This is a genomic window from Methylobacterium sp. yr668, from assembly GCF_900116245.1.
Taxonomy (GTDB): Bacteria; Pseudomonadota; Alphaproteobacteria; order Rhizobiales; family Beijerinckiaceae; genus Methylobacterium.
Genome location: NZ_FOZY01000008.1, coordinates 114,074 through 170,542, shown reverse-complemented (window position 1 = coordinate 170,542; position 56,469 = coordinate 114,074). Strand labels below are relative to the sequence as shown.

The window sequence follows — 56,469 nt, the reverse complement described above, 5'->3', positions numbered from 1 at the left end:
CACCGATCCGGCACTGCAGCGCGGCGTCTTCGCGATGATCGTCGCCGCGGAGGCTGTCACGGCGCTCCTGCTCTGGATCGGCGTCGCGCTGATGCTGGCGCGGCTGCGGGCCCCGCGCGGCGACTTCGACCGGGCCAAGACCTGGGCGATCGCCGGCCTGAGCGTCGGCTTCCTGGTCTGGCAGGCGGGCTTCCTGGGCATCGGCGCCGAGTGGTTCGGCATGTGGATGTCGAAGGTCTGGAACGGCCAGCAATCCGCCTTCCGCTTCGCCATGACGGTCCTCGGCGTGATGATCTACGTCGCCCTGCCCGAGGCCGAGGATCCGGAGGCGGGCCGCAGAGGCTGAGATCGCTCGGCCAGCGCTGCCCCGACGCGGGGGCTGTCGTGCCGACCGCGTTCTCGGAGTTCGCCGCACCGCCACCCGGAATGATCGGGAATCGCGATCAGTTCGTTCCGTAAGTTCTGTTGGATTGAACACTCGGCGAGAGGGATGGTGGCTCCCTGTCCCGGAGCCGAGTCGTGTCGCGCAGGACCAACCCTCTTTCGATCGCGTGCCGCATCCGCGGTTCCGTAGCCAGGCTTGGCTCCCGCCTCGCGGTCAGCCCCAGAGCCGTCGGCCTGAGGCGGTCGAGGTCGCGATCGTCGGCCGGGTCCTGGACCTGCACCCTCGCTCGCCGCGCCCACCGCCGTCAGCCTCCACCTGATCCGCCTTCCGGCATCGCGCGATGCCCGGGCCCGGTTCGAGGAGCGTCAGGAGAGAAATCGGACCGCGCAACCGCGATCTGCAAACCGCAGAGCAACGGTCATCGAGTTACCCCACGCTGTTGAGGAGACACCGCCGTGAGCCAATCCGCCCTTCCCCGCCGTGCCATGCTGGCCGGCCTCGGCCTCGGAGGCCTCGCTGCGGCCGCCCCGGCCTGGGCCGCCGGCACGGTCAGACTCCCCCTGCCCGGCGGTCCCGAGCAGCGCGCGGTCACGACCGCCTTCCCCGGGAAGGGCGCGATGATCCTGCAGCGCACCCGGCCGCCGCTGCTGGAGACACCCTTCGCGGTGTTCGACGAGGGCGTGTTCACCCCCAACGACCGCTTCTATGTGCGCTGGCACTGGGCCGAGATCCCGACCGCGATCGACGTGCCGTCCTTCCGTCTGACAGTGCGCGGCCACGTCGAGACGGCCCTGTCGCTGTCCCTCGACGCACTCGCCAACATGCCGCGATTCGAGATCGCGGCGGTCAACCAGTGCTCGGGCAATTCGCGGGGCCTGTTCGTGCCGCGGGTCCCCGGCGCGCAGTGGGCCAACGGCGCGATGGGGAATGCCCTCTGGACCGGCGTGCGCCTGAAGGACGTGCTCGACCGCGCGGGCGTGAGGGGTGGGGCCGTACAGGTGCGCTTCGCCGGCCTCGACGAGCCGGTCGTGAGCGACGCGCCGCACTTCCGGAAATCCCTCGCCCTTGACCATGCCCGCGACGGCGAGGTGATGATCGCCTACGCGATGAACGGCGCGCAATTGCCGCTGCTGAACGGCTTCCCGCTGCGCCTCGTCGTTCCGGGCCGGTACTCGACCTACTGGGTCAAGATGCTGTCGGACATCGAGGTTCTGGACAGGCCCGACGATCAGTACTGGATGGAGACCGCCTACCGCATCCCGGACGTGCCGGGAGCCAACGTCCGGCCCGGCCAGACCGGCTTCAAGACGGTGCCGATCGACCGCATGGTGCCGCGCGCCTTCGTGACGAACCTGCAGGACGGGGCCCGGGTCGCGGCCGGCGCGCCGGTGGCCGTGCGCGGCATCGCCTTCGGGGGCGATTGCGGGGTCAGGTCCGTGGAGATCTCGACCGACGGCGGCGCGTCTTGGGCGCCGACGCGGCTCGGGGCCGACGCGGGCGCCTACAGTTTCCGCCGCTTCGACGTCGGCTTGCCGGCCCTCGCGACCGGCACCCGCGCCGTCAAGGTCCGCTGCACCAACACGAACGGACTCGCGCAGCCGATGGACCCCGTCTGGAACGGCGCGGGCTTCATGCAGAACGGCGTCGAGACCGTGACGCTCCAGGTCGCCTGAGGAGGAGTTTCATGTCTTTGACGCCAACAGCGCGCTGCCTGGCCGCGCTCGCCCTGATCCCCGTCTCCGCGGCCGCCGCGCCGGAGCCGATGCGCTTCACGTCGCAGCAGGTCGAATGGCCCACGTCCGATCAGGTCTTCCCGGCGGGACCGGGCGCCGAGGCGATCAGCAACACCTGCCTCGCCTGTCACTCGGCCGGGATGATTCTCACGCAGCCCCCCCTGTCGAAGGCGCAGTGGAGCGGGATCGTCGACAAGATGATTCACAGCTACAAGGCCAGCGTGGATCCCGCCGACCGGCAGGCCATCATCGACTATCTCGCCGCGCTGAAGCCGCGGCCCTGACTGCGCCGCTCACGGCGCCCCGTCTCGGATCAGGCCGAGCAGGGCGTCCGCGGCGCGGCTCCTGTACCGCTCCCTGTGGCGCAGCATCCGGAAGGTCCGTGCCGGCAACGGGAACGGCGGCGCGACGAGCGCGCCGGCGGCCAGCTTGCTCGCCACGACCGCCTCCGACAGGACGCTCGCACCGGCCCCGGCCTCGATCGCGGCGAGCACGGCCTCGTTGGAGGGCAGCTCGAGCGACACCGCCACATCCGCGAGCGCCAGCCCCGCCGCCGCGAGCGCCGCCTCGAAGGCGGAGCGCGTTCCGGAACCCGCCTCGCGCAGCACCCACGGGTGGCCCGCGAGATCGGCGGCCGTCAGGGTCTCCCGGGCCGAGAAGGGGTGGCCGGCCGGCACGACGAGCACGAGCCGATCCTGCGCGACCGCCGCGCTCGCCAGGACCGGATCCTCGACCTCGCCCTCGACGAAGCCGAGTTCGGCCGAACCATCGGCGACCGCCCGCGCCACCTCCGCGGTGTTGCCCACGGCGAGCCGGATCGTGATGTCCGGATGGGCGGCCCGGAACGCGACGAGGTGGCGGGGCAGCCAGTGGCTGGCGATGGTCTGGCTCGCGTGAACGCGCAGGCTTCCCCGCCGCAGGCCGCTCAGGTCGGCCAAGACCCGCTCGGCCGCCTCGGCGCGGGCGAGGACCGCACGGGCCTCTTCGAGGAAGACGCGACCGGCATCGGTCAGCTCGATCCCGCGGCCGACCCGGTGGAACAGCTTCACCGCGTGGCGCTCTTCCAGCCCGGACACCGCGGCGCTGACCGCGGACTGCACGATGTTCAAGGCCTCGGCCGCGCGGGTGACGTGCTGACGCTCTGCGACCGCCACGAAGATGCGCAACTGATCGAGGGTTCATCGACGGGCTCTGCGACCGCGAGGGACGATCCAGGCTACCACGCCTTCGCGCCGCGCCCTGTCGTGAGCGCGAGCGCCGTCGCGGCCAGCGCCAAGGGCGCGAAGGACACCCAGAGAACCGTGTCCCAGCCGTAGCTCGTCAGCAGGCCCCCGGACGAGAACGAACCGACCGCCACCATTCCGAACACGATGAAGTCGTTGATCGACTGCACCCGCGTCCGCTCCTCCGGGCGATGACAGTCCAGCACCATCGCGGAGGCGCCGACGAAGCCGAAGTTCCATCCGACGCCGAGGAGGATGAGGGACAGCCAGAAATGCCCGACGTCCGCGCCCGCGAGTCCGACGAGCGCGGCCGCCCCCGTCAAGGTGAGGCCGGTCGCCACCACGCGGGACGCGCCGAAGCGCGTGATCAGCCGCCCGGTGAAGAAGCTCGGGCCGTACATGGCGATGACGTGCCACTGCAGGCCCAGATTGGCATCCTCCTGCGCGTGGCCGCACAGGCGCATGGCCAGCGGGGCGGCCGTCATGACGAAGTTCATCAGGAGGTAGGACACGGCCCCGCAGATCACCGCGATCACGAAGCGCGGCTGCGCGAGGATGACGGCCAGCGGTCGTCCGCCCGAGACGGACCCGGCGGCCGGCCGCGGCAGGCGAACGCCCGCCAGGATCAGGGCGGCCGCGGCGGCGACGGCGGCCTGGGCCAGGAAGGTGGCGGCGAACAGGTAGGGAGGCCACAGGTCCATGGTGTGGGTGACGAGCTGCGGCCCGATCACCCCGCCGAAGACGCCGCCGGCCATGACGGCCGACAGCGCCCGCGGGCGGCGGTCGGCCGGAACGCAATCCGCGGCGGCGAAGCGGAACGAGAAGACCACGGCCGCGTAGGCGCCCCCGAGGAACATCGCCGCGCAGAACAGCCAGAAACTGGCCGCGACGATCGCCCAGGCCGAGAGCAGGCCGACGAGCACGCCGCACCCGGTGCCGACCATGAAGACGGTGCGGCGCCCGTGGCGCTTGGCGATGCTGCCGGTCGGAAGGGCGCAGGCGGCCATCCCGACCACGAAGATCGAGATCGGCAATGTGGCCAGGACCTTGCTGGGCGCGAGCATGTTGCCGACGACCGCGCCCGTCGCGAACACGACGGTCGAGTTCGCGCCGGCGAGGGCCTGCGCGACGGCCAGCCTGACCACGTTGCCGGTGCCCGACCGGTCGGCGACGGGCGCGCGGTCGATGGCCGAGGGGGATGTGCGGGACATCGGGACGCTCTGGATTCGACAAGGCTCCGCGGCCGGCCGGTCCGGCGTTCATCGCGGCGCGGGGCCGACCTCGGGTGGGCCGGTTCGACGAGAGCACCGGTATAGCGGCGGCGTTCTCGTCCGTATCGCGACGCGATGACAAACCGTGCCGCCCGGTCCTTCGCCGCAACTCGCGTATCCGGGTCGATCGGTGCATGCTCGCCGCAGGATCTCCCGCCGTGCGGCAGCGATCCCGAGCGGTCGCGCCTGCCGCGGCTCTTCAGCCCTGTAGGCTTTTGCCCCGCTGCCCGACACGGCCTCCGCCGCGTCGCTGAAGGTGCCGCGTTGCAGCACCTCCCGCGCCGCGTGCGCGAGACCGCCGAGGACCGCCCGCGCGAACGACCCGCCGATACTGATCCGCACCTCCCTCGGGCGCCCCTACGCCAATCGGGTCCCGCGGGGGGATGGCCTGCCTGGCCGGGGATCGTCCGAGTTTGAGATGGAGGGAGGTTCAACGATCCGTTCGGGAGGTGCGCTGAACGCAGTGGCCGATCTGGACCGATTGCATCGGCCGAACGGCCGGCGCGACACGCGTCACTGCGCGATGATCTCCGGATGCTGCGCGGCGAGGTTCGCCCGCGTCGCCTCGGCCCAGGCGCGGTCGCGTTCCCGGCGCGGCCGGTCGAGGCGGACGTCGGCGATGAGACTGGCCGGGCGCCGCGACACGAGGAGCAGCCGGTCTGCGATCCCGATCGCCTCGGCGACGTTGTGCGTCACCATCAGCACGCTCATGCCGGCCCGGTCCACCGTGTCCACCACGAGGCCGCGCAGCTCCGCGGCGGCGGCGTCGTCGAGGGACACGAACGGTTCGTCGAGGACGAGGACGCGCGGGCCGTCGGCCAGGGCGCGCGCCAGCGCCACGCGCCGCTGCATGCCCAGCGACAGGGCCTTCGGGTAGCGCGTCCGCCACGCCGTCAGGCCGAGCCGCGCGAACAGATCGTCGAGATCGCGCCCGCGCCGTGCCCGGGGCAGGCCGAGGCGGACGTTGTGCTCGACGCTGCGCCAGGGCAGCAGCCGCGGCTCCTGGAACACGATGCCCGCCAGGTCCGCGCCGGAGACGCGGCCCTCGAAGGCGGTGTCGAGGCCGAGCAGGATCCGCAGGGTGGTGGTCTTGCCGGCGCCCGACGGCCCGATCAGGCAGACGATCTCCCCGGCGCCGACGCTGAAGGTCAGGTTCCGGACGGCCTCGACCGCCTCGGCCCGGGCGGGCCGGTACCATTTCGACGCGATCGCGACCTGGAGGACGGGCTCAGCGCCAGCGACGGACATAGGCTTCGAGCCGCTGGAGGAGGAGGACGTCGATGCCGATCATCACGGCCATGAAGACGAGGCTGTAGCCGATGATGGCCGCCACGTCGGTGCTCTGGACGAAGTAGTAGTTGATCGCGAAGCCGACCCCGTCCGGGCGCCCGAGCAGCTCCACGACCAGCACGATCTTCCAGGCGAGCGAGAGACCCGACCGCGCCGCCGTGACCATGTAGGGCTGGAGCTGCGGGATCAGGATGTCGCGGGCCCAGCTGCGCCGGTCGAGCCGGTAGGCGCGGGCCATCTCGTCGAGCCCGGGATCGAGATTCCGCGCGCCCTCGCGCACGATCACCGCGACGTTCGGCAGCTTGTTGAGCACCACCGCCAGGATCGCGGCGGTCTCGGTGAGGCCGACCCAGACATAGGCCAGGACCGTGATCACCAGGGCGGGCGTGTTCAGGAGGACGAGCAGCGGCGTGTCGAGGGTGAGGTCGGCGGCCTTGGACCGTCCGAGCGCGACGCCGAGGAGGACGCCGAGGACCATCGCCACGGTGAAGGAGATCGCCACGCGGAGCAGCGTCATGCCCACGTTGTGCGCGAGGTCGCCGCGCTCCGCCTCCTGAACGATGAAGCGCAGCACCGCGAGGGGCGCCGGCAGCAGGCGCGAGCCCGCCTCCATCGCGGCGAACTGCCAGGCGGCGAGGAGCACGGCCAGGGACGCGATACGGGTCAGCGCGCCCATGCGGTCCCGATGATCCTGATAGTCTTGACGGTCGACACGCGCGCCCGCCGGGCGGCCGCCTCAACCATTGCGGCCGATGTAGTAGAGGTCCGGCGGGAGCGCGTTGCCCTTTCCGACGAGGCGGGCGCCGCCGAGCCGCGCCATCACCGCGTAGAGCTTCTCGGCGTCGGCGCGCTCCTCCGCGATGGAGCGGCGCGGAATGCCGGCCAGGAAATCGTGCTTCAGGGCCTCGAAGGTCGCCTCGTCCTCCGCCGCCATCAGCGGGCGCACGATCTCCCACGTGCTCGGGTCGGAGGCGAGCATGTCCTTGGCGGCGCGCGAGGCCCGGGCGAAGGCCGCCACGGCCGCGGGCTTCTCCTTCACGGTGGCGTCCTGGAACAGGTAGCCGATCAGCGCCACGTCGCCCGGGACCCCGAGGGCGTGCATGATGTCCTCGGCCCCGACCAGCTGCCGATAGCCCTTGGCCTTGAGGCGGGCGCAGTAGGTCCAGTAGGTCAGCGCCGCGTCGAGGGCGCCCTGCTCCAGCTTCAGCGTGATCAGCGGCGGGGCGCCGTAGGCGATCTCGGCGGCCTGCTCGAGGTCGATGCCGGCCGCGTCCTTGGCCTGTGCCCGGAGGAGGAGCCAGTTCTTGTCCAGGGGGCCGCCCGCCACCCCGAGGCGCTTGCCCGCGAGATCCTTGAGGCTCTTCACCGGGCTGCCGCCCGGCACCATCACGCCGCCCTCGGAGGTCGAGTACGGGATGAAGCGGACCGCCTGGCCGTCGTTGCCGAGGCGGGCAGCCCAGAGCAGGTCGCCGATGATCGTGTCGACCTGCCCGCCGATGAAGCTGATCCGGGCCGCGTCGTTGCCGGCGAGCTTGACCGCGTCGAGCTCGAAGCCGTTGGCCGTGTCGAGGCCGCGGGCCTTGATCACCGCCGCCTCCCAGGTGGACGTGCCGAAGGGCAGGCTGCCGAGGCGGATCGTCGGCACGTCGGCGCGCGCCGCCCGCAGGCCGAGGCCGCCGAGCAGGCTCCCGGCGAGCATCGCGCGCCGTGACAGCATCACGCCTTCTCCCATCGTATTGCGCAGTCTTCAGCGGCGGCAGACTGGAGTGCCGATCGAGCCGGACGCCATTGCCAAAAGGTCATAGGGCTCACACCGGTTTCAGTCCACCGTGGCAAACACGCTTGCGCGCAACCGGCCGCGGCGGCACCCTCGGCCGCGACGGTTTCATCGGAGATGGATCATGAGCGAGCGACGCGAGGGCGCACTGGACGACGCGACCGTGGAGGCGCGGCTGAAGGCCGAGCTGCCCGCCTGGCGGCTGGAGGACGGGTGGATCCGGCGCACCTACAAGACGTCCGGCTGGAAGAGCACCCTGATGGTGATCAACACGGTCGGCCACCTCGCCGAGGCGGCGTGGCACCATCCGGACATCACGGCCTCCTACGCCTGGGTCGAGGTCCGGCTGATGAACCACGCGGCCAAGGGCATCACCGACAAGGATTTCGCCCTCGCCCGGAAGATCGAGGAGGTCGTCTCCTGGCAGCCGGGCCTGGAGGGACAGGGGCTCGAGGGCACCCCGACCGATCCGCGCTTCGCCTACATCAAGTACGAGAAGTAGCGGCCGCCGCGTGCGTCACCGCGGCTCCTTCACCCGGCGGCACTCGGTCTTCAGGTAAGCGGTCTTGCCGATCTCCTCGCGCAGCTCGGTGCGGGCGATGATCTCCTGCCAGCCGGTGGCGCAGCCGAGTTCGTTGGCGACCCGGACCTTGCGGACCTCGAGCGCCTGGGCGTCCGTGCAGGAATCCTGGGCGATCCCGTTGGCGCAGACCAGGACGACGGCGATGAAGGCGTTCATGGGCAAGACGGTCCTCGTTTCCGTCGCACCCTACGCGCGGGAGTACCGCCGGGTTTCCGGCGGTGCGGTCCAGCCCGCGTGAAACTTGGTCACGGTCGGCCCGCCCTGAGGGGGCGGAGGGGCGGGCCGACCGTTCCTCGCGGCGCCCGCGGGCGCCGCGATCGCGTGAGCCGGCCGATCAGCCGGCGTGGGCCGCCGGCGCGCCGCCCGTCTCCGGGCGGATACGGTAGCAGCCGACGTAGAGCGCGGGCAGGAACAGGAGCGTCAGGAAGGTCGCCGCCAGGATCCCGCCGATCATCGCGAAGGCCATCGGCCCCCAGAACACCTCGCGGGCGATGGGGATCAGGCCCAGGCTCGCCGCGGCGGCGGTCAGGAGGATCGGCCGCATGCGGTGGTGGGTCGCCTCGAAGACCGCCTGCCAGGGCGCCATCCCCTCGGCCCGGAACTCCTCGATCTGGCTCACCAGGATCACCGCGTTGCGGATGATGATCCCGATGAGCGCCAGGATGCCCAGGATGGCGACGAAGCCCATCGGCTTGTCGAACAGGAGCAGCGCCGGCACCACGCCGATCAGGCCGAGCGGCGCCACGGTGAAGACGAGGAGCATCCGGCCGAAGCTCTGGAGCTGCATCATCAGCAGGAACGCCATGGCCAGCAGCATGACCGGGACTACGGCCGCGATCGGGCCCTGGCCCTTGGCGGATTCCTCGACCGCGCCGCCGGTCTGGACCGTGTAGCCCTCCGGGAGGGCCTTGATGAAGGCGTCGAGGCCGGGCTGCAGGGCGGCCACGATGGTGGCCGGCTGGGTCGCGTCGTGGATCGTGGCGCGCACCGTCACGGTCGGGAGGCGGTCGCGGCGCCAGACGATCGGCTGCTCGAGATCGTAGCCGATCCGCGCGAAGGCGAGCACCGGCACCACCGTGCCGTTGGCGAGACCGACCTGCAGCGACTGCAGCGTGTCCAGCGAGGACCGCTCGGCGGCGCGGGCGCGGCCGACGACGTTGACGAGGTAGATCGAGTCTCGGACCTGCGTGATCGCCTGCCCGCCCTCGATCCCGTTCAGGATGCCGGCGACGTCCTGGCTGGTCACGCCGAGCTGGCGCGCCTTGTCCTGGAGGATCTCGACGCGCAGCACCTTGCCGGGCTCGTTCCAGTCGAAGGTCGGCACGTCGAGGCGCTTGTCGGCCGCCACCACGTTGGCGAGGTCGAGCGACAGGCGGCGCACCGTCTCCATGTTCGGGCCGCTGAGGCGGTACTGCACCGGCCGGCCCACGGGCGGCCCGAGGCTCAGGGGCTGCACCAGCACGTCGGTGCCGACGAAGTCGCGCAGGCCGATCGTCTGCAGGCGCGCCATCACGCGGTCGCGCACCTCCAGCGACTTCGTGACGATGACGATCTGGCCGAAGAACGCGTTGGCGAGCTGCTGATCGAGCGGGAGGTAGAAGCGCACCGCGCCCTCGCCGACGTAGGACGACCAGCTCGTCACGTCCGGATCGTCCTTCAGGTTCGCCTCGAACCGGTCCATCTGCGCCCGGGTCTCGGCGATGGTGGCGTTCTGCGGAAGGGTCAGGTCCACCAGCACCTCGGACCGGTCCGAGGACGGGAAGAACTGCTGCTGCACGTGATCCATCCCGACGATGGCCGCCGCCATCAGCCCGAGGCAGACCACCACTGTCGTCCAGTGCCAGCGCATGGCGAGCCGCAGCGCCCAGACGAACAGGCGCGTGAAGATCCCCTCCTTCTCCGTGTGGTGCTTCATGGTCTTCGGCAGCAGCGTGACGCCGACGAGCGGCGCGAACAGGACCGCCACGACCCAGGAGACCAGCAGCGAGGCCGCGATCACCACGAACAGTGAGTAGGTGTACTCGCCGGCGCCGGAGCCGTTGAAGCCGATCGGCAGGAAGCCCGCCACCGTCACGAGCGTCCCGGTCAGCATCGGGAACGCCGTCGACGTGTAGGCGAAGGTGGCGGCCTTCCGCAGCGTGTCACCCCGCTCCAGGCGGGCCACCATCATCTCGACGGTGATCATGGCGTCGTCGACGAGGAGGCCGAGCGCGATGATCAGCGCGCCGAGGGAGATGCGCTGGAGCGTGACGTCCATGATCTGCATGACGACGAAGACGATCGCCAGCACGAGCGGGATCGACACGGAGACGACGAGGCCGGCCCGGACGCCGAGGCTCACGAAGCTCACGCCCAACACGATGATGACGGCCTCGACCAGCGCCTGGGTGAAGCCGCCGACCGCGTGCTCGACCTGCTTGGGCTGGTCCGACACGAGATGGACGCCGACACCGAGCGGCAGGGTGGCCTCGATGGCGCGCATGCGCTCCTTCAGCGCCTCTCCGAAATGCAGCAGGTTGGCGCCCGGACGCATCGCGATGGCGAGGCCGATCGCGGGCTTGCCGTCCACCCGGAACAGCGGTGCGGGCGGATCCTCGTAGCCGCGGCTGATCTCGGCGATGTCGGCGAGGCGGAAGAAACGGTCATTGACCCGCAGGTTGAAGTCCTGGAGCGAGGCCTCGGAGGCGAAGGAGCCGCTGACCCGCAGCGAGATGCGCTCCGGCCCGGCCTGCACCACGCCGGAGGCCGAGACCGCGTTCTGCGCCTGCAGGGCCTTGATCAGGGCTTGGAAATCGATGCCGTAGCCGGCGAGCTTCCGGGTGGAGAAGTCGAGGTAGATCGTCTCGTCCTGCGTGCCTATCAGCTGGGTCTTGCCGATATTGGGCACCCGCAGGACCTCGGTGCGGATGCCCTCGACGTAGTCGCGCAGCTGCCGGTGCGTCAGGCCGTCGGCCGTGAACGCGTAGATATTGCCGTAGACGTCGCCGAACTCGTCGTTGAAGAACGGACCCTGCACGCCCTCCGGGAACTGACCCTTGATGTCCCCGAGCCGCTTGCGGACCTGGTAGAAGGCCGGCTGGATCTCGTTCTTCTTCAGCGTGTCGCGGAACTGGACGAAGACTGTCGACGATCCGGGCGTCGTGTAGCTGCGGACGAAGTCGAGGCCGTTGAGCTGCTGGAGCTCCTTCTCGACCCGGTCGGTGACCTGATCGAGGGTGTCCTTGATGGTCGCGCCCGGCCACGTGGTCTGCACCACCATGGTCTTGATGGTGAAGGGCGGATCCTCCTCACGGCCGAGGCGGGTGTAGGCCATCAGGCCCGCGATCAGCGAGACCAGCATGAGGAACCAGACGAACGAGCGGTGCCCGAGCGCCCAGTCGGAAAGGTTGAAGTCCTTCACGCGAAAACCCCGTGCGGCCGGATCAGACGGCGCCGTCGGTCAGGCGCACGGCCTGGCCTTCCTTGATGACGTGGACGCCCGCGACCACGACGCGCTCGCCGGCCTTCAGGCCGGCGACGACCGCGACGCGGCCGTCCTCGGCGTTGTCCCGCGCCGCCACGGTGACGTCGCGGCGCGCTACCGACTTCCCGTCGGGCGAGACGACCCAGACCGAGCGGCGGTCACCGTCCTCAAGCAGCGCCGAGGCGGGCAGAAGGACGGTGGGCGCGACCTTGCGCATGAGCGACACGTTGATGGTCGCGCCGAGCCGGAAGGCCGGGCCGGGATCGTCCAGGGTGATCCGGATGCGCTTGGACCGCGTCCCCGACTCGGCGAGGGGCGCGATCTCGCGGACGCGCCCGCGCGCCGTCAGCTCCGGCGCGCTCTGGAGCGCGACGGTGAACACGCCGTCCGACGGCAGAGCCCCGACATGGGCCTCGGGAATGTCGACCACCGCCTCGCGGACGTCGGGCCGCGCCACGGTCACGACGCCCTGGCCGGCGCTGAGCACTTGGCCGACCTCGGCGAGGCGCTGGGTCACGACACCGTCGAACTCGGCCTTCAGCTCAGTGTAGCCCATCTGGTCGCGGGCCTTCTGGAGGCTCGCCATCGCCTGATCCACCCGGGCCCGGGCGGTCTCGCGCTTGGCGACAGCCTGATCGAGCGTCGCCTGGGAGACGGCGTTGCCGGTCATCAGGCGCCGGGTCCGCGACTCCGCGGCCTCTGCGTTCTCGGCCTGCGCCTTCGCGTCGGCCAAGTCGGCCTCGGCGCGGGTCAGGTCGAAACGGGTCACGATGGTGTCGAGGGCCGCGAGGCGCTGGCCGCGGGTGACGAGGTCGCCGATCGTCACGTCCCGCGCGACCATGCGCCCGGGGATCTGAAAGCCGAGCTGCGCTTGGTAGCGCGGCTCGATCGTGCCGGCGAACGGCCCGAACGTGACGGTGTCACTCGGTACGACAACCTGCGTCAGCACCGGACGGACCGGGGCCGCCGCGGCCTCGCCTTCCTCCTCGCCGTGACCGTTGCACCCGGCCAGTGCCGTCGCGAGGAGGCCCAGGACGAGATACGCGCGCGCCGTCATGGGCGGTCTCCGATCTCGGCGGCCGCGACCGTCTGGCCGGGACGCAGGAACTGGATGCCGGCGACGACCACGCGCTCGCCCGGCTCGACGCCGCGCTTCAGCGCGATGATATCGGGGCCGAAGCGATCGATCTCCACCGCGCGGACCGAGACGGTCTTCCGGTCCGGATCGTAGACCCACACCGAGGGCTTCCCGTCGTAGCGGTAGAGCGCCGACCAGGGCAGGATCACCGATTCGTGCGGTGCGAAGCGCCCGCGGCCGATCACGACGGCGCCGAGCCCCATGGCGGCGGGCGTCGACTTAAGGCCGATCTTGACGCGGACCGTGCCGCTGGCGGCATCCACGGTGGGAGAGATCTCCCGCACGGTCCCGACCGCGGTGACGGACGGGTCCGACTGCAGCGCCACCGCGACGGTGTCGCCGGCCGGCGGCTGGGCCAGCAGCGATTCGTAGACGTTGAAGACCGCGTCGCGGGGCCCGTCCTGCGCGACGACCAGCACGGTCTGGCCCGACTGGACCACTTGGCCGACCTCGAAGCTGCGGCTCGTCACCACGCCGGACACGCCCGCGCGCAGCTCGGTATAGGAGAACTGCTCCTGCGCGGTTCCCAGCGCCGCCTTGGCCGAGTCGACCGCCGCCTGCGTGGTGCGCAGCTCCTGCTCGGCGTTGTCGTAGGTCGAGCGGGTCGTGAAGCCGCCGGCCAGGAGCTGCTTCTGGCGCTCGTACGACATCTTCGCCTGCGTCAGCAGCGCCTCGGCCGAAGCCAGGGCGGCCTTGGCGTTGTCGAGATTCGCCTGCTGCGTCAGGGGTTCGAGGACGGCAAGGACCTGATTGGCCGAGACGTGGTCGCCGACCTCGACGCGCCGCTCGGCGACCTTCCCGTTCGTCCGGAACGAGACGTTGACCTGCGCCTGGGCCTGGACATCGCCGGTCACCACCACGTCGAGCGCCATCGGTGTGCGACGCGCCTGCACGACCCGCACGCGCGCCACGGCGGAGTCGAGCGCCGTCTCGGGCGCGGCCTGGGCGCACCCGATCGACGCGAGCGTGGTTAACATCAGCAGCGCGGATGCCGATGGAAGGAAGGCGATGCGGTTCATGCGATCGACCGTGTCGGCGCGACTCGTGCGAATTGCGTGGCGCGTTCCTACGCCATCCGTTACATACCGTCCAGACGGTTTTTAGTGCAGGTCCGTGATGCAGGCGAAGCGACAGCGACTGGCGGCGCGCCCCGAGATCATCCTGGAGGCGGCCGCGGCCGTTCTCCTGAAGGGAGGCGTCCGCGGGCTGACCATCGACGCGGTCGCGGCCGAGGCCGGGCTGAGCAAAGGCGGCGTCCTGCACCATTACGCGTCGAAGGACGCGCTGGTGGGGGCGCTGGTCGCCCGCAAGCTCGCGGACGTGCGCGCGGAGATCGACGCCTGCGCGCGGGAGATACCGGCCGGCCCGTCGCAGCTTCCCAGGGCGATGGTGGCGCATATCCGCGGGCACTACTGCGACGACAACGAAGCGGCGCGCGCACTCCTCCTGGCATCGATGGAGTCACCGGAGGCGCAGAAAGACTTCCAGGCGTTCGTCGCGGATCAGCTGGACCAGCTCGGACGGATCGAGGGCGCTCCCCCGGGCGAGGGCTCGGTCCTGTACTTCGCCATCCTCGGTCTGTTCATGAGCCGGGCGCTGGGCTTCCAGCAACTCGACGAGGACGCCCTGGCGCCGATGCTCGAGGCCCTCGACCGCATCGCCGGGCGAGCCGGCGGCTAGATCCGGACGCTCAGGCCTGGAACGCGAGGACGGCGCGCGTCCCGGCGCTTCGGGGGGCATACGACAGGGCCGAGCGCAGGTTCGACGCCATGGCGCGCACGATGCGCGACCCGAGACCGGTGCCGCGGACCTCGCCCTCCCCGGTCCAGCCGATACCGTCATCCTCGACGGCGAGCAGCACGGTGTCGGCGGCGTCCCGCTCGACCGCGACGCGGATCTCGCCCGACGTGCCGACCGGGTAGGCGTACTTGTAGGCGTTGGTCACGAGTTCGGTCACGACCACGCCGACCGACACGGCCTTGTCGGTCGAGAGCCGCACCGGCGCGGCACGAAGGCGGATCGCGTGGTCGCGCCCGCTCGCCCGCATGGCGGCCTGCAACTCCTCGACCAAGCTCTGCAGGTAGGCGTCGAGCTCGACGGATTCGACGTCGTCGGACGTGTAGAGGCGGCGGTGGATGCCGGCGATCGCCGAGATCCGGGCCTGCATCTCGTCGAGCGCCGCCTTGGCGGCCGGGTCCGTGACGGCGTTGCGCTGCATGTGCGCCAGGGCGGCGACGAGGGCCAGGGAGTTGGCCACGCGGTGGTTGACCTCGCGCAGCAGCAGCTCGGCGCGGTCGCGCGCCTCGCGCATCTCGGCCTCGGCCCGCTCCTTGTCGCGCCGCAGGCTCTCCTGCCGGAGGGCGGTGGCGACGGCCTCGCCGAGCAGCTCGCGGAACTGACCCTGGACGTCCTTCCAGACGTAGTCCACCGCTCCGGCCTTCAGGGCCGCCACGGCGACGCGGCTGTCCTCGGAGCCGGTCACGTAGATGACCGGCGGCGCCTCGGGCAGCGCGCGGATCTCGGGCAGCAGGTCGAGGCCCGTCTGTCCCGGCATGTGGTGGTCGAGGGCGACGGCGTCGATCCCGCCCTGGGCGAGCCGCGCCAGCCCCGCCGCGCCGTCGGGACAGAGCTCGACCGCGTAGCCGCGCGCCTCGAGGGCGCGCCGGACCAGGCGGCCGAGGCCGGGATCGTCGTCGATGTAGAGGATGCGTGCCGCCGCGGCGGTGCCGTCCCCGCTGGCACGCCGAGCGGTCATGGGTTCTGCGGAACCTGCATGACCGAGAAGAACAGCCCGAGCTGGCGGATCGCGTTCGCGAAGCCGTCGTAGCTCACCGGCTTGGTGATGTAGACGTTGGCCCCGAGGTCGTAGCAGCGCTGGATCTCGCGGCTGTCGTCCGTCGTGGTCAGGACAACCACCGGGGACCGACGCGTGTGCGGGTTCGCCTTCACCTTCTCGAGGATGTCGAGGCCGGTCATGTCCGGCAGGTTGAGGTCGAGCAGGATCAGCAGGTGCCGTCGGGCGCTCGCCTCGCCGGAGCCGTCCGGCCCGAGCAGATAGTCCAGCGCCGAAGTGCCGTTGCGGAACGGCACGATGTCGTTGTTGACGCCGGCGCGTCGGATGTTGCGCTCGATCAGGCGCGCATGGCCCTCGTCATCCTCGATCATCACGATGCTGACGGGGTGCACGGGCCGCTCCACGCTCATTAGGCGGCGATGGGCGCCGGTTCGGGGTCGATCCGGACCGCTGTAGCTGTCCCGTGCGGCAAGGTCACGTCGAACGTCGTGCCCACACCGAGTTCTGAACGGATCTCGATCCGGCCCCCGAACGAGCGCACCAGCGCCTTCACGTGGGCGAGACCGATCCCCTCGCCCGGGCGGTCCTGGGCGCCCGATCGGCGAAAGAGTTCGAAGACGCGGGCATGGTCCCGCGCGGCGATCCCCCGGCCGTTGTCGGCGACGGAGAAGCAGACGCCGCGTTCGCCCACGGCCTTGGCCGTGACGGCGATCCGTCCGGGCCGGCTCGGGTCGAGATATTTCACGGCGTTGTCCAGCAGGTTGCCGAAGACCTGCTCGATCGCGAGCCGGTCGGCGACGATCTCGGGCAGGTCGCGGGCGATCGTCACCGTGGCCCCGACCGCCTCCGCCTGATGCCGCTGGGCATCGGCCACGCCGCGGAGCACGCTCATCATGTCGAGGGCCTCGGGCGAGAATTGTCGCCGGCCCTCTCGCGAGAGCTTGAGGATGGCGGCGATCAGCCCCTCCATCCGGTTCACCGCCGCCTTGATGAAGCCGAGCGCCTCGCCGAAATCGGCGTCGAGCCGCTCTGCCGCGGGGTGATCCCGGAGGGCCGCGGCGACCTCGGTCCGGGTCGCCTCCAGCTCGCTCGTGAATCCCATCACGTTGACCAGCGGCGCGCGCAGGTCGTGGCTGACGATGTAGGCGTAGCGTTGGATCTCCTCGTTGGACTCGCGCAGGTCGGCTTCGGCCTGACGCTGCTCGGTGATGTCCGTGTGGACGCCGACCCACTCGCGGATCTCGCCGCGCGCGTCGAGGACCGGGATGGCGCGGATCGCGAAGTGTCGCCACGTCCCGTCGCGGACCCGGACCCGGTGCTCGTGGACGTAGGTGCGCCGCGCCCGGACGGTCGCGTTCCACGTCTCGACGGAGGCCTCCATGTCGTCGGGATGGACCGCGTCGGCCCAGCCGTAGCCCTGATACTCCGCCCGCGTCTGACCGGTGATCGCGCTCCAGCCCGGCTGCTCGCCGAGCATCCGGCCCGTCGCATCGTTGGTCCAGAGCACGCCGCGCACGGCCTGCACGGCGGCCCGGAACCGCGCCTCGCTCGCCTGGAGCTCGCGCTGCACGCGCTGCTGGTCCAGCGACGAGGCGAGCATCGCCAGGAACAGGATGAGGAACGTGGCACCGGCGACGTAGAGGGCGAGGTTCTGCTGAGCCGGGGCGCTGGTCACCGCGTGGGCGGCGTGGGCGCCGCCCGCCTCGGCGGTGATCGTCGCCGCCGCCATGCCGGTGTAGTGCATGCCCGCCACCGCGAGGCCCATCACGCAGGCCGCGACGAGCTTCTGCCAGACGCCGTGTTGCCGGAAGGAGAGCCACAGGGCGGCGGTCGCCGCGGTCACGGCGATCGCCACCGAGAGCGCGATGATCGCCGGGCTATAGGCGAGGTCGCCGGGGATCCGCAGCGCCGCCATGCCGGTGTAGTGCATGCCTGCGACGCCCAGGCCCATCAGCGGGCCGGCGACGAGAAGGCTGCCGGTCCCCTCGCCGACGCGCGCCACCCACAGGAAGGCGGCGCCGGTCGCCGCGACGGCGATCGCGAGGGACAGGAGCGTGAGCCCGGTATCGTAGGCGGCCGGCAGGCCCATCTCGAAGGCCAGCATGCCGATGAAGTGCATCGACCAGATGCCCCCGCCCATGGCGAGGGCGGCGCCGGCGATCCACGGCCAGCGCGGTCCCGCGACGGGCCCGCGGATCCGCGCGCCCAGGTCCAGCGCGGTGTAGGACGCGAAGACCGCGAGGCCGATCGACAGGGCGACCAGCGCCGGATTGTAGCCAGTATGGACCATCGACTGCGATCGACGCGTGAAGGAACCTCCTCGCGATGTATCCCGGCTCATCCGTCGGCGCTATCGCGATTCCGAGACGCATGAAGCTCCCGAACATCGAGCCGCGTCGGCGAGCACCGAGACCGGCGCCGGGACCCGAACGGATCGGCCACCGCGATCGGCATCCCGGTGCGCACCACACAGGCTCAGGCAAGCAGGGTCAGCGATGATCCTCCGCGACCCCGGTCAGACGAGACCGGCAGACAGGATGCGCGCCAGAGGCTGGATGACGGGGACGCTGTCATCCCGGCCGGAATGCCTCGGTGGACAGGCGCGTATCGCCGCCGCCGCGCGGCCGAGCCGCGTCGAAAAAAAACGCGTTCGTCACACAGCGACGGTCTCTCCCGGCGGTCGCGCGCGTTCTAGGTTCTGTCGATCGCTCAACGCGAATGCAGGTTCATGAACGGACACGCCGCGGCACGATTTCCGGACGACCTGCGCGAAGCCCTGGCGCAGGCTCTGTACGATTGCGAGCGGACGGACGGGGAGGATCGCGCCGCCTGGACCGACACGGACCTTGAGGCCCGCCACCCGGGCCTGCGCGAGCACTATCGCCGATCCGCCGACGCCCTGGCGGCCGGTCCGCTCGCGGACCTGATGGCCGCCCGCCATGCCGACGAGGAGGAACTGCGGGTGCTGCGCCGGCAGCGGATGTCGCCCGAGCGCGAGCGGGAGCTGCTTGAGGCGAACAACCGCCTCGTCGCCCGCGCCGAGGCCGCCGAGACGGCGCGGCACACCGCGGAGGAAGCGCTCGCGACGCTGCGCCGCGAGCGGGATGTCGCGCGGGAAGCCGAGGCCTTCTGGCAGCAATTCGCCTTCGACGCCGACGATCTCGCGACCCGGCGCCTCATCGAGCAGACCGACGCCCGCGCCGAGGCCGAGCGGCGGGCGATCGAGGAGCGGTGCCGACGGGAACGCGCGGAGGCGGCGCTGCGCCTGTTCGCCGACCGGGCCGACGTCATGCCCAAGGAGGGATGGGCGTCGGAACTGGCGAAGGCCAATCGCGACATCCCGCTCTGGTGGTTCCACGCGGCCCGCGTCGCCCTCGAGCCGCCGGACCTGTCCCGACCGACCGAGGGCGGCGAGGCCTGAACGCCTCAGGCCGCCGCGGGCTGCTTCGCGGGCGTGTCACGGAACAGAGCCGTACAGCCGGAGCCGCGATGCATGCTCAGGATCGACGCGCGGTCGATCTCCGGGTGCGTCTTGAGCACCTTCTGAACGCAGGCGAGCACCCGCTCGTACTGCGCGGCGTCGTAATTCGGTTCGAGCGGGCTGACGGCGATGTAGGTCTCGACCACCAGGACGCGCTCGGCGCGGTCGTGGGCGACGTCGACGGCGATCCAGGACGACTTGATCAGGCTGGTGCTGGCGAGCATGGGCGTTCCTCGTGCAGCGTTGCATCGTTTCACCCACGGCCGCGACGCGTTTTTCATCCCGCGGCTGGGGCAATTTTGGCGAAATCATGGACCGCCTGTCGGCGAATGCCAAGGGGTCGCCGCCCCGGACCCCATGCACGCTGTGCAGCGTGTTGAGCGCGAGCCCGCACCGGCTTACGGTCGGCCATCGGCCGCTGCCGGAGGTGTCCACAATAGGCACTCGCATCCAGCAAATGGCATGTGGTATACAAATTGGCGGACTCGTCACCCCGGGTCCGCGTGACGGTGTCGCGATACGACGGGACCGCGCTGTGGGAGGGAGAACAGACATGATCCGTTCGAGGATGGAAGGCCTCTGCTCCTCAGTCGCGGCACGCGCGACACGGGCCCGTGCAGGCATCGAACCGATATCCCGCGCGGCCTGAGCCGCCCTCCGACATCCCCAAATCGACTCCAGCTCCGAGACCGATCATGACCAAGGCCCTCGAAGGCGTCCGCATCCTGGACTTCACCCACGTTCAATCCGGCCCGACCTGTACGCAGCTCCTGGCTTGGTTCGGCGCCGACGTCATCAAGGTCGAGCGGCCGGGCGCGGGGGACGCCACGCGTCAGCAGCTTCAGGACATCCCGGACGTGGACAGCCTCTATTTCACGATGCTGAACCACAACAAGCGGTCGATCACGCTCGACTCGAAGAACCCGAAGGGCAAGGAGGTTCTCTGGCGGCTGATCAAGGAATGCGACGTCCTGGTCGAGAATTTCGCGCCCGGCGCCCTCGCCCGCATGGGCCTGACCTGGGAGAAGATCCACGAGGTCAACCCGCGGATGATCCTGGCCTCCGTGAAGGGCTTCGGTCCGGGCCGATACGAGGATTGCAAGGTCTACGAGAACGTCGCGCAGTGCGCCGGCGGCTCCGCGTCGACGACGGGCTTCCGCGACGGAATCCCGATGGTGACGGGCGCGCAGATCGGCGATTCCGGCACCGGCCTGCACCTAGCCCTCGGCATCGTCACGGCGCTCTACCACCGGACCCAGAGCGGCCTCGGCCAGAAGGTCGACTGTGCCATGCAGGACGGCGTGCTCAACCTCTGCCGGGTCAAGCTGCGCGACCAGCAGCGTCTCGCGCACGGGCCTCTCAGGGAGTACAGCCAGTTCGGCGAGGGCATCCCGTTCGGCGAGGCGACCCCGCGTGCGGGCAACGATTCCGGTGGCGGCCAGCCGGGCCGGATCCTGCGCTGCAAGGGCTGGGAGCAGGACCCGAACTCCTACATCTACGTCATCACCCAGGCCGCCGTCTGGGAGCCGATCTGCGACATCATCGGTGAGCCGGATTGGAAGACCGATCCGAACTACGCGACCCCGAAGGCCCGCCTGCCGCATCTCAACGAGATCTTCACGCGGATCGAAGCGTGGACGATGAAGGTCTCGAAGTTCGAGGTGATGGACACCCTGAACAAGTACGACATCCCCTGCGGCCCGATCCTGTCGATGAAGGAGATCGCCGAGGACGAGTCCCTGCGGAAGACCGGCACCATCGTGGAGGTCGATCACCCGACCCGCGGCAAGTACCTGACGGTCGGCAACCCCATCAAGCTTTCGGCGAGCCCGAGCGAGGTCACCCGCTCGCCGCTCCTCGGCGAGCACACCGACGAGATCCTGCGCTCCGTGCTCGGCTACTCCGAGGCCGAGGTCGGCGAGATCGCCGAGTCCGGCGCGATCGGCGCGGTCCAGAAGATCGCGGCGGAGTGATCGGTCTCCGGCGATCCGGGGGCGAGATCCCGGATCGCCGATGTTACAATCCGGGGGCGTGCGTGAAGCGCGGCCCCGGATTCCGGGTGACGCCGTTCGACAGCCGAGGCACGGTCGCGCCGCCGAGCCCGCGTTCGGTTCGTTTCTCCCCGGCCCCGCTCAGGGTCCGGATGACACCCAGGAGCCTGCATGCGCATCGCCTTCATCGGTCAACAGGATTTCGGAAAAGCGGTCCTGGAGGCGTTCCTCAAACGAGGCGATGAGGTTGCGGCGGTGTTCTGCGCGCCTGAGAAGCCCGGTGCCAAGCCGGATGTCCTCAAGACGGCGGCCGTCGAGAAGGGGCTGACGGTCTTCCAGTTCCCCAGCCTGAAGAGCCCCGAGGCCGAGGACGCGATGCGCGGCCTGAACGCCGATATCGGCATCATGGCCTACGTGCTCCAGTTCGCGCCGCAGAGCTTCGTCAACATCCCGAAGCACGGCACCATCCAGTATCATCCGAGCCTGCTGCCGCGTTACCGGGGCCCGTCCTCGATCAACTGGCCGATCGCCCGGGGCGAGTTGCAGACCGGCCTGACGATCTTCCGGCCGACCGACGGCCTCGACGAGGGGCCGGTGATCCTGCAGAAATCCTGCCCGATCGGCGCCGACGCGACCCTGGGCGACGTCTACTTCGACAACCTGTTCCCGATGGGCGTCGAGGCCATGCTCGAGGCGGCCGACCTCGTCGTGGCCGGCCAGCATGTCGAGATCGATCAGGACGAGGACGCCGCGAGCTACGAGGGCTGGTTCCGCGGCGCCGAGGCGGAGATCCACTGGTCGGCCCACGCCGAGCAGATCTACAACCTGATCCGCGCGGCGAACCCGGCGCCCGGTGCCTGGACCACGCACGACGGCAAGAAGCTCCAGATCTTCGACTGCGGCCTGCATCGGATCCGCAAGCTCGCCGACGTCGTCGGCAAGCCCGGCGAGGTGATCGCCGTCGACGACGAGGGCTTCAGCGTCTGCGCGCAGGGCGGGCGGCTCGAGATCCGCAAGGTCAAGGCGGAGGGCGGCAAGAAGGTCGCGGCCGCCGAGTACGCCCGGGAGGCCGGGCTGGCGGTCGGTCAGTTTCTCGGGCGCTAGGTCAGCCGCGCCTCAGGTCGTCTCCGGCGCGGTCCGCCGCGCCGCATTCAGACCGTAGCCGCGGAAGCGCTCGACCGTCGTGCCGATCTCGTCGTCGGACAGGATGATCGGCGTCCCGATCTGCCGCGCGACGGCGTATTGCTGGCAGAGCGTCTCCAGCTCGACGGCGAGCCACAGGGCCTTCTCCAGGCTCGCCCCGGCCGCGATCATGCCGTGATTGGCGAGGAGGCAGACGTTGCGGTCGACGAGCGCCGCGAGGGCGAGGTCCGAGAGTTCCGCGGTGCCGTAGGGCGCGTAGGGCGCGCAGCGTACCGTCGGGCCGCCGAAGGCCGCGATCATGTAGTGGATCGCCGGGATGGCCTCTCCGCAGATCGCGAAGGCGGTGCAGTAGACCGGATGCGCGTGGACCACGGCGTGGAATTCCGGACGGGACGCGAGGATGTCCCGGTGGAAGCGCCATTCCGATGACGGCTTCCGATCCGGCACGTGGGTGCCGTCGAGACCCATCCGGACCACGTCGTCCAGTTCGATCCGATCCGTGGGCACGCCCGACGGGGTGATCAGGAGCCCGTCGCGGAAGCGCACCGAGACATTGCCCGACGTGCCGCGGTTCAGCCCCTGTGCGTCGAGTGCCCGCGCCGTCGCCACGACGCCCTCGCGCGCGATCCGCTCGTCCCTGTCCATGCCCGATCTCCGGAAGGCCCGGTTCCCGGTATGCAGGAAGCCCGGCGCCGTAAAGACGGCGCCGGGCTCATTCGCTTCGGTTCGGCGCCGCGGCGCCGAGCGATCGGGGCCTGCTACTGCGCCAGCACCGGCGCGAGGCCCGCCTCGGGCTTCTTGGTGTAGGCGGCGCGCATCGGCTTGAGGACGAACAGCGCCAGCAGGGCCGCGAGGATGTTGAGGGCCGCGGCCGCGAGGAACACCGTGTGCCAGCTTCCGGTCATGGTCGTGAGCACGCTGGTGTAGGGAACGATCAGCGCCGCGGTGCCCTTGGCCGTGTAGAGCAGCCCGGCATTGGTCGCCGCGTACTTCGAGCCGAACGTGTCGCCGCAGGTCGCGGGGAACAGCGAGTAGATCTCGCCCCACGCGAAGAACACGAGACCGGTCAGCAGCACGAAGGCGATCGGATTCTGGCCGAATTGGCTCAGCGCGTAGATGCCCAGGCCCTCGATCGCGAAGGACAGGAACATCGTATTCTCGCGGCCGATATGGTCGGAGACCCAGCCGAAGAACGGGCGCGTCACGCCGTTGAGAACCCGGTCGAGCGTGGCCGCGAAGGTCAGCGCCGGCAGCGTGATCCCCAGGAGCGAGACCGGGACGTCGGCGATCTTGAAGTCCTTGGCGATCGGGCCGAGCTGCGCGGTGGCCATCAGGCCGCCGGCGGCCATCATGACGAACATCGCGTACATGACCCAGAAGATCGGGGTGCGGACCATCTCGGAGGGCTTGTAGTCCCGCTTCGACTGGCTGACCCGGGCGACTTCCGGAACCTGGCCCTTGGCCGGCGCGCGCAGGAACAGGGCGATCAGCATGACGATCACGCCCTGCCCGATCCCGAAGTAGAAGAAGGCCGCCTCGTAGCCCTGGGACTTGATCATCGCCTGGATCGGCACGACCGTGAGTGCCGAACCCGCGCCGAAGCCCATGGCGGTGATGCCGGCGGCCAGGCCGCGGCGGTCGGGGAACCACTTCAGCGAGTTGCCCACGCAGGTCCCGTAAACCGCGCCTGCACCGGTGCCGCCGATCGCGGCTGCGATGTAGAGCACGGTGAGCGAGTCCGCGTAGGAATTGATCACCCACGCGACGGCGCAGAGCAGGCCGCCGAACAGCGTGACGATGCGCGGGCCGTACTTGTCCACGAACCAGCCCTCGATCGGGACCAGCCACGTCTCGGTGACGACGAACAGCGTGAACGCCACCTGGATCGCCGCGCGATCCCAGCCGTGCCGCTCCTGCATCGGGCTCACGAAGAAGGTCCAGCCGTACTGCATATTGGCAATCATGCACATGCAGACGACGCCGAAGGCGAGTTGCAGCCAGCGGCCGCGCCCAACCGGTTTGACGATCTCGGACATACCGTTCCCTCTTGGCAGTATTCTTGTCGGCGTTCGCGCTCGAGCCGGGCTTATGCCCTGCCACGGCGCAGCTTGTCAGAACAACGTGATCGGAATTCTTCGAAAAATTCTTGGCCCGCAGGCAAATAATCTCTGCAGTACAGCAGCATCCGGCGCCGAGTCGGCCTTGATGTCCGATGGTCGACGGTATGCCAGCAAGATGGTGCTGATTTAATCCCGGGGTGTCAATCAAACCTGCAAAAAAACTCAGGTTCGCGACCGGGGATTAAATCGCCTTCCCGAACGTGCCCGGATAGGCGCCGGGCGATGGTCGCGCCGCGGCCAATTTTTCAGGTGCCGAGCGCCGGCAATGGTCACAGGTCTGTGGGACCGCTCCGCGATCGACTAGGATCTCGCAAAGGTTTGGGTTAGGTCGTTTGAGAGCGCACGACAGAGAATGCGTGCGAGACATCATGCGTGTGAGCTGACTGGACGAGGGATGTCGAATTCCGAACCGCTGAGCGTGAAGCCCATCGTCGCCAGCTCCAGTCTCCGGACATTGGCCTACGAGGCGCTCAAGACGGCCATCACCAACATGGACATCTACGGGCGTCCGGACGAGGTGCGGCTCGACGAGCGCAAGCTGTCGCAGGATCTCGGTGTCAGCCGCACCCCGGTGCGGGAGGCCCTGACGGTTCTCGAGCAGGAAGGCTTCGTCCGCTCCGAGGCCCGGCGCGGCGTCTTCGTGATCAAGAAGAACAAGCGCGAGATCGTCAGCATGATCCACGCCTGGACGGCGCTGGAGAGCATGGCGGCACGGCTCGCCTGCGCGCGCGCCACCGACGGCCAGCTCCGCTCACTGCGCGAATCCTTCCCCGAGTTCTTCGAGGGCCAGCCGTCCGAACACATGGACGAGTATTCGGACGCGAACATCCGATTTCATCAGCGGATCATCGCGCTCGGTCACTGCGAGGCGATCGCCGATCTGACCAGCAATTTGCTCATGCACGTGCGCGGCATCCGCAGCACCGCGCTCCGGCAAGGCGATCGGGCGGAGCGCTCCATCCGGGAGCACGTCGCCATCATCTCGGCGCTCGAAGCCCGTGATGCCGATCTGGCCGAGAGACTCGTGCGCGAGCACGGTCTGGGCCTCGCGCAGCACGTCGACACCTACGGCGATTATCTGGATTGAGCGACCGTTCTGTCCTCGCCTGACGGATCGTCCGGCGCGGACGACACCTCGTGCCTGTGCGGCATGATGATGGGCCAAGGGCGCGAGCGGCGCTCGGGGGGAACCCTCGATCGCCGCGCCGGCTATCACACGAGCTCAGCACGCGCCTGAACATAAATCGCGCGCAAGCGTTGATGCAGTGCAGAGCATGTTCGGCAGGCCACGACCTTTCAAAGCCGGTCAGTTGTGCATTTTTATGCATGACTGGGCCACAATCCGAACTTTGTGGGCTCGATCTGCGCGTCCCATGCATGTTCGACATAATCGGTATTCGTAATCTGGCATACCAAGTTGCGCAGCAGCATGGCACGCATTGCGTCGCAACATGAGGCGGTTCCAGACCGCGCCGGAGAATCCGATGATCGCCAGCTTCCTCGCCATCTTTGTCGCCTTCGCCGCCTGCCAGGCGCTGCTCACCGTCAAGTTCGCGGACTTCCTCTCAGCCGACCGTGCCCGGAACACTGTCGAGCCGACCGCCGACGTCGCGAACGCCAAGCTCGCCTGAAGTCAGTGCTGGATCCGCGATACCAGAGAGTGCGTAGGGGTAACGCTTTCCTCAAATTTTACGCGTAGGGTGAACCGATCGTTGACCGTGCGGGCGAGGAGCTACCGCGTTGGCCCTCGGCGCAGCCTCGGTTTTCTCGGACGGCCCCTTCGTCCTCCTCGTATCGGACCGCCCGTCCGAACGGTCGGCCCTTGAGCGTGCCATCGCGCTCGTGATGAACTGCTGGGCGATCCCGCCCGGCGCGCCGCTACCGTCAGGCCGCCCGCACCTCGTCATCCTCGACCTGCCGCCGGCCCAGACCGCCAAGGTGCAGTCGACCCTCCCCCACCTTGGACCGCCGGTTCCGCGCCTGGTCCTCGTGCGCGGCGAACCCATGCCGGCTACCCGCTATCTGCGTCAGCTGCCGGCCGCCTCGCCCCGGCAACTCGTTCTGGCGAACGTCTTCGCCATGATCGAGGAGGCGACGCGGTCCGCAGAGCTGCGGCAGCGCCGGCTCCTGGAGCGCGTCTCGGGCGCGACCGCCGTCGTCGCCGAGATCTTCGACAGCGCCGCCCTCGGGGCCCGGCTGCAGCGCGCCGACGCGGATCGCGGGACCGAGCTGGTTCTGGCGGCCATCTCCGAGGTCGGGATCTCCGAGTGGCTTGCCGAGGTCTGGCGCCACGAGATCGGCGTCTATCAGCACACCCTCGGCGTCGCGGGCCATGCCGCCACGTTCGGCTCGCAGATCGGGCTCGGTCAGACCGATCTCGCACTGCTGGTGCGGTCGGCGCTCCTGCACGACATCGGCAAGGCGCGCATCCCCGTGGAGATCCTCAACAAGCCGGGGCCGCTCAACGCCGAGGAATTGCGGCTGATGCAGCGCCATCCCGACATCGGCGCCGATCTGCTCCGGGCGCACGGCGATTTCGAGGACGCGGTGATCGACGTGGTTCGCCACCACCACGAGCGTCTGGACGGGAAAGGATATCCCGATCGGCTGTCCGGCCCCGCGATCTCCGACCTCGTGCGGATCGTGACGATCTGCGACGTGTTCTCCGCGTTGACCGAGCGGCGGACCTATCGGCAGCCCGCCTCGCCCGCCGAGGCGCTGTCGATCATGACGGACAGCGCCGGGCATCTGGATCCGGATCTCCTGCGGGCCTTCGCGCCCTCCATGCTCAAAGGCAGCGCCCTGGCGGCCTGAATCCGCAGCTTGAATTCGCGGCCTGATCCGCGGCCGGGCGTGGCTCTGGCGCCACGCCGGTCGGCGGGATCCTGCCGGCGCGCCGCGCGCCGCGCTTTCGCCGCAACCGCGCCGGAGGGAAGCGATCCCGTCTCACGCAACGCCGTTCGGACCGTGCCCAAACTCAGTCGCGCCATCGCCGCCGCCCTCCTGCTGGCCCTCGCCGGGTGCGGCGGTCTCTCCGTCCTGCCCGAGTCCTCTGGCGAGAACGCGACGCACACCGCCGTGCTCGACGAGGTCGCGGCCGCCGCGGCGATCTCGGCCTACCGGGTCCAGCACGGCCTGAGCCCGGTCGTGGTCGATCTGGCTCTCGTGAAGGCGGCGGCCTTCCAGGCCGGTAACAACGCCCGCCGCGGCCAGCTCAGCCACGATGTCGGCGGCAGCTTCACCTCGCGCATGGCGTCGGCCGGTCTCGCGAGATCCTGGGCAGCCGAGAATCTCAGCGCCGGATCCGAGACCCTGGAACAGGTGCTCGCCCGCTGGAAGGCGAGCCCCGAGCACAACAAGAACATGCTGCTCCCGCAGATCCGCAGGATCGGGATCGCTCGGGTCGATGCCCCCACGACGCGGTACAAGCGCTTCTGGGCGCTCGTGATGGCCGGGACCTGACGCTGGGGCGTCTCAGGGTTCGGACGGCGCGAGATCGACGATCCGGAGCTGGGCCCGCTCGGCGCCGCGCCAGCGGTCGCAGGACAGGGTCCCGGCCACGTGCATCTCTCGGCCGATCCCGTTCAGGAGGGCGAGGCCGAGCGGCCGTTCGGCCGCGCGGAAGCAGATCGCCCCGACCACCTGACCGTCGCGGCTGCGCAGTCGCGCCCTGACATGGTTCGAGCCGACCACGCCGGCATCGACGAGGCGATGCCGGCCCAGCGCGAAGAGCGGCTCGGGCGCGCCCTGGCCGAACGGGCCGGCCTGCTGCAGCAGCCGGACCGTCTCCGCGGTGGCGCCGCCGGCGCTGAGGCCGCCGTCGATCAGCAGGGCGTCGGCCGCGCGGGCCACCGCGACGCTCGCCCCGAGCAGCATCGCCAGGTGCGCCTCGAAGCGCGGGATGTCGTCGGCCCGCACGGTGACGCCGGCCGCCATGGCGTGGCCGCCGCCCTTGCTGGCGAGCCGGGCCTCGACGCAGGCGCGGACCGCGAGCCCGAGATCCGCGCCCGGGATCGAGCGCCCAGACCCCGTGGCGGTGCCGTCCGGGCGGATCGCGAACGCGAAGGCCGGGCGGTTGAAGCGCTCCTTCAACCGCGAGGCGATGAGGCCGACGATGCCGGGGTGCCACTCGGCGCTGGCGGTCACCAGCACGGTGCGGGCCGGATCCAGCGTCAGCGCCCGGTCCATCTCGGCCTCGGCCTCCTGGACGGCCTGCGCCTCGATCGCCTGGCGCTCGCGGTTCAGCCGATCGAGGTCGGCGGCGATCCGGGCCGCCTCGCTCGGGTCCGCCGTGGTCAGCAGGCGGGCGCCCAGTGCCGAATCGCCGATGCGGCCCCCGGCATTGATGCGCGGCCCGAGGACGAAGCCGAGGTGCCAGGCTTCCGGCGGCTCGCCGAGCGAGGCGGCGTCCAGCAGCGCCGCGAGCCCGGTGCGGCCGCGATGGCGCATCACCGTGAGGCCCTGGGTCACGAAGGCCCGGTTGAGGCCCGTGAGGGGCACGACGTCGGCAACGGTCGCCAGGGCGACGAGATCGAGGGCGTCGGTGAGCTGCGGTTCGGGACGATGGCCGCCGAAGAAGCCGTCCTGCCGCAGGGCGCGGTTCAGCGCGACCAGGGTCAGGAACACGATGCCGGCGGCGCAGAGATGGCCGAGGCCCGAGAGGTCGTCGAGGCGATTAGGGTTGACCACGGCGCGGGCCGGTGGGAGCACCTCGGAGGCCGCGTGGTGGTCGAGGACGATGACGTCCAGGCCGGATTTCTCGGCCTCCTCCAGGGGCGCGTGGCCGCTCGTCCCACAATCGACGCAGACGAGGAGCGTCGCGCCCTCGGCCGCGAGCGCGGTGATCGCCGCGATGTTGGGTCCGTAGCCCTCGGTGATCCGGTCGGGAATGTGGATCGGCGCGCGCAAACCCAGCTCGCGGAGGTATCCGGCGAGCAGGGCCGCGCTTGCGGCGCCGTCGACGTCGTAATCGCCGAAAACCGCCACGGTCTCCCCGCGCTTCACCGCCCGAACGAGTCGGCGGACGGCCGCCTCCATGTCGAGCAGCGTGTCCGGATCCGGCATCAGGTCCCGCAGGCGCGGCGCGAGGTGGCGGGGCGCCGCCTCCGGTACGATCCCGCGTCCCGCGAGCACCCGGGCCAGCAGTTCCGGCAGGCCGTGGGCCTGGACCATCTTGGCGATGTGATTCTGGACGGCCGCGCCGCCGCAGCGCTCCTGCCAGCGCCGGCTGGTCACGGAGGCGGCCACACCCAGGAAGGGCGGCAATTCGGCGAGGAGCGGAGCGGACGACACGGGCGCCACCCTACACCGGCCGGCGCGGGGAATCTTGCGCCCCGCCGCAACAGCGACGGTGAACCCGATCGCCACAACGAGAAAGGGCGGGCATCGCTGCCCGCCCCTCGACGCTGCCGGAGACCTGGGTCTCAGAGCGACTTCAGCACGCTGTCCACGACCTTCTTGGCGTCGCCGAACAGCATCATGGTGTTGTCGCGGAAGAACACCTCGTTCTCGACACCCGCGTAGCCGGAGCCCATGCCGCGCTTGATGAACAGCACGGTCTTGGCCTTCTCCACGTCGAGGATCGGCATGCCGTAGATCGGCGAGGCCTTGTCGGTCTTGGCGGCCGGGTTGGTGACGTCGTTGGCGCCGATCACGAAGGCGACGTCCGCCTGCGGGAACTCGCCGTTGATGTCCTCCAGTTCGAAGACCTCGTCGTAGGGCACGTTGGCCTCGGCGAGCAGCACGTTCATGTGGCCCGGCATGCGGCCCGCCACCGGGTGGATGGCGTACTTCACGTCGACGCCCTCCTTCTTCAGCATGTCGGCCATCTCGCGCAGGGAGTGCTGCGCCTGGGCGACCGCCATGCCGTAGCCCGGGACGATGATGACCCGCTCGGCGTTCTTCATGATGTAGGCCGCGTCGTCGGCCGAACCCTGCTTCACGGGCCGGGTCTCGACCTGGCCGGTGCCGGCCGCGGCGGTGTCGCCACCGAAGCCGCCGAGGATCACCGAGATGAACGACCGGTTCATCGCGTGGCACATGATGTAGGACAGGATCGCGCCCGAGGACCCGACCAGCGAGCCGGTGATGATCAGCGCGAGGTTGCCCAGGGTGAAGCCGATCCCGGCCGCCGCCCAGCCCGAGTACGAGTTGAGCATCGACACGACCACCGGCATGTCGGCGCCGCCGATCGGGATGATGATCAGACCACCCAGCACCAGTGAGGCGATGACGATCAGCCAGAAGATCGCCTTCGACTCGGTGCCGATGAACAGGGCGATCAGCAGCACGAGGCCGGCGGCCAGCAGCGCGTTGATGAGGTGGCGCTGAGGCAGCATGATCGGCTTGCCGGACATGCGCCCGTCGAGCTTGGCGAAGGCGATCACCGAGCCGGTGAAGGTGATGGCGCCGATGGCCACGCCGAGACCCATCTCGAACAGCGACTGCTTGTGGAAGTGCCCGTTCTCGATGATGCCGAATGCCTGCGGTGCGTAGAGGGCGCCCGCGGCCACGAAGACGGCCGCGAGGCCGACCAGCGAGTGGAAGGCCGCCACGAGCTGCGGCATCGCGGTCATCGGCACGCGCTTGGCGATCACCGCGCCGGCGCCGCCGCCGAGCCCTAAGCCCAGCAGGACGAGGATCCAGGCGCCGGCACCCGCCGGCGGGTGGCCGACCAGCGTGGTCAGGATGGCGAGCCCCATGCCGACCATGCCGTACAGGTTGCCCTGCCGGGAGGTCGTGGGGTGCGAGAGCCCCCGCAGCGCCATGATGAACAGGACGCCGGCGACGATATAGAGAAGGGAGGAGACGTTTTCTGACACCGGCTCAGCCCTTCTTCTTGTACATGCCGAGCATGCGCTGCGTGACGAGGAAGCCGCCGAAGATGTTCACGCTGGCGAGTACGATGCCGATGAAGCCGAAGAACCGGGCGAGGCCCGTGCCCTTCTCGATCAGCGGAACGCCGACCGCAAGGATCGCGCCGACGATGATCACCGACGAGATCGCGTTGGTCACCGACATGAGCGGGGTGTGCAGGGCCGGGGTCACCGACCAGACCACGTAGTAGCCGACGAAGATCGCCAGCACGAAGATCGCGAGCCGGAACACGGTCGGATCGACCGCGCCGCCGGTGGCGGCGCTGAGCCCGTGGCCCATGCCGTCGGCGATGACCTGCGCCTGGTCGGCGGCGTTGCGCGCCACCGCGGCCGCTGCGCGCGCGGCGTCGGCCAGCACGCGGGCCTGATCGGCCGCCTGATCGGGAGGGACGATGACGTTTGCCATTCTGCTACTCCTCTCGGCCAGGCTTCACTGCGCGCCTGCCGGGGTGGCCGCACCGGACGCCTTGCTGGCCTCCGACTTGGCCAGCCCCACGGAGGCCGCTTCCGAGGCTGCGCCATCGGTCTTGGGCTGGAAGGATGCGTGGACGACCGAGCCGTCTCGGGTGAGGTTCGTGGCCTTCACCAGCTCGTCGTCCCAGTTGATGGCCAGCGCCTTCGATTCCTTGTCGATCAGGGTCTCGACGAAGGCGTAGAGGTTGCGCGCGTAGAGGCTCGACGAGGTGGCGGCGAGCCGCCCCGGCACGTTGACGTGGCCGACGATCTTCACGCCGCGATCGTTCGTGACGACCTCGCCGGCCTTGGCGCCGGCGACGTTGCCGCCGCGCTCCACCGCGAGATCGACGAGGACCGAACCCGGCTTCATCGACGCCACCATCTCCTCGGAGACGAGCTTCGGCGCCGGCCGGCCCGGGATCAGCGCGGTGGTGATAACGATGTCCTGCTTGGCGATGTGGCCCTTGACCAGCTCCGCCTGCTTCTTCTGGTACTCGGCCGACATCTCTTTGGCGTAACCGCCGGCCGTCTCGGCCTGCTTGAATTCGTCGTCCTCGACGGCGACGAATTTGGCGCCGAGCGATTCGACCTGCTCCTTAGTGGCGGGCCGGACGTCGGTGGCGGTGACGACCGCGCCGAGCCGGCGGGCTGTCGCGATGGCCTGTAGGCCGGCCACGCCGACGCCCATGACGAAGACGCGGGCGGCCGGCACGGTGCCGGCGGCGGTCATCATCATCGGCATGGCCCGCCCGTACTCGGCGGCGCCGTCGACGACCGCGCGGTAGCCGGCGAGATTCGCCTGCGAGGACAAGACGTCCATCACCTGCGCGCGGGTGATGCGGGGCATCAGCTCCATGGCGAAGCCGTCGATCCCGGCCTCGGCCATCGCCTTGAGGGCGTCCTCGTTGCCGTAGGGGTCCATGATCGCGATCACGGTGGCGCCGCGCTTCAGCTGCGGCAGCTCCTCGGCGCTCGGGCGCCGGACCTTGAGCACGAGGTCGGCATCCCCGGAAGCATCGGCGGCGCTCCCAGCGATGCTGGCGCCGGCGGCCTCGTACTCGGAGTCCAGGATTCCGGCCTTTTGACCGGCCCCGGACTGCACCACGACGTCGGCACCGAGAGTCTTGAACTTCTTGACGGTCTCAGGAACCGCGGCGACGCGCGGCTCCGCGGAGTCCGTCTCGGACAGCACAGCAATGCGCATGCGAGGGTTCCCCTGGAAAAGCTCGGCCTTTCGAATGCGCGAACCGGCGCAGCTTTTCGAGAGGCGGATCTACGATACCGCGATGGATGCGGCCGGAATGTAACTTGCGCCCAATTTAATTGCCAACAATGTGTCAGCGTCCCGCTCGGCGAACGCGAGCGGGTTCGTCATCCGCGGCGACGCTCGATGCCGCCGCCCACGGCCCTCTCAGGCGAAGAACAGGTAGAGGACCAGGAGAATGCCGACGACCAGCGGGGCCTTCCACCCCACGGCCGGCGCGAGGGCGCCCACCGCGCCCGCGGCTCCGGAGGCGATCACGCCGACGATGGCCAGCAGCCACGCCTCGCGGATCCCGCCGATGGCGAGGGCCAGCACCCAGCAGATGACGACGCCAGTGGCGATTTCGACGAACCGGACAAATCCGCGATAGGTCTGCTCGTGCGTCGTCGCGTCCATCGCCGGGCTGTAGGTGTGCCCGGCCACCGTGTCACTCTCGGCCATCGTGCGCTCGTTTCCCTAAGACGCGACTTCTTGCGGTCGCGGTCGGATGTAGCTCAAGCGTTTACCTGCCGCAATCGGACGCACGCAAGTTGATCGCTCTCCCGGTGGATCTTCGCGTCGAATCAGGCCGGTTTCGGCAGACCGGCTTCGGTGAGTGCCCGGCCCTGGCGTTTCGTGAGTTCGTCCAGCGAGAAATGCTCGATCTCGGCCTCGAACAACCGGTGGTAGTTGAGCTCAGATCTGAGGTGGAGGAACACGGCGCCCAGCCCTACGGCCGCGCGATCCATGAAGACGAATTCCTGCGGGACAGTCACGGGCCCGCGCTCCTTCAGGGCCTGATGGACCTGGAAGGCCTGCCGGCGACCGTACTCTCCCGGCTTCACGCCGTCGGCGACGGTGCGGGTACGGTCTTCGAGCAGCGGGCCGTAAATGAAGCGGGCCCAGATGTTCAGGATCTCGATCTTCTCCTTGTCGAGATCCTTGAATCCCCAGACCTCGTAGGCGTGGACGATGCGGGCATCGTCGTTCTCCAACAGGCCGCGGTAGAGATCCACGACGCCGCCGACGAAGCGCGGATGGAAGATCCGGACGCAGCCGTAGTCCAGCAGGTTGATTCCCGCGGCCTCGCCGGCGTCCGAGAACACGGTGTAGTTGCCCAGATGCGGGTCGCCGTGGATCACCGCCGCGCGGCTGAACGGATGCCACCACGCCTTGAACATCGCCTGGGCGATCCGGTTGCGCACCTCGACCGGCTCCTCGGCGAAGCCCAGGATCTTGTCCCCGTCGAGCCAGCCGAGCGTGAGCAGACGCTTCGTCGAGAGCTCCGGAAAGACGCGCGGCACGCGCACCGCCGCGATGTCCTTCAGCACGGCCCCGTAGAGCGCCGCGTGCTTGGCCTCGCGCTCGTAGTCGAGCTCCTCGCGCACCCGGGCGCCGATCTCCTTCGCGATCTCGCGCGTGTCGAGCCACGTGTTCATCCGGCGGTGCAGCGCGAACGCGACCTCCAGCTGCTTCAGGTCGGCCTCCACGGCCGACTGCATGTCCGGGTACTGGAGCTTGCAGGCGAGACGTTCGCCGTCCTTGGTGGTCGCGCGATGGACTTGGCCCAGCGAGGCCGCCGCCGCGGGTTTGAGGTCGAAGCTGCCGAAGCGCTCCTGCCAGCCGGCGCCCAGCTCCGACTGCATCCGGCGCCGGACGAAGGCCGCGCCCATCGGCGGGGCGTCCGCCTGAAGCTTCTGCAGCTCGGTCGCATATTCGGGCGGGAGCAGGTCCGGAACGGTGGCCAGCAGCTGGGCCACCTTCATGATCGGGCCCTTCAGGCCGCCCAGCGCCTGCGCCAGGGCGGCGGCGTTGGTGGTGCCCTCCTTTCCGAACAGCCGTGCCACGGCCATCCGGGCGGCGACGCCGCCGACGTTGGCGCCGACGCTGGCGTAGCGCCCGGCGCGGGCGGAGAAGCGGTTGGCTTCGCGGTCGGTCTCGGCCATCACTCGATCTGCTTGTCTGACGATGATGCGCAGATAAGCCGCCCCCGGCCGCGAACCAGGGGCGTGGGTCCCTGCGCCGCGGGGGCCGACGGGGTCCGCGGCGCTCGGCTCAGGCCTGTCCTTCCATGCTCTCGAGCTCGACGATCATGCTCTCGATCATGCCGAGCCCGATCTGCCAGAAGCCCGGGTCCTTGGCGTCGAGACCGAAGGGCGCGAGCAGCTCACCGTATGGCTTCGAGCCACCGGCCGCGAGCAACGCGAAGTAGCGGTCCACGAAGCCGTCCTCCGCCCGGGCGTAGACGCCGTAGAGCGAGTTCACCAGGCAGTCGCCGAACGCGTAGGCGTAGACGTAGAACGGCGAGTGGATGAAGTGCGGGATGTAGGCCCAGAACGGCTCGTAGCCGGAATCCAGCGTGATGGCCGGACCGAGCGATTCTGCCTGGACGGACAGCCACAGCGCGTTGATCTGATCTGTGGTCAGCTCGCCCTTGGCGCGGGCGAGATGGACCTTCCGCTCGAACGAGTAGAAGGCGATCTGGCGCACCACCGTGTTGATCATGTCCTCGACCTTGGCGGCGAGCATGGCCCGACGCTGGGTCGTGTCCGTGGTCGCGGCGAGGAGCCGACGGAAGGTCAGCATCTCGCCGAAGACGCTCGCCGTCTCGGCCAGCGTCAGGGGCGTCGGCGCCATGAGGGCGCCGTTCGGCCCGGCGAGCACCTGGTGGACGCCGTGGCCCAACTCGTGCGCCAGCGTCATCACGTCCCGCGGCTTGCCCTGGTAGTTGACCAGCACATAGGGGTGGACGGAGGGCACGGTCGGATGCGCGAAGGCGCCCGGCGCCTTGCCGGGACGGGTCGGCGCGTCGATCCAGCGCTCGTCGAAGAAGCGCCGCGCGATCCCCGCCATCTTCGGAGAGAAGGCGTCGTAGGCGGACAGCACCGTGTCGCGGGCCTCCGTCCACGGGATCGTGCGCTGCTCGACGCGGGGCAGCGGCGCGTTGCGGTCCCAGTAGGGCAGCGCCTCCTGCCCGAACCACTTCGCCTTGAGCGTGTAGTAGCGGTGGGACAGGCGGGGATAGGCCGCCCGCACGGCGTCGACGAGGGCTTCCACCACCTCGGGCTCGACCCGGTTCGACAGGTGGCGCGCGTCCGCGACGTCCTTGAACCCGCGCCAGCGGTCGCTGATCTCCTTGTCCTTCGCCAGCGTGTTGGTGATGAGCGTGAACACCCGCAGCTGACCGCGCAGGACCGCGCTGATCGCGCCGGCCGCCTCCTTGCGGACCGCGCCGTCCGGATCCTGAAGCTTGTTGAGCGTCGGCTCCAGCGGCATCTCCTCGCCCTGCACGGTGAAGCGCAGCGCGGCGATCGTTTCGTTGAACAGCCGGTCCCAGGCGGCGTTCGACGTGACCGACTTCTCGAGGAACAGCTTCTCGGTGCGATCGTCGAGCTGGTGCGGCTTCTCCCGCCGCAGGTCCTCGATCCACGGGGCGTAGTGGGCGAGCGGCCCTTCGGCCATCGCGGCGTTCATGGCCGTATCGTCGACGCGGTTCAGCTCCAGGGCGAAGAAGAGGAGATCCGCCGAGGCGCTGGTCAGCCGCTCGCGGGTGTCGCCGTAGAACTTGGCGCGCGCCTCGTCGGTGGTGTCGCCGGAATAGACGAGACCCGCGAAGGACATGAGCTTGCCCAGCAGGTCCTCGATGCCCTCGTAGGCGCGCACCGCCTCGGCCAGCCGCGCGGACGCGTCCGGGCCCGCGGCGAGCTCCGCGATCCGGCCGGCGTAGGTCTCGGAGAAGCGGCGGCACTCCTCCTCGGCGCGGGTCATGTCGCCGGAGAAGTTCGGATCATCGAGGCCGGAATAGAGATCCGTGAGGTCCCATTCCGGAAGATGGCCGAGGTCGGCAGCCTTCGCGGCGGCGCGCGCGGCACTCACGCCCTCCGGCAGGCGGACAGTCACCGGCGAGGCGGTGTGGCTCGGCATCATGGTGTGCGATCCTCTCCAAGGGCTCCGGCCCCGTACCCTGATATCGAGCGTGCCGCCACGCGTTCAACGCGGAGGGACCGTCGGACCGGCGCGCGATCGGTGACGACGCGGCGCAAACGTCGTTAAGCGGCACTTTACGACTGTCGGTCACCCTACGGCTCGAAACGAAACAGTCGCCGAATCGGAAGGCCGCGACCGGGTCGAGCCCGCGTCGCGTGTCCGGCCTTCGCGCGCCGTTCAGGGAGCCGCCATGTCCGCCACCGTGCTCATCGTGGATGACGATCCGGTCCAACGGCGCCTGGCCGAGGCGGCCGTGCGCCGTTTCGGCTTCGAGGCGCGGATCGCCGAGACCGGTGCGGACGCGCTGACCCTGCTGCGATCCGAGGGTGCGGATGTCGTGCTCCTCGACCTCGTGATGCCGGGGCTCGACGGGCTCGGTGTCCTGGCCGAGATGCGCAAGAGCGGCCTCGCCACGCCGGTCATCGTCCAGACCTCCAACGGCTCCATCGACACGGTGGTCAGCGCCATGCGGGCCGGTGCCGTGGATTTCGTGGTCAAACCGGCGGGCGCGGAGCGGCTCCAGGTCTCAATCAAGAATGCCCTGCGGGTCGACACGCTCGAGGAGGAGGTGCGCCGCATGCGCCGCCGCGCCTCCGGGGCGCTCACCTTCAAGGATCTCACCTCGAAGAGCCCCGACATGGAGCGGGTGATTCGCCTCGCCGAGCGGGCGGCGAAGTCGAACATCCCCGTTCTGATCGAGGGCGAGTCCGGCGTCGGCAAGGAGGTCCTGGCCCGGGCGATCCAGGGGTCCGGCGACCGGCGCGGCAAGCCGTTCGTGACCGTCAATTGCGGGGCGATCCCGGAGAACCTGGTGGAATCCACCCTGTTCGGCCACGAGAAGGGGGCGTTCACCGGCGCCACCGAGAAGCACGCCGGCAAGTTCGTCGAGGCCTCGGGCGGGACCCTGTTCCTGGACGAGATCGGTGAGTTGCCCCTCGACGCGCAGGTGAAGCTGCTCCGGGCCCTCCAGGAGGGCGAGGTCGATCCCGTCGGCGGCAAGCGCTCGGTGCGGGTGGACATCCGGCTCGTCTCGGCGACGAACCGGTCGCTGCTCGACCTCGTGAAGCAGGGTAAGTTCCGCGAGGATCTCTACTACCGCCTGAACGTCTTCCCGATGACGCTGCCGCCCCTGCGGGCGCGCCGCGAGGACATCCCGGACCTCGTCCGCTCGTTCTGCGCGCGGTTCTCGGCCGAGGAAGGCAAGCGCGTTCGGGCGATCAGCCCGGAGGCCATGGCCCTGCTCACGCGCTATCCCTGGCCGGGTAACGTCCGGCAGCTGGAGAACGCCCTGTTCCGCGCCGTCGTGCTGGCGGATGGCGACGAGCTGACGGTCTCCGAATTCCCCCAGATCGCCGCGCAGGTCGAGGGCTTCGACGTGCGGATCCCGGCAGCGCCGGTCCAGCCGCAGATGCCGGCCTACGCCCCCGAACCGGTGCGGGAAATCGTCCGCATCGAGGTCCGCGACCCGCACGCCATGTCGCTCGTCGCCGAGGAGACCGGCGAGATGAAGCCGATGGACGTCCTGGAGGCGGAGATTATCCGCTTCGCGCTCCAGTTCTACCGGCAGCGGATGTCCGAGGTCTCGCGCCGCCTCGGCATCGGACGCTCCACCCTCTACCGCAAGCTCAAGGATCTGGGGCTGGAGGAGGACGATAAAACCGAGGACGCGGCCTGATCGAGCGCGGCGTGCGCTAGCGCACCGCGCGCATTCGTTTCGGCCACGGTCGCTAAAATTCTCGGCCCTGCTGCATCGCGCCGGCAGATGATTGAGCGGATCGTAAGCTGAGCAGCATTAGAAATGACACATTCATCTGCAGGACCGAGCCTCTATTCGCGATAACTGCGGTTGCTCAAAGCCACGCTTGCGCGGATAATCACAATCTGAGCGTGCGGTCCTGCCGCCGCGCCCCGGGAGATCACGATGCGCGTCCCGCGCTCCAGCCTCATCGCGCTGGCCGCCCTTCTCGGCGGCACGCTGGCACCGGCCGGCTCCCTCCGCGCCGCGACGGCCGCGCTGGACCAGCCGGCCACCGATGTCCCCGCGACCCCGCCCGCTGCCGCGCCGGGGCCGGCGGCGCCCGCGCCGGCGGACCCGTCGGCGCCCGCCGCGACCGCCCTTCCCGACTACAAGCCTGAGGCGCCGGCGGCCGAGCCGTCCCCGGCTCCCGCCGCGGCGGCCCCGGTCGCCCCGACGGACCCGCTCGGCGCCGCAATCTTCGCCCGGTTCGCGGATGCCGCGCCCCTGCTGCTTCGCCTCGCCGGCAAGGACCGCGACGCGATCCGGAGCTTCTACGAGGCCCGCAGCTTCAAGCCGCTCTGGATCTCCGGCGGGGCCTGGACCGACGCCGCGAAGGCGGTGTCGGCGCGGCTGGCGGCCGCCGCCGAGGACGGGCTCGACCCCCGCGCCTACACGGTCCCGGCGCTCGCCGACAAACCGGACGAGAAGGCGGTCGCCGACGCCGATCTGCGCCTGTCCGCGGCGGCGGTTCTCTATGCCCGGGACGCCCGCGGCGGCCGGATCAACCTGGCCTCGATCTCGCGGCTGATCACCCCGCACCTCGATCTGCCGGCCGGCAACGACGTCCTGGCGAAGCTCGACGAGGCCGGCGCGAAAGCCGGCGAGGCACTGCAGGCCTACAACCCGGCGACTCCGGGCTATCTCGCGCTGAAGGCGCGGCTCGCCAGCCTGCGGGGGCCTGCGCCGACCGCGGTGAAGCCGCTGCGCCTCCCGGCCGGGCCGGCCCTGCGCGTCGGCATGCGCGATGCCCGCGTCCCGCTGCTGCGGACACATTTCAACCTCGAAAGCCGTCCGGCCGCGACCCTGGACAAGGGGCCCGGCGAGCCGGAGGAGTACGATTCCGTGGTCGCCGACGCGGTGGCCAAGTTCCAGCGCGGCCGCGGTCTCCCTGGGAACGGCGTCCTGAACGTCCAGACGGTGCTCGCCCTCGCCGATGCCGGCCGCACGGCGCGCCCGACGGGCGGTGAGGCCGAACTCATCGTCAACATGGAGCGGTGGCGCTGGCTCCCGGGCGATCTGGGGCCGGATTACATCCTCGTCAACGTGCCGGAGTATCGCCTGCGCGCCTACCGGGGCGGTGTGATGCGCGACGAGGCGCGGGTCATCGTCGGCAAGCCGGAATCGCGCACGCCGCTGTTCTCCGGGATGATGGAGTACGCGGTCGTAAACCCGTCCTGGTACGTCCCGCCGTCGATCCTGAAGACGATGGCGCCGAAGCTCGCCGGCTACGGCGGCAAGACCTGGGGCGGCTACGAGGTCGTCCGTCGCGGCGGGCACATCTCGCTGCGCCAGCCCCCGGGGGAGCGCAACGCGCTCGGCTTCATCAAGTTCATGTTCCCGAACCAGCACGCGGTCTACCTGCACGACACGCCGAACCGCTCGCTGTTCTCAGCCGCGAAGCGCGATTTTAGCCACGGCTGCGTCCGCGTCGACGACCCGTTCCGCCTCGCCGACGCGGTGCTGCCGAACTGGTCCGCGGATCGGCTGAAGAAGCTGATCGGCAAGGGCGAGCGCACCATCCGGCTGCCGGAGAAGCTGCCGGTCCACCTCGCCTACTTCACCGCCTTCGTGGACGACGGCGGCGCCTACCGCACCCTGCCGGATCTCTACGGCTACGACGCGCCGATGCGCGCGGCCCTCGGGCTGCCCGGCGGCGGCGGGCCGGCGATCGCGCGGCTCCCGGACGAGCCGCCGCGGCGCAAGGCCGAGCGCGCCCCGAAGCCGCCCGCGCCCCGGACCGTCCATCGCCGCGCGCCCGAGCGGCCGGTCGCGGATGCCGACGCGTGGCCGGGCGGGCGCTACGAGGAGGCGGAGACGCCGCGCCGCGCCCAGCGTCGCGCCGCCCGTGCCGACAGCGCGCCGGAATACGGCGAGCCCGGCCTCTGGACGCCCGCGCCGCAGCAGGCGGCGCCGCGCGGGTGGTGGTAGCCCACCCGCGCCACCAGCAACTTTCAGGTGCGCGGCCGCACAGCCGGGCACGATTTCGCCACGGTCGAGCCTTAGCCGTTTCGGTCGCGAACCCGGTTCAACAGGCGTCGGGTTAGGCTGTCGGGAGAGGATCAGGACCGTCGTGCCCAGTCTCCCGCGCGCCCTTCGCCACGTCACCCTCGCCCTGTCCGGCCTCGCGCTCGGACTGATCGCCGGGACGGCCGAGACCGAGGACGCGGTCGCCAACGGCGACACCCGCTCCCTGTCGATCTACCACACCCACACGCAGGAGAGCGCGACCATCACGTTCAAGCGCGATGGTCGCTACGACCGCGCGGCCCTCGAGCAGCTGAACTGGCTCCTGCGCGACTGGCGGGTCAACGAGCCGACCAAGATGGACCCGCGGCTGTTCGATACGGTCTGGGAGGCCTATCGCCAGGTCGGCGCGACGCAGCCGATCCACGTCGTGTCGGCCTACCGCTCCCCGGGCACCAACGCGATGCTGCGCCGCCGCTCCAGGATGGTGGCCGAGTACAGCCAGCACATGCTCGGCAAGGCGATGGACTTCTTCCTGCCGGACGTGTCGATCGACCGGATCCGGGAGGTCGGCCTCCGGATGCAGCGGGGCGGCGTCGGCTGGTACCCCCATGCCGGAACGCCCTTCGTGCACCTCGACGTGGGTTCGGTGCGGATGTGGCCGCGCATGACCCACGACCAGCTCGCCCGCCTGTTCCCGGACGGCAAGACCGTCCTGCTCCCGAGCGACAACCGCCCCTTCCCTCGCTACGAGGAGGCCAAGGCCGAGATCCTGGCCCGCGGCGGTACCGTGGCGGGCCTCACGACGCAGATGGCCAGCGGCGAGGAGGAGGACGGGCCCGGCCTGTTCGGCTTCCTGGCCAGCCTGTTCGGCGGCGGCCGGTCCGCACCGGAACCCGCGCCGGTGCCGGCCCCGGTGGAGACGGCGCGGAAGTCGCGCCGCGCGCCCGTCGTCGCCGTGGCGAGCGCCGATCCGCAGGATCCGGCGGGCGCGCGCGCGGCCCTCGCCTACGCGGCGCCCGCGGCCGACGACGCCCTGCGCGGCTCGCTCGCCGAGCGGGCACAGGCGAAAGGTGCCGAGACCAAGCCCTCCGACACCAGGCCCGCCGACGCCAAGGCGCTCCTGACCGCCAGTCAGCCGGTCGCCGTCGACGATACCGTGACCGCCGTCACGGCACCGCTCCCGCCGCGGCGCCCCGCCGATATGGCCGCCGTCGCGGCGAGCCTGAACATGCCCCTGCCGCCGCCCCGCCCTGTGCAGTTCGCGGCGCTGGAGCGCGGGATGGCCAACCTCGCGCCGGCGGCCGAGATCCGCGCCCTCGACAAGCCGGCGGCGGCGGTTCCGGCTCGCGCCCGCTCTCTCGTGGCTCCGGACGCGGATGCCAAGGCGCAACTGCGCGCCCTGTTCGACTCCGTATCGGCCGGCCCGGGCGCTGCCCCGGCGAGCCGCGCCACGCCCGTGCACGTGGCCGCCACGCGCCTGCGCGGTGCCGCGCCCGACGCGGTGGTCGGCGCCGCGCCCGATCGGGTCACCACGCGCTTCAGTCCCCGCAGCCCCGGCGACGACCTGCCGACCCGTTTCACCGGCTCGGCCGCGCGGGCCGTGTCGGGGGCGCGGTGATTCGACCGTCGTCGTCAGGACGTCCGCATCGGAGCCGCGCAGTGGATAGGGCCACCCGGGGCGGTCGACGCCGGATACGCGCTCAGCGCAGAGGCTTGGACAGGTTGACCGCCAGCGCGCCGACCAGCGTGGTCGCGTAGCTGTCTTCCTGCGTCGCCGAGATGCGCTCCGCCTCGCTGCCGCTGTTGGCCGCGACCGACATCATCAGCATCACGGCCGTGACGACACCGCCGAGACCGGCGACGAGAGCGAGATAGGCGCGGACGGCGACGCTCGGGACAGCCGCGACCGCTTCGGTCTCGGCGAGGCACAGCGGCGATGGGCTGTGGGACATGGTGGCGGCCGCTTCTGACGGGCGATGCTGAACCCGACGCGGGCCGATTAGGCGCACGTCGGGCGTACCCGTTCAATCGAAGAACGCCTCAAAAAGAGGCGAGTTCGACCGAAAGGCGAATTTTTCCACTGATCCTCATACGGACGGTTGATAGCCGAAAGGGGGACGTGCTCGGCGTCCCCCGGACCGGTCTCAGCCTTCCTTGCCGGCGACCTTGCCGAGCGCCGCCTGGGCGGCCGCCAGCCGGGCAATCGGCACCCGGTAGGGCGAGCAGGACACGTAATCGAGTCCCACCTCCTGGCAGAAGCCGACCGAGGCGGGATCGCCGCCGTGCTCGCCGCAGATGCCGAGCTTGATGTCCGGCCGGGTCTTGCGGCCGCGCTCGACGCCGATGCGCACCAACTCGCCCACGCCTTCCTGGTCGATCGTGATGAACGGGTCGGCCGGCAGGATGCCCTTCTGGGTGTAGGGGCCCAGGAAGGTGGCGGCGTCGTCGCGGGAGATGCCCAGCGCCGTCTGGGTGAGGTCGTTGGTGCCGAAGGAGAAGAACTCCGCGGTCTCGGCGATCTCGTTGGCCTTGAGGGCCGCGCGCGGCAGCTCGATCATCGTGCCGACCTGATAGTCGAGGGTCGCGCCCTTCTCCTCGGCCACGGCCTTCGCCATGGCGTCGATCCGGGCCTTCACGATGTCGAACTCGGCGCGGGTGAAGACCAGCGGCACCATCACTTCGGGCGTCACCGCCTTGCCGGTATCGGCGGCCGCCTGGACCGCGGCCTCGAAGATCGCGCGGGCCTGCATCTCGGCGATCTCCGGGAAGGCGATCGCGAGGCGGCAGCCGCGGAAGCCGAGCATCGGGTTGTGCTCGGACAGCTCGCGCGTCCGGTGCCGGATCTTCTCCTCGGAGACGCCCGTCGCCTTCACGACCTCGGCGACCTCGGCGTCGGTGTGCGGCAGGAACTCGTGGAGCGGCGGGTCGAGGAGGCGGATCGTGACCGGCAGGCCGGACATGATCGTGAACAGCTCCAGGAAGTCCTGGCGCTGGTAGGGCAGGATCTTCGCCAGCGCCGTCCGTCGGCCCTCGGCGTCGTCGGCGAGGATCATCTCGCGGACCGCGATGATGCGGTCACCCTCGAAGAACATGTGCTCGGTGCGGCAGAGGCCGATGCCCTCGGCGCCGAAGTTGCGCGCGGTCCGGGCGTCGGTCGGTGTGTCGGCGTTGGCGCGGACCTTCATGCCGCGGATCGCGTCGGCCCACTCCATCAGGGTGGCGAAGTCGCCCGACAGCTCGGGCTCCAGCATCTTCACCTCGCCCTGGATCACCTGGCCCGTGGACCCGTCGATGGTGATCCGGTCGCCGGCCTTCAGCGTCGTGCCGCCGACCGTCAGGGTCTGCGCCTTGTAGTCGATCCGGATCGAGCCGACGCCGGAGACGCAGGGCTTGCCCATGCCGCGGGCCACCACGGCCGCGTGGCTGGTCATGCCGCCGCGGGTGGTGAGGATGCCCTCGGCGGCGTGCATGCCGTGGATGTCCTCGGGCGAGGTCTCGATCCGGACGAGGATGCACTTGCGCTCGGCCTTGCGGTGGGCCTCCGCGTCCTCGGAATTGAACACGATCTCGCCGGTCGCCGCGCCGGGCGAGGCCGGCAGGCCGGAGGCGATGACCTTGCGGTCGGCCTTCGGGTCGATGGTCGGGTGCAGGAGCTGATCGAGGGCGCCGGGCTCGACGCGGCCGATCGCCTCCTCGCGGGAGATCAGCCCCTCGCCCGCCAGATCAACGGCGATGCGCAGGGCGGCCTTGGCCGTGCGCTTGCCGTTGCGGGTCTGGAGCATCCAGAGCTTCCCCTTCTCGATGGTGAATTCCATGTCCTGCATGTCGCGGTAGTGCGACTCCAGGATCCCGTAGATCCGGGTCAGCTCCGCGAAGCTCTCGGGCATGGCCTTCTCCATGGAAGGCTTGTCGCTCTCCGCCTCTTCCCGCGCCTTCTCGGTGATGTTCTGCGGGGTGCGGATGCCCGCCACGACATCCTCGCCCTGCGCGTTGATCAGGAACTCGCCGTAGAGCGCCTTCTCACCGGTGGAGGGGTTGCGGGTGAAGGCGACGCCGGTGGCCGACGTGTCGCCCATGTTGCCGAACACCATGGCTTGCACGTTGACGGCCGTGCCCCAGCTCTCCGGGATGTTGTTCAGCTCCCGGTACTTCTTCGCGCGGGGGATCATCCACGAATTGAACACGGCGCCGATCGCGCCCCAGAGCTGGTCATCCGCGCCCTGCGGGAAGTCCGAGCCGTGCTCGTCGCGCACGATCTTCTTGTAGGTCTGGATGAGGGTCTTCCAGTCGCCGGCGCCGAGCTCGGTGTCGAGGTCGAAGCCCTTGCCCTCCTTGTACTGCTCCAGCGCCTCCTCGAAGGCGTGGTGCTCAACGCCGAGCACCACGTTCGAGTACATCGTGATGAACCGGCGGTACGAATCGTAGGCGAAACGCTCGTCGTCGGCCTCCTTGGCGAGGGCCAGGACGGTCTCGTCGTTGAGGCCGAGATTGAGGACCGTGTCCATCATGCCGGGCATCGAGGCGCGCGCACCCGAGCGGACCGACACGAGCAGCGGGTTGGTCGCGTCACCGAACTTGCGGCCGGTGAGCTTGCCCACCTGGGCGAGCGCTTCCGCGACCTGATCCTTGAGCTCCGGCGGATAGGATTTGCCGTGATCGTAGAAGTAGGTGCAGACCTCGGTCGTGATCGTGAAGCCCGGCGGGACCGGCAGGCCCAGGTTGGACATCTCGGCGAGGTTGGCGCCCTTGCCGCCGAGCAGGTCGCGCATCTGCGACTTGCCCTCCGCCTTGCCGTCGCCGAAGGCATAGACCCACTTCGCGCTGCCGGTCGCCATGTCGATCCCGTCCGTATCTGGTGCCCGGCGCCGGCCGAGCTGATGGGCGGGGTTGGACCATCCCGCAGCGCAACGCAAGATGAACGCGCGATGGCCCTGTGCGTGCGCGACTGACGGCTCGAGCGGTCTGTCAGGTCCGCGCCGTCGCGGCGCGGGCGCGGCCCGTCAATGCAGGATTCCGAGCCCGATCACGCCGACGACGATCAGGTAGATCGCGACGATGTAGTTGAGCAGCCGCGGCATCACCAGGATCAGGATTCCGGCGAGGATCGCGATCAGCGGCTGGAGGTTCGAGATGGTGATGGTCACGGACGCCTCCTGAGGGCCGAGCTTGGCCGCCGGTATCGACGCCTCTACCCCACGGAGGTTCCCTGTAGCTTGGGCGGGGCGGCCGGTGGTCCGGCCGCCCCGGGGCGGATCAGGGCTTCGGCGTCGGGGTCTCGGTCCCGGGGATCGGGTCCTTGGCCTCGCCGGTCGGCAGGCTCACGGCGATCGTCGGGTGCGACAGCTCCGGATAGGGCTCGATCACGTTGGCGCCGTTGAGCGGCTTGTTGGCGCCGTTGTGACAGGTGGCGCAGTTGATCTTCGGCACGTCGCCCAGGATCCCGAGCCGGTTCCGCGGGAATGTCGATTTCAGCGGCTCCATGTAATCCTGGTTCAGGTCACGCACCATGCGGATGCCGTACCAGGCATGGACGCGGTTGGGCGTGCTGGTGTCCCACTGCGCCACCGATCGGGTGTTGTGGCAGAAGGTGCAGTTGACCCCGAGCGATTGCGACATGCTGATCATGATCGCGAAGGTCTTCTCGGCGTCTTGGATCGGCTTGCCCTTGGTCTCCGGCAGCGCCGTGGTGGCGTTGACCCGGACCGCGTCCTCCGACGTCTCCTTGTGCTGATAGAAGGCCTGATAGACGTCGTAGGGCAGCGAGGTGTTGCCGACTTCTGCGGAGGCGAGGTTCTGGCGGTTGTTGCGCGGGATGAAGCGCCCCGCCCCCTGAACCGGATGATCGAACCAGATATTGGCCGGCACCGGATTGCCGCGGTGACAGGTGTAGCAGGTCACGCCCGCTTGATGGACGTGGTTCTCTTTCCAGGACGAGTTGATGTACTGGGTCATCTGGAGCATCCGCCGGGCGACGCGCTTCTGGTAGAGCTCGTCGGACGCCATGTTCTCGGTGCTGTGGCAGTAGGTGCAGCCCTGCTGCGGGGCCACCCACTCGGTGATCGACACCATCAGCCGGTTGAACTGCTCGGCCGAAAGATCGCCCAGAACCTGGACGTTCTGGTAGACGGCCGAGGCCTTGTCGCCGCCCGCATCGGCCGGATCGGCCGGGGTCGGGGCGACGTTCGCGGCGGCCAGCGCCTCGTTGCCGGCGCGGGTGCGGATCAGGTCCATGCCCGTCCCGCGGAAGCCGGTCTGCTTGTTCGCCATCGGCGGGTGGGTCCAGCCGGCGCCGCCGAACATCGCGATGGTGAGGAAGAGGGCCAGTGCGCCGCCGGCCACCGCCAGAATCGTCTTCATGACGGCCTCCTCACGGCTTCATGCCGGGTGCGAGATGGGCGGGATCCACGATCGGGCCGTAGACCTGCGGGTACGAGGGCGCGACGCCGTGCTTGACGGCCCAGAGGTACCAGTTGTCGACCACGGTCCCGGTGAGCAGGATGCCGATGCCGCCGGTCAGCGTCGTCAGCACGGCGAACCACCACGCCCAGCGGTGGACCGACTCCATCGTGGCGTTGAACCCCATGGTCCAGCGCCAGAACAGGGCGGCGCGCTCGGTGGCCGTGCCGCGGTCGACGATCTGGTCGATCTCGCGCTCCGCGCCGTAGCGCGAGCAGGCCAGGATCGTGCCCCCGTGCATCGCGAACAGCAGCGTCGACCCGTAGAGGAACGTGATCGAGAGCATGTGGAACGGGTTGTAGAACAGGTTCCCGTAGCGGAGCGAGAAGGCGGCGGTCCAGTCGAGGTGCGGGAAGATGCCGAACGGCACGGCTTCCGACCACGAACCCATCAGCACCGGCCGGATGAAGCCGAGGACGAGGTAGAGCCAGATCGCCGACGCGAAGGCCCACGGCACGTGCAGGCCGAGGCCGAGCGCCCGCGCCCGCTTGTAGAGATGGACCCACCACAGCAGGATCGAGGCCGTCAGGAAGAAGCCGGCGATGAGCCACCACCCGCCCTCGTTCAGGGGAGGAAGGACCTTCAGGCCGTACTTCGGGAGAGGCGGCTCGAGGGCGAGCCACGGCAATTGCCGGACGAACTGGACCGGGTCCCAGTTCACCGAGGCCCACATGTTGAGCCCGATGATCTCGAAGGCGATCACTCCGCATGTGATCGACAGAGCCGCGATGTAGCCGATGTAGATCGGCCCGACCTGACTGTTGCCGATCAGCCCGAACAGGTAGCTGTTGAACGGCTTGCCGACCCGCTCGTCGACCGCGACCGGGACGCCCTGATCCGGCACGAGCGGGCGCACCTGAACCTGCGTGAAGATGTTCTGGTAATAGGCCATGGCCTGCCCTCCCCCGGAGTGCCGCGCGCTGGGCGGCGGCGACCCGCGTTAGTCCCCTCGTTCCGGTCGCGTCCGACCCGTCACCGCCAGACCGGCAGGTTGAGCCACCAGCCCCACCATTGCGGCCAGCCCTGCGTCCAGAACGGCCCGCTGATGACGATGCAGACCGCGCTCCAGAACCCTGCAGAGAGGGCCAGGAACAGGCCGAGGCGGTGGATGCCGAGCGTGCCGATCGAGTAGCCGATCGTGTCGCGGAAGAAGGTGTCCTCGTGCTCGGGCGTCTTCACGGTCTCGCCCTTCTTCGGGTTGGTCGCCGACAGGATCAGGCCGCCGTGCATCGCCAGGGCCAGCGTCGTCGTGAAGAAGAACGTCACGGCCAGCATGTGGGCCGGATTATAGTGGAAGTGGAGATACTGGTATCCGGTGTTGGACACCCAATCGAGATGGCTGAGGATGCCGTACGGGAAGCCGTAGCCCCAGGCGCCCATCAGCAGCGGCCGGATCACCACGAGGGTGAAGTAGGCGAAGATCGCCATGCCGAAGGCCGCGGGGACGTGGTAGCCGATCCCGAGCTTGCGGCAGATCTCGACCTCGCGCAGCGCCCAGGAGACGAACGAGCCGAGCGCGCACATGGTGATGATCTGCCAGAGCCCGCCATCCTTCAGCGGCGCGAGTCTCAGGCCGTAGCTGACATCGGGCGGCGCGATGTTGATCTGCCAGATGTTCCAGGTCGGTCCGATCGCGGCGCCGTAGATGACGAGCGCGGTGCCCAGCACCGTGAAGAACATGCCGACGACGCCGAAGAAACCGACGAAGAACGGCCCGACCCAGAAGTCGAACAGGTCGCCTCCGAGCAAGGTGCCGCCGCGAACCCTGTATTTGCGCTCGAAGCTCAGCATCGCCATGGCGGCTGCTCCTCAGTCAGGCCGGAGAAGAGGAAATATGGGTGGACCGCGGCCCTCGCGCGCCGCGGTCCGAACCGGCACTCAGGCCGGCATCTGCGGCAGCGCGAGCGTGATGGTGTTCTGGGCCGCCTTGTTGTTTCTCGGGCCGTCCAGCCAGTTGAACCGGTCGGTCGAGAGCAGGATGAAGTGGATCAGCAGCGCCAGGATAAAGAGGAAGGTGAACAGAGCCACCAGCGTGCGCCGCGGATCGAAGAGCAACCAAACCTTGTGCATCCGATCCTCCTCAGCCGATCATCGTGACGAGGGCGTGGGCCGCATCGCGAACGCCCTCGAGAGAGGCGTAGCCCTGCGGTCCGGGGAGCCACGGACGCCACAGCCAGACAAGGATGTGGGCGACCACGGCGATCGCCGTGAAGATGAGGAAGCTCGTCAGGAAGATCGCGTGGAACTCCTTGGCTTCCGGTTCCGTCAGCCCGGACAGGCTGCTCGGTCTTTCTGTTGTGACGGGTCCACTCGCCATCGTTCAGACCTCCGTGTGTTGGCCGCGCCTCTGGCGAGGCGCGACGGGTTCAGCCGCGATGCCTTTCGGCTGTCACGGCCCGACTTCCCCCGCGTGACCGGACGGAAGCGTCTCGCTCAGGGGCGTTTCAGCCCATGAAGGCGAAGGGGATCGCCTGAACCGCCATGGCGCGGGCTTCGCCGAAGACCGAGCGGCGCGCCGGCGCCAGGCCCGGGCGGGCCGTCTCGCGGCTGGGCCGGAACCGGTTCAGCGCCGCGGCGGCGAGGAAGAACGGGTAGGTCGCCGCCAGGATCAGCCGGAACTGAAACGCTTCCTGGTGCTGGCGGCCGGTCGGGACCATCGTTCGCATCGTCAGGTCTCCTCTGGGTGAAACGGAAAGGCGGCTCATGCGGGCACTCCTCCCGCGAGGGCGGCCCGGGCCCGCGCCACGTGGGCGGGCGCTACGGCGGCGGCCTCGGTGTCCCGGGCAGCCCGCTCGGCGGCGTCGCGCAGGCGCTTGGCCGCGGAGATCCGGGCGAGCACCGGCTGGGCCTCGACGAGGGCGTCGAGTGCCTGCCGGGCGGCCTCGTCCCACGGCAGCTCGGCGTGCCGCCGCGTGGGAGTGGCCTCGACCTTGTCCATGTCGCGGGCGAGCGGCAGGATATGGAAGAGGGTGTCGAACAGGGCGTTGCAGACCTCCTGGACCAGGTAGGTCGCCCCGGCGTAGCCCATGAACGGCGTGCCGGTGTGCCGCCGGATGATCGCGCCGGGGAACGAGGCCGGCACGTAGGTCGCCCGGGCGCCGCACTCGGCGAGGTACATCCGCTCGTTGAACGAGCCGAAGAGCACCAGCGGCGGCTTGGCCGCAACGGCGGCGCGGACGGCCGCGTTGTCGGGCTTCAGACCGGCCGATCGCCCGAAGGCGAAGTGGCAGGGCAGGCCCATCTCGTCTTCGAGGAAGTGGCGCACGCCGCGCGCGTAGGTCTCGGTCGCGACGATGCCGAAGCTCGCGGTCCCGAAGAAGTCCTGCGTCACCGAGCGCCAGAGGTCCCAGACCGGCTTGATGGTCGTGTGCCGCTCCCGCTCGATGAACGGCTCGGGATCGAGGCCCAGGATCGCGCCGAGCGAGCGCAGGAACTTGGTCGTGGACAGGATGCCGATCGGCGCCTGCAGGTACGGGCGCTCCAGATCCTCGCAGAGCAGCCGCCCGAACTCCCGGTAGAGGCAGATATTGGCGTCGGCGTTGACCAGCTTCGGCACGTCGGCGAGGTGCGCGCCGAGCGGGAAGGTGAGGTTCACCTCGGCGCCGATCCCCTCGACCAGCCGCCGGATCTCCGCGAGGTCGGACGGCATGTTGAAGGTGCCGTAGGCCGGGCCGATGAGGTTCACCCGCGGCTTCTCGCCGGGCTTCTTCTCCGGCCGGGCCGGGATGCCTTTCTTGGCGAACTTCTTCGCCCCGTACTCCTGCCAGAGCCAGCGCATCGCCCGGTCGGCGGCCTGCCACTGGTCCTCGTCGATCGTGCGCGGCAGGAAGCGCTGGAGCCCCGTGCCCTCCGGGGTCACGCCACCGCCGATCATCTCGGCGATCGAGCCGGTGACCACGACGCTGGGCTGGCCCGGATCGAGGGTCGCGTGGGCGCGCTTCATGGCGCCCTCGGTGCCGTGCCGGCCGAGTTCCTCCTCGGCGAGCCCGGTGACCACGATCGGCAGCTCGTGCGGCGGCAGCGCGTCGGTGTAGTGCAGCACCGAGGTGACCGGCAGGTTCTCGCAGCCCACGGGGCCGTCGATGACGACCTGCAGACCCTTTATCGCCGTGAAGACGTAGACCGCGCCCCAGTAGCCGCCGGCCCTGTCGTGATCGAGGATGAGCATTAGGCCATCTCCCCGATCGGCTTCTTGGGGCCCTCGATCTTCGGTCCCTGGCGCTTCTGCGGCACCTCCTGCCAGACGCCCGCGGCGTGGCCGGTGCCGACGCCCTCGAAGAAGTCGCGCATGGCGTCGAAGCGCGCCCTGTTGCCGAGGGCGGCGTTGATCACCGTGGCGAGCGACCCGGCGCCGGCCGCGCCCATCAGCGGGCGCGCCGAGATCAGGTTGGTGAAGTAGAGCGCCGGCGTGCCGCGCTCCTTGGCGCGCTGCACGACCGGCGTCGTGCCGATGGCGAGATCGGGCTTCAGCGCTTCGAAGGCGAACAGATCATCCTCGAGGGAGGCCCTGTATCGGACCTCCGTTCCGCGAGACTCGAGCCAGTCGCGATCCGCCTCCGACCAGGGCGTGCGCGGGCAGGCGGTGCCGACATAGGGGACCTCGGCGCCGCTCTCGACGAGGAGGCGCGCCACGAGCAGCTCCGATCCCTCGTAGCCCGAGAGCGTGATCCGCCCCTTGATCGGCATCGCGCCGAGCGCGCCGCGGATGCCGGGCAGGATGCGGTTCTTGGCCGCCTCGACGGTCGCGCGAGCGACACCGCAGGCCTCGCCGATCCGGTCGAGCCAGTCGGCGGTCCCGTCGACGCCCACGGGAGCGGAGCCGACGATCGGGCGGCCGGCCGCCTCGAACTCGCGGATCGACGCCTTGTAGAACGGGTGAATCGCCGCCACCGCCGCGCAGTCGAGGGCCGCGTAGAGCTCGCGCCATTCCCGGGTCGGCACGACCGGGCCGGCCGAGAGTCCCAGCGGCTCCAGGAGCGATCCGATCACCACCGGGTCGGCCGGGAAGACCTCGCCCAGCAGCGCGACGCTCGGGCGCTCGGAACGGCCACCGCGGGGGGCGGCGACGGGCCCCTGCTCGGCCTCCGCGCGTGCGACCTTGAGCATGGCGCCGGCGAGCACGTCCTTGGCCTCGGCGTGGGTCGGGACGCCGAAGCCCGGCACGTCGATCCCGATCACCCGGACGCCGTCGATCGCCTTCGGCAGCAGGCGCAGCGGCACACCAGAGGCCGTCGGAACGCAGAGGTTGATGACGACGACGGCGTCGTAATCCTCCGGCTTCGCAGTCGCGTGGACCGCCTCGCGGATGTCCTCGAACAGCTTGCCGGTGACGAGCGTCTCGGAGTTGAACGGCACGTAGCCGACGCTGCGCCGCGCCCCGTAGAAATGCGATGTGAAGGTCAGGCCGTACACGCAGCAGGCCGAGCCCGACAGGATCGTCGCCGTGCGGCGCATCCTCAGACCGACCCGCAGCGAGCCGAAGGCCGGGCACATGCTCTGCGGCTGGTCGTGCGGGCCCTGGGGATAATCCTCGCGCAGCTGCGCCAGGGTCTCCGACATGCCGGCGGCTTCCGCGGCCGCCACCATCGCGTCCTTGCCGGCGTGGCAACCCAGGCCGTCGCTCTGCGCCGCGGCGAGGTCGACGGTGGCCGGCGCCTTGCGGGCCCGCAGATCGGCGATGTCGAGGGAGACGGCCATGCGCGTCAGACCTCGTCGTACACGACTTCGAGGGACGGCTTGGACACGTGGGCGACGCCGCACATGTCCTCGTGGGTCGCCGGAACCAGCACGACGTCGCGGCCGGTGGTCTCGCTGGAGAACAGGCCGAGCAGCCCGTCCTGCGAGAGCGGCGTCGGGCGGTGCGGCGCGGCCTCCGCGACATTGGCGGCGAGGTCCGCGAACAGGGTGCCCCAGCGCCCGTCCGGCTTGCCGATGATCTCGTAATTCGCGCTCTTGCGGCGGATGTCCTCGTCGGCCGGGATCGAGGCCAGGACCGGGATGCCGGCCGCCTCCGCGAAGGCCTGGGCCTCGCCGGTGCCGTCGTCCTTGTTGATCACGAGGCCGCCGACGCCGACATTGCCCCCGAGCTTGCGGAAATACTCCACCGCCGAGCAGACGTTGTTGGCGACGTAGAGCGACTGCAGGTCGTTCGAGCCGACGACGATGACCTTCTGGCACATGTCCCGGGCGATCGGCAGGCCGAAGCCGCCGCAGACCACGTCGCCGAGGAAGTCGAGGAGGACGAAGTCGAAGCCCCACTCGTGGAAGCCCAGCTTCTCCAGAAGCTCGAAGCCGTGGATGATGCCGCGGCCCCCGCAGCCGCGCCCGACCTCGGGACCGCCGAGCTCCATGGCGTAGACGCCGTCGCGCTTGAAGCAGACGTCGCCGATCGCGACCGACTCGCCCGCGAGCTTCTTCCTGGTCGACGTCTCGATGATGGTCGGGCAGGCCTTGCCGCCGAAGAGGAGCGAGGTCGTATCGCTCTTCGGGTCGCAGCCGATCAGCAGGACCTTCTTGCCCTGCTGGGCCATCATGTAGCTGAGATTGGCGAGGGTGAACGACTTCCCGATGCCGCCCTTGCCGTAGATCGCGATGATCTGCGTTTCTTTCTTCGCCGGTGCGGTGGACACGGCATCGGGCTCGATCGCGGCCTCGGCGCGGAGCTGAGTCGCCTGGGACAGGGCAGCCTTGTTGAGCTGAACGTTCACGCGGCGTCCCTCCAGTCGAGGATCATCTTCAGGCAGCCCGGATCCGCGAACGCGGTGCGGTAGGCGTCCTGGGCCTGTGCCGCCGGGGCACGGTGGGTAATCAGACCGTCGAGGGAGAGCCGGCCGCTCTCGATCATCCGCGTCACCGCCACCGTGTCCTCGGGCCTGAACTCGGCCGAGATCCGGATCCGGGCCTCGCGCATGAAGGCGGGCGGGAAAGTGAAGCTGAGGGGCGCCTCGTAGAACCCGGCGAGGACGATCTCGCCCCCCGGTGCGAGCCGGGCGATCAGGTCGTCGAGGCCGGCGGCGTTGCCGCTGACATCCGTGATCGTCGCGTAGTCGCGCCGGGGATCCGCGTCGGGCGCGACGACGGTGTATCCGTGCTCGCCGGCTGCGCGCACGGGGTCCGTCTCCCAGACGGTGGGCGCGGCGCCCGCAGCCAGGGTCAGCCGCGCGAGCAGCCGGCCGAGGACGCCGTGCCCGACGATGAGCGGAGCCGCGCCGGGGGCGAGGCGCCCGAGGGCGCGATGGGCAGTCGCCGCGAGGGCCAGGAGGCAGGCCTGCTCGCCGAGGGCCTCGTCCACCGGCACGAGGCGGGCGGCCGGTGCGACCAGATGGGACGCGGCGCCTCCGAACAGGCCGCGAACGGCGCCGAAGCAGCGGGCCCCCGGGACGTAGACGGTCTGGCCGACCCGGACCGAAGCGCCGGCATCCGCCTCCACGACCGTCCCGACGGACTCGTAGCCCGGCACCAGGGGGTAGCCCATGCCCGGGAAGGGCGGCATCCGCCCCGACCAGAGCAGGCGCTCGGTGCCGGTGCTGATCCCGCTCCAGGACACCGCCACCACCGCGTCCGCGTCAGTGGGCGGCGTCAGGGCCAGGCGCTGAACCGAGAGGTGCTCCGGGTTTTCCAGAATGACGGCCAGAGCGTCCATGGCTGGAAGTGTCCACCCTTTGCGTTGCGACTCTCTCTGGTTCGAAGCCGCTATGTGTCATCCTAGATAGACACAGGTCAGCGTCAAGTCACACTTACTTGGCTGGGCCTGTTTTTTGAGCTTTCAGCACCCGCGCGAGCAGGGGGCGACGTGTCGGATGCTCGTGCGTGGCGGTGAAACCTGCGGCCGCGAGCATCGCGCGCAGCTCCTCGGCCCGGCGCGGCCGGCCGGAGCCCATCGCCAGGAGGTAGAAGCCGAAATAGGCGTCGCCGACCGGCTCCGCGCCGGGCGTCCCGGCCATCGGCTCCGCGATGAGCAGCGTGCCGCCCGGCGGCAGCGCCGCGTAGGCCGCCCGCAGCAGTGCCTGGGCCGGCGCGTCGTCGTGATCGTGGACGATCCGCACCAGGGTGATCGTGTCGGCGCCCGCGGGCAGCCCGCCGTGGAAGTCGCCTCCGCGGCAGGCGATCCTGTCGCCGAGGCCGGATTGGTCGAGGCGCGCTCGGGCGCGGTCGGCGACGGCCGGCAGGTCGAACAGGGTCAGGCGGGGGCCGGCGTGCCGCGCCGCCACGGCCTGCAGGAAGGCGCCCTCGCCGCCGCCGACATCCATGAGGTGCCGGACGCGCGACAGGTCGCAGGCGTCGAGCACATCCTCGGCGATCAGCGCCTGCGAGGCACCCATCAGGCCGCTGTAGGGAGCCACCGTGCGCGCGTCGCCCGTCGCCCCGGCCGCGTAGGGCCAGTAGCCCGCGAGGCGGGTCGGCTGGGCCTGTCCACGCAGCAGGGCGACCGGATCCGCGAGATCCGCGTAGAGCAGCGCGTGATGCTCGATCATGGCGGCGATGCCGGGATTGCCGACGAGGGCCGCGCCCAAGTCGGCGAGCCCGAATCGGTCATTCGACAGGGCGCGCAGCAGACCGAGGGACTCGGCGGCGCGCAGCAGGCGTCGTGCCGCGTCGGGCGTGAGGTCGAGCCGCTGCGCCAGCGCGTCGACCGTCTGCGGGCCCTCCGCGAGGATCGCGAACAGGTCCAGGCGGATGCAGGCGGTCAGGACCTGCGCGTAGACGAAGCCGGCACAGAGGTCGAACAGCGCGCGCGTGTTGCGCTGCGCGATGCGGCGCGTCAGCGGAAAACCCGCCGCCCAGCGCTGGAACCGGGGGCTGACGACGAGGCGGTTGCGCCACGCGAGCCACCTGTCCGCCCACGCGGGCGGAACGGGCGGCACCGTGCCGGTTCCGGGGAGCGATCCGGCGCTCAGACCGCCACCGCGCGCAGGCTCGCGGGCAGGAACAGCCGCGCCTGCGCCTCGATCTCGGCGGTGAGCGTGGCCACGCCCGGACAGGGCGGGATCGCCGCGATCGCCTCGCGGGTCAGCCGGGACAGGCGCTCCATCGCGCCGCCGGTCCCCAGCAGGGCGGCGGCGTTGGGGCGGCCCA

Annotated in this window: 52 protein-coding genes and 1 pseudogene (2 of these 53 only partly in view); 15 read left to right on the top strand and 38 right to left on the bottom strand. The window is 70.1% G+C overall.

Annotated elements, in window-relative coordinates:
• The 3 genes from BM419_RS12865 to BM419_RS12855 form a co-directional block, all read left to right on the top strand.
• Positions 1-346, top strand: the 3' portion of a protein-coding gene (locus BM419_RS12865) for a DUF2165 family protein (protein ID WP_091926672.1). The gene continues 170 nt to the left of window position 1, outside the view; 346 of the gene's 516 nt are visible here — the last part of the coding sequence; its start codon lies off the left edge, out of view; its stop codon occupies positions 344-346.
• Between the two features lie 524 nt (positions 347-870).
• Positions 871-2,058, top strand: a complete 1,188-nt coding sequence (locus BM419_RS12860; protein ID WP_091926671.1) for a molybdopterin-dependent oxidoreductase — start codon at positions 871-873, stop codon at positions 2,056-2,058.
• Between the two features lie 11 nt (positions 2,059-2,069).
• The gene (locus tag BM419_RS12855; protein ID WP_091926670.1) at positions 2,070-2,402 is read left to right on the top strand and encodes a sulfite:cytochrome C oxidoreductase subunit b precursor; all 333 of its coding nucleotides are present in this window, start codon (positions 2,070-2,072) and stop codon (positions 2,400-2,402) included.
• 9 nt (positions 2,403-2,411) lie between these two features.
• On the opposite strand, the gene BM419_RS12850 is transcribed toward BM419_RS12855, so the two are convergent.
• From BM419_RS12850 to BM419_RS12825, 6 genes and pseudogenes are all read right to left on the bottom strand, one after another.
• Positions 2,412-3,284, bottom strand: coding sequence for a LysR family transcriptional regulator (locus tag BM419_RS12850; protein WP_091926669.1), 873 nt, complete (start codon positions 3,282-3,284; stop codon positions 2,412-2,414).
• A 50-nt stretch (positions 3,285-3,334) separates the two neighbouring features.
• The gene (locus BM419_RS12845) at positions 3,335-4,552 is read right to left on the bottom strand and encodes an MFS transporter (protein WP_091926668.1); all 1,218 of its coding nucleotides are present in this window, start codon (positions 4,550-4,552) and stop codon (positions 3,335-3,337) included.
• Between the two features lie 291 nt (positions 4,553-4,843).
• Positions 4,844-4,951 (bottom strand): annotated as a pseudogene (locus BM419_RS32855) (isocitrate lyase/phosphoenolpyruvate mutase family protein); the annotation flags it as partial.
• Between the two features lie 174 nt (positions 4,952-5,125).
• Positions 5,126-5,860 (bottom strand): ABC transporter ATP-binding protein, encoded by a 735-nt coding sequence (locus BM419_RS12835; RefSeq protein ID WP_091926667.1) that lies wholly within the window; start codon positions 5,858-5,860, stop codon positions 5,126-5,128.
• Positions 5,841-6,578, bottom strand: coding sequence for an ABC transporter permease (locus tag BM419_RS12830; protein WP_056528723.1), 738 nt, complete (start codon positions 6,576-6,578; stop codon positions 5,841-5,843). Before BM419_RS12830 ends, BM419_RS12835 begins: the two co-directional genes overlap by 20 nt.
• A 60-nt stretch (positions 6,579-6,638) precedes the next feature.
• Positions 6,639-7,619, bottom strand: coding sequence for an ABC transporter substrate-binding protein (locus tag BM419_RS12825; RefSeq protein ID WP_091926666.1), 981 nt, complete (start codon positions 7,617-7,619; stop codon positions 6,639-6,641).
• A gap of 184 nt (positions 7,620-7,803) precedes the next feature.
• On the opposite strand from BM419_RS12825, the gene BM419_RS12820 reads away from it, so the two are divergent.
• Complete coding sequence (locus BM419_RS12820; protein WP_020092026.1) at positions 7,804-8,181, top strand: 4a-hydroxytetrahydrobiopterin dehydratase; 378 nt, start codon at positions 7,804-7,806, stop codon at positions 8,179-8,181.
• Positions 8,182-8,196: 15 nt separating this feature from the next.
• On the opposite strand, the gene BM419_RS12815 is transcribed toward BM419_RS12820, so the two are convergent.
• The 4 genes from BM419_RS12815 to BM419_RS12800 all read right to left on the bottom strand — a co-directional run bounded on the left by BM419_RS12815 (position 8,197) and on the right by BM419_RS12800 (position 13,840).
• Positions 8,197-8,418, bottom strand: coding sequence for a hypothetical protein (locus BM419_RS12815; RefSeq protein ID WP_012319732.1), 222 nt, complete (start codon positions 8,416-8,418; stop codon positions 8,197-8,199).
• Positions 8,419-8,596: 178 nt separating this feature from the next.
• Positions 8,597-11,662 carry an efflux RND transporter permease subunit gene (locus tag BM419_RS12810; RefSeq protein ID WP_091926665.1) on the bottom strand — a complete coding sequence of 1,022 codons (3,066 nt, stop codon included), beginning with the start codon at positions 11,660-11,662 and terminating at the stop codon, positions 8,597-8,599.
• A 22-nt stretch (positions 11,663-11,684) separates the two neighbouring features.
• Positions 11,685-12,782 carry an efflux RND transporter periplasmic adaptor subunit gene (locus BM419_RS12805; RefSeq protein ID WP_091926664.1) on the bottom strand — a complete coding sequence of 366 codons (1,098 nt, stop codon included), beginning with the start codon at positions 12,780-12,782 and terminating at the stop codon, positions 11,685-11,687.
• On the bottom strand, positions 12,779-13,840 hold the full coding sequence (locus BM419_RS12800) for an efflux RND transporter periplasmic adaptor subunit (protein WP_244540762.1): 1,062 nt from the start codon (positions 13,838-13,840) through the stop codon (positions 12,779-12,781). Before BM419_RS12800 ends, BM419_RS12805 begins: the two co-directional genes overlap by 4 nt.
• A gap of 139 nt (positions 13,841-13,979) precedes the next feature.
• On the opposite strand from BM419_RS12800, the gene BM419_RS12795 reads away from it, so the two are divergent.
• Positions 13,980-14,543, top strand: a complete 564-nt coding sequence (locus BM419_RS12795; RefSeq protein WP_020092021.1) for a TetR/AcrR family transcriptional regulator — start codon at positions 13,980-13,982, stop codon at positions 14,541-14,543.
• Between the two features lie 10 nt (positions 14,544-14,553).
• Here the strand turns inward: BM419_RS12795 and BM419_RS12790 are convergent, their stop codons facing one another.
• The 3 genes from BM419_RS12790 to BM419_RS12780 are packed head-to-tail and all read right to left on the bottom strand — an operon-like array spanning position 14,554 to position 17,947.
• Complete coding sequence (locus BM419_RS12790; RefSeq protein ID WP_020092020.1) at positions 14,554-15,618, bottom strand: sensor histidine kinase; 1,065 nt, start codon at positions 15,616-15,618, stop codon at positions 14,554-14,556.
• Positions 15,615-16,067 carry a response regulator gene (locus BM419_RS12785; protein WP_020092019.1) on the bottom strand — a complete coding sequence of 151 codons (453 nt, stop codon included), beginning with the start codon at positions 16,065-16,067 and terminating at the stop codon, positions 15,615-15,617. The genes BM419_RS12790 and BM419_RS12785 overlap by 4 nt, the downstream gene beginning before the upstream one ends.
• Positions 16,067-17,947 carry an MHYT domain-containing protein gene (locus BM419_RS12780; RefSeq protein WP_091926662.1) on the bottom strand — a complete coding sequence of 627 codons (1,881 nt, stop codon included), beginning with the start codon at positions 17,945-17,947 and terminating at the stop codon, positions 16,067-16,069. Before BM419_RS12780 ends, BM419_RS12785 begins: the two co-directional genes overlap by 1 nt.
• A 438-nt stretch (positions 17,948-18,385) precedes the next feature.
• On the opposite strand from BM419_RS12780, the gene BM419_RS12775 reads away from it, so the two are divergent.
• A complete protein-coding gene (locus BM419_RS12775; protein WP_091926661.1) occupies positions 18,386-19,078 on the top strand; it encodes a hypothetical protein in 693 nt (230 codons plus the stop codon).
• A 5-nt stretch (positions 19,079-19,083) separates the two neighbouring features.
• Here the strand turns inward: BM419_RS12775 and BM419_RS12770 are convergent, their stop codons facing one another.
• Complete coding sequence (locus tag BM419_RS12770) at positions 19,084-19,362, bottom strand: hypothetical protein (protein WP_012319741.1); 279 nt, start codon at positions 19,360-19,362, stop codon at positions 19,084-19,086.
• 471 nt (positions 19,363-19,833) lie between these two features.
• Between BM419_RS12770 and frc the strand changes: the two genes are divergently transcribed.
• Positions 19,834-21,111, top strand: coding sequence for a formyl-CoA transferase (gene frc / locus BM419_RS12765; RefSeq protein WP_020092016.1), 1,278 nt, complete (start codon positions 19,834-19,836; stop codon positions 21,109-21,111).
• 189 nt (positions 21,112-21,300) lie between these two features.
• A complete protein-coding gene (locus BM419_RS12760; protein ID WP_091926660.1) occupies positions 21,301-22,233 on the top strand; it encodes a methionyl-tRNA formyltransferase in 933 nt (310 codons plus the stop codon).
• Positions 22,234-22,245: 12 nt separating this feature from the next.
• Here the strand turns inward: BM419_RS12760 and BM419_RS12755 are convergent, their stop codons facing one another.
• Positions 22,246-22,917 (bottom strand): class II aldolase/adducin family protein, encoded by a 672-nt coding sequence (locus BM419_RS12755; protein ID WP_091926659.1) that lies wholly within the window; start codon positions 22,915-22,917, stop codon positions 22,246-22,248.
• Positions 22,918-23,030: 113 nt separating this feature from the next.
• Positions 23,031-24,308, bottom strand: coding sequence for an oxalate/formate MFS antiporter (gene oxlT, locus BM419_RS12750; RefSeq protein ID WP_020092013.1), 1,278 nt, complete (start codon positions 24,306-24,308; stop codon positions 23,031-23,033).
• A gap of 478 nt (positions 24,309-24,786) precedes the next feature.
• Between oxlT and BM419_RS12745 the strand changes: the two genes are divergently transcribed.
• The 4 genes from BM419_RS12745 (at position 24,787) to BM419_RS12735 (ending at position 27,854) form a co-directional block, all read left to right on the top strand.
• Positions 24,787-25,479 carry a GntR family transcriptional regulator gene (locus tag BM419_RS12745; protein ID WP_020092012.1) on the top strand — a complete coding sequence of 231 codons (693 nt, stop codon included), beginning with the start codon at positions 24,787-24,789 and terminating at the stop codon, positions 25,477-25,479.
• Between the two features lie 397 nt (positions 25,480-25,876).
• Positions 25,877-26,023, top strand: a complete 147-nt coding sequence (locus BM419_RS32365) for a hypothetical protein (RefSeq protein WP_020092011.1) — start codon at positions 25,877-25,879, stop codon at positions 26,021-26,023.
• A 109-nt stretch (positions 26,024-26,132) separates the two neighbouring features.
• Entirely contained in the window at positions 26,133-27,206 is a 1,074-nt protein-coding gene (locus tag BM419_RS12740) for an HD-GYP domain-containing protein (protein ID WP_091926658.1), read from the top strand.
• A gap of 153 nt (positions 27,207-27,359) precedes the next feature.
• Positions 27,360-27,854 (top strand): CAP domain-containing protein, encoded by a 495-nt coding sequence (locus BM419_RS12735; protein WP_091926657.1) that lies wholly within the window; start codon positions 27,360-27,362, stop codon positions 27,852-27,854.
• A gap of 12 nt (positions 27,855-27,866) precedes the next feature.
• Here the strand turns inward: BM419_RS12735 and recJ are convergent, their stop codons facing one another.
• The 7 genes from recJ to BM419_RS12700 all read right to left on the bottom strand — a co-directional run bounded on the left by recJ (position 27,867) and on the right by BM419_RS12700 (position 36,893).
• Positions 27,867-29,684 carry a single-stranded-DNA-specific exonuclease RecJ gene (gene recJ / locus BM419_RS12730; protein WP_091926656.1) on the bottom strand — a complete coding sequence of 606 codons (1,818 nt, stop codon included), beginning with the start codon at positions 29,682-29,684 and terminating at the stop codon, positions 27,867-27,869.
• Positions 29,685-29,815: 131 nt separating this feature from the next.
• Positions 29,816-31,213: an NAD(P)(+) transhydrogenase (Re/Si-specific) subunit beta gene (locus tag BM419_RS12725; RefSeq protein WP_020092007.1), complete on the bottom strand. Its 1,398-nt coding sequence runs from the start codon at positions 31,211-31,213 to the stop codon at positions 29,816-29,818.
• Between the two features lie 4 nt (positions 31,214-31,217).
• The gene (locus tag BM419_RS12720; RefSeq protein WP_020092006.1) at positions 31,218-31,673 is read right to left on the bottom strand and encodes a proton-translocating transhydrogenase family protein; all 456 of its coding nucleotides are present in this window, start codon (positions 31,671-31,673) and stop codon (positions 31,218-31,220) included.
• Positions 31,674-31,697: 24 nt separating this feature from the next.
• Positions 31,698-32,927, bottom strand: a complete 1,230-nt coding sequence (locus tag BM419_RS12715) for a Re/Si-specific NAD(P)(+) transhydrogenase subunit alpha (RefSeq protein WP_091926655.1) — start codon at positions 32,925-32,927, stop codon at positions 31,698-31,700.
• A gap of 207 nt (positions 32,928-33,134) precedes the next feature.
• Positions 33,135-33,428 (bottom strand): aa3-type cytochrome c oxidase subunit IV, encoded by a 294-nt coding sequence (locus tag BM419_RS12710; RefSeq protein ID WP_020092004.1) that lies wholly within the window; start codon positions 33,426-33,428, stop codon positions 33,135-33,137.
• Between the two features lie 122 nt (positions 33,429-33,550).
• A complete protein-coding gene (locus BM419_RS12705; RefSeq protein WP_091926654.1) occupies positions 33,551-34,912 on the bottom strand; it encodes an ABC1 kinase family protein in 1,362 nt (453 codons plus the stop codon).
• 109 nt (positions 34,913-35,021) lie between these two features.
• Positions 35,022-36,893: a M3 family oligoendopeptidase gene (locus BM419_RS12700; RefSeq protein ID WP_091676909.1), complete on the bottom strand. Its 1,872-nt coding sequence runs from the start codon at positions 36,891-36,893 to the stop codon at positions 35,022-35,024.
• Positions 36,894-37,143: 250 nt separating this feature from the next.
• Here BM419_RS12700 and BM419_RS12695 point away from each other — a divergent pair, with 250 nt between their 5' ends.
• From BM419_RS12695 to BM419_RS12685, 3 genes are all read left to right on the top strand, one after another.
• Complete coding sequence (locus tag BM419_RS12695; RefSeq protein ID WP_091926653.1) at positions 37,144-38,628, top strand: sigma-54-dependent transcriptional regulator; 1,485 nt, start codon at positions 37,144-37,146, stop codon at positions 38,626-38,628.
• Between the two features lie 246 nt (positions 38,629-38,874).
• Positions 38,875-40,899: a L,D-transpeptidase family protein gene (locus BM419_RS12690; RefSeq protein WP_091926652.1), complete on the top strand. Its 2,025-nt coding sequence runs from the start codon at positions 38,875-38,877 to the stop codon at positions 40,897-40,899.
• Positions 40,900-41,041: 142 nt separating this feature from the next.
• The gene (locus BM419_RS12685) at positions 41,042-42,556 is read left to right on the top strand and encodes a peptidoglycan L,D-endopeptidase MepK (protein WP_091926651.1); all 1,515 of its coding nucleotides are present in this window, start codon (positions 41,042-41,044) and stop codon (positions 42,554-42,556) included.
• Positions 42,557-42,638: 82 nt separating this feature from the next.
• Here BM419_RS12685 and BM419_RS12680 read toward each other — a convergent pair whose 3' ends face one another.
• The 15 genes from BM419_RS12680 to BM419_RS12610 form a co-directional block, all read right to left on the bottom strand.
• A complete protein-coding gene (locus tag BM419_RS12680) occupies positions 42,639-42,890 on the bottom strand; it encodes a hypothetical protein (protein WP_020091998.1) in 252 nt (83 codons plus the stop codon).
• 192 nt (positions 42,891-43,082) lie between these two features.
• Positions 43,083-45,773 (bottom strand): pyruvate, phosphate dikinase, encoded by a 2,691-nt coding sequence (ppdK, locus tag BM419_RS12675; RefSeq protein ID WP_091676917.1) that lies wholly within the window; start codon positions 45,771-45,773, stop codon positions 43,083-43,085.
• Positions 45,774-45,938: 165 nt separating this feature from the next.
• A complete protein-coding gene (locus BM419_RS12670; RefSeq protein WP_012319762.1) occupies positions 45,939-46,082 on the bottom strand; it encodes a DUF3096 domain-containing protein in 144 nt (47 codons plus the stop codon).
• 109 nt (positions 46,083-46,191) lie between these two features.
• Complete coding sequence (pufC, locus tag BM419_RS12665; protein ID WP_091926650.1) at positions 46,192-47,295, bottom strand: photosynthetic reaction center cytochrome PufC; 1,104 nt, start codon at positions 47,293-47,295, stop codon at positions 46,192-46,194.
• Positions 47,296-47,305: 10 nt separating this feature from the next.
• Positions 47,306-48,286: a photosynthetic reaction center subunit M gene (pufM, locus tag BM419_RS12660; RefSeq protein ID WP_020091995.1), complete on the bottom strand. Its 981-nt coding sequence runs from the start codon at positions 48,284-48,286 to the stop codon at positions 47,306-47,308.
• Positions 48,287-48,366: 80 nt separating this feature from the next.
• Positions 48,367-49,191 carry a photosynthetic reaction center subunit L gene (gene pufL / locus BM419_RS12655; protein WP_020091994.1) on the bottom strand — a complete coding sequence of 275 codons (825 nt, stop codon included), beginning with the start codon at positions 49,189-49,191 and terminating at the stop codon, positions 48,367-48,369.
• 81 nt (positions 49,192-49,272) lie between these two features.
• Complete coding sequence (pufA, locus tag BM419_RS12650; RefSeq protein ID WP_020091993.1) at positions 49,273-49,464, bottom strand: light-harvesting antenna LH1, alpha subunit; 192 nt, start codon at positions 49,462-49,464, stop codon at positions 49,273-49,275.
• 10 nt (positions 49,465-49,474) lie between these two features.
• The gene (gene pufB / locus BM419_RS12645; RefSeq protein ID WP_012319767.1) at positions 49,475-49,711 is read right to left on the bottom strand and encodes a light-harvesting antenna LH1, beta subunit; all 237 of its coding nucleotides are present in this window, start codon (positions 49,709-49,711) and stop codon (positions 49,475-49,477) included.
• A gap of 127 nt (positions 49,712-49,838) precedes the next feature.
• Positions 49,839-50,060: a hypothetical protein gene (locus BM419_RS12640; protein ID WP_026604760.1), complete on the bottom strand. Its 222-nt coding sequence runs from the start codon at positions 50,058-50,060 to the stop codon at positions 49,839-49,841.
• 35 nt (positions 50,061-50,095) lie between these two features.
• On the bottom strand, positions 50,096-51,562 hold the full coding sequence (gene bchZ, locus BM419_RS12635) for a chlorophyllide a reductase subunit Z (protein ID WP_091676920.1): 1,467 nt from the start codon (positions 51,560-51,562) through the stop codon (positions 50,096-50,098).
• Positions 51,562-53,091, bottom strand: a complete 1,530-nt coding sequence (gene bchY, locus BM419_RS12630) for a chlorophyllide a reductase subunit Y (RefSeq protein WP_091926649.1) — start codon at positions 53,089-53,091, stop codon at positions 51,562-51,564. Before bchY ends, bchZ begins: the two co-directional genes overlap by 1 nt.
• A gap of 5 nt (positions 53,092-53,096) precedes the next feature.
• Complete coding sequence (locus tag BM419_RS12625; protein ID WP_020091989.1) at positions 53,097-54,101, bottom strand: chlorophyllide a reductase iron protein subunit X; 1,005 nt, start codon at positions 54,099-54,101, stop codon at positions 53,097-53,099.
• Positions 54,098-55,036 (bottom strand): chlorophyll synthesis pathway protein BchC, encoded by a 939-nt coding sequence (bchC, locus tag BM419_RS12620; RefSeq protein ID WP_091926648.1) that lies wholly within the window; start codon positions 55,034-55,036, stop codon positions 54,098-54,100. Before bchC ends, BM419_RS12625 begins: the two co-directional genes overlap by 4 nt.
• 94 nt (positions 55,037-55,130) lie before the next feature.
• On the bottom strand, positions 55,131-56,258 hold the full coding sequence (locus BM419_RS12615) for a methyltransferase (RefSeq protein ID WP_091926647.1): 1,128 nt from the start codon (positions 56,256-56,258) through the stop codon (positions 55,131-55,133).
• A 29-nt stretch (positions 56,259-56,287) separates the two neighbouring features.
• On the bottom strand, positions 56,288-56,469 hold the end of the coding sequence (locus BM419_RS12610) for a polyprenyl synthetase family protein (RefSeq protein WP_091926646.1). It continues 688 nt past the right edge of the window; only the last 182 of its 870 coding nucleotides appear in the window; its start codon lies off the right edge, out of view; it ends in the stop codon at positions 56,288-56,290.

Bases quoted from the DNA above. Each gene is read 5' to 3' on its own strand.
- BM419_RS12860 (WP_091926671.1), top strand. From the start codon at position 871: ATGCTGGCCGGCCTCGGCCTCGGAGGCCTCGCTGCGGCCGCCCCGGCC.
- BM419_RS12855 (WP_091926670.1), top strand. From the start codon at position 2,070: ATGTCTTTGACGCCAACAGCGCGCTGCCTGGCCGCGCTCGCCCTGATC.
- BM419_RS12845 (WP_091926668.1), bottom strand. From the start codon at position 4,552: ATGTCCCGCACATCCCCCTCGGCCATCGACCGCGCGCCCGTCGCCGAC.
- BM419_RS12835 (WP_091926667.1), bottom strand. From the start codon at position 5,860: ATGTCCGTCGCTGGCGCTGAGCCCGTCCTCCAGGTCGCGATCGCGTCG.
- BM419_RS12830 (WP_056528723.1), bottom strand. From the start codon at position 6,578: ATGGGCGCGCTGACCCGTATCGCGTCCCTGGCCGTGCTCCTCGCCGCC.
- BM419_RS12825 (WP_091926666.1), bottom strand. From the start codon at position 7,619: ATGCTGTCACGGCGCGCGATGCTCGCCGGGAGCCTGCTCGGCGGCCTC.
- BM419_RS12820 (WP_020092026.1), top strand. From the start codon at position 7,804: ATGAGCGAGCGACGCGAGGGCGCACTGGACGACGCGACCGTGGAGGCG.
- BM419_RS12815 (WP_012319732.1), bottom strand. From the start codon at position 8,418: ATGAACGCCTTCATCGCCGTCGTCCTGGTCTGCGCCAACGGGATCGCC.
- BM419_RS12805 (WP_091926664.1), bottom strand. From the start codon at position 12,782: ATGACGGCGCGCGCGTATCTCGTCCTGGGCCTCCTCGCGACGGCACTG.
- BM419_RS12800 (WP_244540762.1), bottom strand. From the start codon at position 13,840: ATGTTAACCACGCTCGCGTCGATCGGGTGCGCCCAGGCCGCGCCCGAG.
- BM419_RS12795 (WP_020092021.1), top strand. From the start codon at position 13,980: ATGCAGGCGAAGCGACAGCGACTGGCGGCGCGCCCCGAGATCATCCTG.
- BM419_RS12790 (WP_020092020.1), bottom strand. From the start codon at position 15,618: ATGACCGCTCGGCGTGCCAGCGGGGACGGCACCGCCGCGGCGGCACGC.
- BM419_RS12785 (WP_020092019.1), bottom strand. From the start codon at position 16,067: ATGAGCGTGGAGCGGCCCGTGCACCCCGTCAGCATCGTGATGATCGAG.
- BM419_RS12780 (WP_091926662.1), bottom strand. From the start codon at position 17,947: ATGGTCCATACTGGCTACAATCCGGCGCTGGTCGCCCTGTCGATCGGC.
- BM419_RS12775 (WP_091926661.1), top strand. From the start codon at position 18,386: ATGAACGGACACGCCGCGGCACGATTTCCGGACGACCTGCGCGAAGCC.
- BM419_RS12770 (WP_012319741.1), bottom strand. From the start codon at position 19,362: ATGCTCGCCAGCACCAGCCTGATCAAGTCGTCCTGGATCGCCGTCGAC.
- frc (WP_020092016.1), top strand. From the start codon at position 19,834: ATGACCAAGGCCCTCGAAGGCGTCCGCATCCTGGACTTCACCCACGTT.
- BM419_RS12760 (WP_091926660.1), top strand. From the start codon at position 21,301: ATGCGCATCGCCTTCATCGGTCAACAGGATTTCGGAAAAGCGGTCCTG.
- BM419_RS12755 (WP_091926659.1), bottom strand. From the start codon at position 22,917: ATGGACAGGGACGAGCGGATCGCGCGCGAGGGCGTCGTGGCGACGGCG.
- oxlT (WP_020092013.1), bottom strand. From the start codon at position 24,308: ATGTCCGAGATCGTCAAACCGGTTGGGCGCGGCCGCTGGCTGCAACTC.
- BM419_RS12745 (WP_020092012.1), top strand. From the start codon at position 24,787: ATGTCGAATTCCGAACCGCTGAGCGTGAAGCCCATCGTCGCCAGCTCC.
- BM419_RS32365 (WP_020092011.1), top strand. From the start codon at position 25,877: ATGATCGCCAGCTTCCTCGCCATCTTTGTCGCCTTCGCCGCCTGCCAG.
- BM419_RS12720 (WP_020092006.1), bottom strand. From the start codon at position 31,673: ATGGCAAACGTCATCGTCCCTCCCGATCAGGCGGCCGATCAGGCCCGC.
- BM419_RS12715 (WP_091926655.1), bottom strand. From the start codon at position 32,927: ATGCGCATTGCTGTGCTGTCCGAGACGGACTCCGCGGAGCCGCGCGTC.
- BM419_RS12710 (WP_020092004.1), bottom strand. From the start codon at position 33,428: ATGGCCGAGAGTGACACGGTGGCCGGGCACACCTACAGCCCGGCGATG.
- BM419_RS12705 (WP_091926654.1), bottom strand. From the start codon at position 34,912: ATGGCCGAGACCGACCGCGAAGCCAACCGCTTCTCCGCCCGCGCCGGG.
- BM419_RS12700 (WP_091676909.1), bottom strand. From the start codon at position 36,893: ATGATGCCGAGCCACACCGCCTCGCCGGTGACTGTCCGCCTGCCGGAG.
- BM419_RS12695 (WP_091926653.1), top strand. From the start codon at position 37,144: ATGTCCGCCACCGTGCTCATCGTGGATGACGATCCGGTCCAACGGCGC.
- BM419_RS12690 (WP_091926652.1), top strand. From the start codon at position 38,875: ATGCGCGTCCCGCGCTCCAGCCTCATCGCGCTGGCCGCCCTTCTCGGC.
- BM419_RS12680 (WP_020091998.1), bottom strand. From the start codon at position 42,890: ATGTCCCACAGCCCATCGCCGCTGTGCCTCGCCGAGACCGAAGCGGTC.
- ppdK (WP_091676917.1), bottom strand. From the start codon at position 45,773: ATGGCGACCGGCAGCGCGAAGTGGGTCTATGCCTTCGGCGACGGCAAG.
- pufC (WP_091926650.1), bottom strand. From the start codon at position 47,295: ATGAAGACGATTCTGGCGGTGGCCGGCGGCGCACTGGCCCTCTTCCTC.
- pufM (WP_020091995.1), bottom strand. From the start codon at position 48,286: ATGGCCTATTACCAGAACATCTTCACGCAGGTTCAGGTGCGCCCGCTC.
- pufL (WP_020091994.1), bottom strand. From the start codon at position 49,191: ATGGCGATGCTGAGCTTCGAGCGCAAATACAGGGTTCGCGGCGGCACC.
- pufA (WP_020091993.1), bottom strand. From the start codon at position 49,464: ATGCACAAGGTTTGGTTGCTCTTCGATCCGCGGCGCACGCTGGTGGCT.
- pufB (WP_012319767.1), bottom strand. From the start codon at position 49,711: ATGGCGAGTGGACCCGTCACAACAGAAAGACCGAGCAGCCTGTCCGGG.
- BM419_RS12640 (WP_026604760.1), bottom strand. From the start codon at position 50,060: ATGCGAACGATGGTCCCGACCGGCCGCCAGCACCAGGAAGCGTTTCAG.
- bchZ (WP_091676920.1), bottom strand. From the start codon at position 51,562: ATGCTCATCCTCGATCACGACAGGGCCGGCGGCTACTGGGGCGCGGTC.
- bchY (WP_091926649.1), bottom strand. From the start codon at position 53,091: ATGGCCGTCTCCCTCGACATCGCCGATCTGCGGGCCCGCAAGGCGCCG.
- bchC (WP_091926648.1), bottom strand. From the start codon at position 55,036: ATGGACGCTCTGGCCGTCATTCTGGAAAACCCGGAGCACCTCTCGGTT.